Below are 57,671 nucleotides of genomic sequence, written 5' to 3'. Positions count from 1 at the left end.
TGATGATTATGGCAGTAGAAGGTAAAGTGGCTGCTATTTTAGCAGTAGAAGACCCCATTAAAGCAAGTACACCGGAGGCTATTCGTGGGTTAGAAGCACAAGGGATTGAAATCGTTATGCTCACGGGTGACAGTAAAAAGACAGCAGAAACGGTCGCCGCTAAACTAGGAATAAAGCAGGTGATTGCTGAAATTAGTCCAGAGGATAAGAGTCGTATCGTGGATGATTTAAAAAGCAAAGGCCGCTTTGTTGCCATGGCGGGTGATGGCATTAATGATGCGCCAGCATTAGCGAAAGCTGATATTGGCATTGCCATGGGTACTGGTACGGATGTAGCGATCGAAAGTGCTGGGATTACCTTATTGCGTGGGGATTTAAATGGTATCATTAAGGCGCGATACCTATCAAAAATAACCATGCGTAATATACGTCAGAATCTATTTTTTGCTTTTATTTATAATGCCTTAGGTGTGCCGGTTGCAGCCGGTGTGTTATATCCAATAACAGGACTACTTCTAAGCCCGATTATCGCCGCGGCTGCTATGTCGCTTAGTTCTGTTTCAGTTATCACCAATGCTTTGATGTTGCGATGGACTCGTTTATGAATTTTAACATTCACTGTAAGTCCTTATGGCCTCTAATCACTTAAATGTCTTAAATGTGATGAATTTTCAATAAGGAACTCCAAAAGCAAATGGCGCTGGCTCTGATTTTTTAATTAAATTCTGCTTTAGGCAGGCAGTATTTAATAAGAAGTGAACTATTCAAAGTCAGTGCATTTTAAACCAGCCCACTCTTTTTATATCATTGAAAGAGTCTGTTTGATGGCACCGATAACATTGATCAATACGGGCATCCTTTTCTCCAGGAACGGATTGGTCGACCATACCAAAGTGCTCCATGCGATGGCTTGGTGGTGCTTTATGACACTCGGCACAATTGGTAGACCTTGGGCTGGGATGTAAATAGCCGGGAATCTTCCAGTTTTTTTCTGAATGACAAATAGCACAGTCTTTGCCAAAGAATTCTTGATGTTTATCTTGAAAACTATGGCAACAATGACAGTCTAATCGAGTGGGATGAGGGGAGTTAATTTTCGCAGGTGTTTCTGTTTTTAATACATATTGCAAAGAAATTTTCAGGAGCTGCCCATGGTCCATGTAAATGGGGCGCTTATTATTTCCCTGATGTTCAGTATGACATCCACGACAATCGTTTAGGTGAGCATGGAATGAATCTAAAGGGTTCATCAACAGTTCTGGAGATGAGGCATGGCAGGTAATGCATTTCTCTGCCACAATCCCACGCTTAGGCGCATGGCAACTTTCGCACTTGTCGCTTAGAAACGAGTGCGCTGCTGAAAGCGGACCAGGATTGACAGCAGCACTCCAGACAGATAGCTCCTCATCATTGGATTGGGCGGAGGTGGCAAGAATAGTGAAGAAAATGATCAGGATTGTAACTAGCATTCCTGCCCCAGCAAAAGACTTCATTTAAGCCACCGTAGGCCATAATAGATTGAGCTCCAAATATGCAAAGCTAAAACGGTGTACATTGAGATGGCCGTAGTAATGTGCACGATAAGCCAATCTCTAAACGCTTTCTTCAGCACGTCTTGAGTAGTTATGGAAAACTCCAGATCAGAAATTGCCCCAAGCAGATGCTTCAAAGATATCCCAAAGGGGTCAACTACAGCCTGATTTTCTAAATTGCACGCACTTTGTACAAGGTTGTCATAGCGGTTACGTAAGATAAAAAGTTCCTGTTGCTTTGTGCTCAACTCAAGACCAATCTGCGCTAGATAGTATCGCCCTATAAATCCTGTGGCAACCACTATGAGCATCAAAATAATCAGGGTAATGCCTAATGGGCTTTGAAATTTATGCCCCGAATGAATAACACCAAGGAGTGCGCCAATGGTACCGGCGTAAACATGAAATGATAAAAGGGTGCTTAGTGGAAGCGCCCTTTTAAAGTGCTCGCAAATCCAATGGTTCCGTTTGACGAGGGAATAACCGAGAAGTAAAACGAGTAATGTAGTGGCAGCAACACCGAATAGAAAACCGATAAAACTACCTGGAAACTGAGGAGCCACGTGAAAAAGAAATACAGGTACCATAAGTGCTAGGGCACTTAAAAGACCACCTACGATAACTTTTTCAGCTTCAGATGCCATGGATTAAGCCTCCACCACAAGATTTCCAGGTGATTTTGCTTGGCAAGCCAGGATAATACCCGCTGCTTTTTCCTTTGCGGAAAGCGAATCCTCTACCTCCATGTTCACTGTGCCCTCTAAAAGGAGTACCTTGCAGCGTCCGCAAATACCTGTCCGGCATTCATAATCAATAAACACACCGATAGCCTCAGCCGCTTCAAGCACTGATTGATTTGGCGCCAGCTGTCCGGATTTATTCGATTTTGTAAAGGTAATGGTTGCATGAGCCGACGGTGGTAGGATATTGTTTGAATCTGCAGACGCCTTTGTTTCAGGTGAAGAAAGTGGTGGTTCGGTTGTAAATATTGGCCCACCTTTTGGTGGCGCGAAACGCTCTGTTTTAATTTGCTCTGACGGAATTTTAAGCTGTAAAAGGACTGCTTTAACTGCGTCCATCATAGGCGGAGGCCCACAAAGGTGAATCCGATGAAGGGCGATGTCAGGAATTGTTTTTTCAATAAGTTCTGGCGTGATAAGTCCTACATGACCGGACCAGTCAGTACCATCAGAGGTTCTTACAATAATGTCAACATGGACGTTTGGATGGCGACGCGCAAGGTAGGTGCATTCTTCGTGAAATATGATATCGGTTGGTGAATTAACGGCGTAAAGCAGATGAATGTCTTTCGGATAGGAGCGATCAGTAAGATAGCGCAATACACTCATCATTGGCGTGATGCCCACGCCACCGGCGATGAGCACTATACCATTGGCCTCTTTGCCGGTGAAGAAAAATTCACCGGCAGGTGCAGAAACCTCTAGCAAATCTCCGGTATGGACATGATCGTGAAGATGGCGTGATTCTACGCCATACTGTTCACGTTTTACTGTAAGTTCTATGTAGTCGTGTTGGGTTGGCGAGGAAGAAATCGTATAGGACCGGCGCACTTTTTCTCCATTAATCATGGAAGTTAGAGTGGCATATTGTCCGGGCAAAAATGTGAAAGGGATTTGACCAAGATTAGGTTCCATCAGACGGAAGGTTTTGACATTTGGCGTCTCTTCAAAAATTGCTATGGTCCGTAAGATCCCTGACCAACGTATTGGGGCAGTTGGTTTTATGTTTGTTGTAGATACTGCAAAATTCGCGGGCGGCTTCGCACCATTAACGGACTTTGCTGGTTCACTGATAGGGGTCAGTTTTTTAATTAGGGAATTAATGCGACGATGTCTAGCCCAATGGATGAAAAGGCCAAACGTCAGCGCGGCTACCAACAAAAGCATGAAAAGCCCGTGGAGCCAGGAAATATTTTGAAAATTAGCAGCAATTTCATCATTATCCCCAATGTTCATTTCGCTCTTAAACCAATTAAGAGCGATTTGTGAGGGAGGTCGTGCTTCCTCTAAGGCTTGTAGCGCACTTGCTCCACTTGTAGCATAGGAAAGACCCTGGCGTACCTGCCGTAAAGCAGTTTGTGCAGCTGCGGCATTATTAGTTGATAGGGCGTGATGAAGTTTAGCTTCTGTAGCGGTGATGATTTGTACCCCTAAACCAAGACGAGCAACAGCCTCACCTCTTATATATTTGCGTGCTTCATCGCTGAGCTTTGGAAAGTCCATCATTGATGCATAAAAGGGTTTGCCACCACTTGTCATCATACCACAACAGCCAGGAGGACCGGGAGGCGCCGAAGATGGTGCCATCATATTCCCAGCAGTATTACTTGTATTTTCAGCATCATGACCGGAGGATTGCATCGTTGAGTTCGTCGAGGTTGGAATAACTGAAATGGGAGGTAATGTAGAAGCATTATTAGTGCTCTGATGATGGGCTTCATGGCTAGATGATGATATTTGGGCAATCACGTGAGATGAAGGTATCAATCCCAGTAACATCACTATCATGAGAGAAGTTACCTTCATGGTTATTGGGTAACGGAATATATATCGACTTCGCAGGATCGTATTCGTTCGACTCGAGTCTTTAATATATTGTTTTTTACTTTGAGCACCAAAAATAGGTAATCTCTTAAGAAATCCTTTTGGTTTCATAATTCCGTTTAATTTTATTATTAGCCGCTCATCCTCCTCGGGGCTCATTTGATTGGAAGAGGAAAACCATTCATATCAAGATAGATATAACCAGTATAACTATAACTCTGAATTTTAGTAATTGCTATCTGCCTTCAATCGGGGTTCTCACAAGGAGAGGTAACACACTAAAAAATGTAATATACTTTCTCAACGTCTTGTCCCACTCTAAATAACAAGGAGGTTTTATGTTTAAACTTAATACATTGGTTTTCATTACTGCGTTGGGACTTACTACTCCCGCGGTCTATGCAGAAGACGATATGATGAATAACATGCCTGCACCGGCGATGCAAAACAACAATCAGCAATCACCACAGTTGCAACAAATGCAAGAGGAAATGAAAAAATTGCAAGCAGTGCATGAAAAGCTTATGAATGCTACGACGCCAGAAGAGAAGAAAACATTGCTGCAAGAGCAAATGCCAATGATGCAACATAATATGGAAATGATGCAACAAATGGGCAATGAATCGACAACCAATTCAGAAATGCAAGAAAATCGAATGAAGATGATGCAAACTATGATGCAAATGATGATGGATAATCAAAAAATGATGATGGATCATGGAAAGATGGGATGCTCAATGATGCAGGGTAAATAGCTCCACTTTCATTCAAGCAGTATTTTGCTTATTTTTTAGAGTTTATAGATGCGATTACTTGGGCCTAAGTCACTGGGTACAAGAATCTATAACTTAAGCAACGCCTCACTAATCGCTTTATAATGGATTGAGTAATGAGTTATACAAAGAGCTGATAAAAAATATTTTTGTATAGAATGAGGCATCTGCGAATCAATTTTTTTTTATGGGAGTGTGATTTACTTCTTAGAGGAGTAGACACCTGCATTAAAGGATTAGAGCATGTCAAAGAAAAAATTAATTTCAATTATTTATTCATTTTTTCTAGTTTTAAGCCCTTCTCTTCTACTGGCTCAACATAATCATGGCATGGCTTCTTCTACTGCAAAAACAAAACTACAGAGCCAAAATAATGAAAGTTCAGCGAAGCAGCAAGACGTACAACGGTTATCTAGAACGGGTAAGGCTATTCCTGCTTCAACTCGTATTATTAACTTAGTGGTTGCTTATAAATGGGTAAAATATGCTGGAAGGCTTAGGCGTGCCATTTCTGTTAATAATCAAATCCCAGCACCGACTCTTCATTTTAAAGAAGGGGAGTCTGTGGAAATTAATGTTTTTAATCGACTGGACAAAGGCACTTCCATTCATTGGCACGGCATTTTAGTACCCTGGCAAATGGACGGAGTGGAAAATGTAAGTCAAAAAGCCATACCACCTAGTGGCGTTTTTCATTATCGCTTTACCCTGCACCAATCAGGTACCTATTGGTACCATGCTCATGCTGATGTTCAAGAGCAAGAAGGGCTTTATGGCGCTTTTCTAATTGAGCCTAAAACACCACCTCGTTATCACTACACGAAAGATTATGTCATTGTTCTCTCTGATTGGAGCAATATTCCAGCAGATCAGATTTTTGCCAACTTGAAAAAGGATGGAGACTATTTTGCCCCTAAGTTTCCACTACAACCTTCTTTAGCAAAGTTTATTCACGATTACCGTGAGGCAGATGCTAAAGAGCGCAAGGCGCTGATTAATGACTATAAAATGATGCAACAAATGCGCATGAGTATCTATGACCTAAGTGATGTAGCCTATGATGCTTTTTTGTTGAATGGTCATAATAAGATCTCTCCTTGGACGGAAAGAGTAAAAGTAGGCGATGTGGTTCGTCTTCGTTTTATTGGTGCCGGAGGGAGTACTATCTTTCGGGTAAAAATGCATGATGCCATTATGCAGACGGTGCATATTCAAGGAAATGATGTCAAACCATTCCCTACTTACGATTTTGATATAGCACCCGGTGAAACCCATGACGTACTGGTTAGCATACAGAAAAACAGACCTTATATTATTTATGCGGAGTCTATTGATACGGTAGGAGCCGCAGTAGGCGCCTTAGTAACATCTCCCAATCAGCTAGTGGATTATCAAAAAGTCTCGCCTTTTCCAGAGCCTTTGCCCACTACTCGGCAAATGATGGAGAACATGATGATGTCAGAAATGCCCCAGGACTCAAAGTCCAAGTCAATGCTGGCTCATGGTACGATGAACGAAAAAAAGTCTAAGATGCAGGGAATGAATATGCCCGCTAACTCTATGGACCATCGTCCTACAGAAGGCAAAAATAAAATCCAATCACCCCCTTCTACTACAAAAGAAAAAAAAGTCAAAGAATCGATGAGCTCCCAAAAGAATGAACCCAAAAACAAAAACAAAAACAAAAACATGGACATGAACGGCATGGATCATTCGATGCATGGTTTAATGAATGATAAAAACTCTAAGTCTTCAAACGAAAGCTCATCAAAAATGATGAGTTCAAAAGATGTTCAGGCTATTCCTTCGCCTACTGAAAATCATAAATCTTCCCAGGCTGGGCATGCGATGCCTTCTAATAAAAAGGAAGAGAGAAATAGCATGTCAATGGATAAATCTGCTCAGCCCATGAACCATTCAACAAATGAGAATAGCTCCCAACCCATGTCCAATTCCATGGATGGGGAAATGGAGAATATGTCAGTAGATAAGCCAATGACTGATAAAAACTCTGTGCCTTCAAACGAAAGCTCTTCAAAAATTATGAATTCAAAAGTTGTTGAGGCTATTCCTTCGCCGACTGAAAATCATAAATCTTCCCAGGCTGAACATTCGATGCCTTCTAGGAAAAAGGAAGAGGGAAATAGTATGTCAATGACTAAATCGGCTCACCCCATGAACCAATCAACAAATTGGAACAGCTCCCAATCCATATCGTTCTCTACTGTGATAACAAAAAATTCTAAGGATTCCATGGCAATAAATCAACCCCTGTCCAATTCAATGAATGGGGGAATGGGGAATATGCCAATGGACAAGCCGATGACTATGTCTACGGAGCCGAGCATCGTAGGAGATAGCATAGTCCCCATGGAGGAAAAAGACGTAAGCATGACTATGGGTACGAAATACCAACAATTAATTGCCTCTGTTAAAACTAACGATCCCAATAAGCCAGTTGATGGTGTGATTCGAATGGAGCTATTCGGGTACATGGACCGCTTTATATGGTTTATAAACGGTCTACCTGAGTATAGGGCCAAACCGATATTAATTGAATCCGAGAAGCGCTACCGAATTATTTTTACCAATAATTCTATGATGCGCCACCCCATGCATATCCATGGGCACTGGTTTATTTTACGCAATGGCCATGGCAGTTATGATCCCCTTTTACACACCATTGAAGTGCCACCCGGTGCCACAGCGATTGCTGATTTCGATACTGATGCCAGTGGTCAATGGTTTTTCCACTGCCACCATCTTTATCACATGATGGCGGGAATGGCTCGCGTATTTCAATATCAAACGATTATTGAAGTGGCAAGAGGGCTTAAAAAACCTGAGTATGAAATTGCATCTACTGGCTACTATAATCGCCCGATTGTTAGAGTCGATGAGCAAGTTCCGATTGATTTGTCTTTAGTTAATCACCCCATTGGGCACCATGCGGGTCTTTATCAAGCTAGCTTTTTAGAATTGGGAGAAGATCCATTTCATAACATACAAGAATTGAGTTTCAAAGGTTTATATGGCCCTGATTATCATAAAATAGAATTGTATACTGAAGATGCTGAAGTCAATAAAGGCAGTATTGAATACGCCGATATGGATGTTTTTTACTGGCATCTTATTAGCCAGTTCTGGGCTCTCAAGGGAGGTGTTAATTATTTTTATCGCCCTGGAGGGCCTTATTGGCAACCAGGCTTTGGAGTTGAAGGGCTCGCTCCTTATTTTATTGATACTAATATCCGTACTTATTATCATCAAGGTAGTTTTAAGTTAGATGTAGAATTATCACGTGATACCCAGCTTTTTAATAATTTCTTAGTACGAACAGGAATTCGTAGTATTTTAGCAACCAAAACGGTAGTTAAAAATGAACTAGGTAATGGTTTAAACCAAATGCGCTATATCATAAGGCCTTATTATCGTTTAATGCCTGCATTGAATGTTTATGCGGAGTATGAATACAATAAAGATTATGGCGCTTTTAAAAGAATCAAGCAGGCAAAAGGTGAAGATACCACCGAAACTAGTGTTAGTCTTGGGGCGTCTCTTTTATTTTAATAATCAATGAAGCCAGAGTTAGCATTCACTTTATTTATTGATTTTATCGTTTATTTGCAGAAATGATAAAGAGGTGGGTACACTTGATTTTGGCCATTCAAAGCTTATTTGCTGCCAATAACTAAAAGTTATCAGCAACTTTACTCCATTACGATAATGCAATGGAGCAAAATGATCAATTAAGCCACTTTTTCGCATTCTTCGGCACATTTGTAACATGCTTCGGCACAACGTTTGCAATGTTTCATATGCTGGTGCTTGTTACATTCATCGCCACAGGCGCGACATATCTTAGCACATAACGCACAAATTTCTTTCGAAAATGGAGAACCCCGTGCCATCATCTCAGCGGCCAGTGCGCAAATAGCTGCACAGTCCCTATTAAGGGTGATGCAATGAGATAACCCTTTACAATTGTCTTCTTGGGTACAAGCAGTTGCACAGTGTTCACATTCACTTGCACAGTCTTGGCAGGCTTTAATGCAATTTTCATACTGTTGATGCATAATTACTCTCCTTTTGATTTTTGATCACTTCCATACCCATTACGCCATTTTTTAATTGCTGAATCTCATTTTCCTGCTTGTCAGTCACTTTTTCCTGTATTTTTAGTGGGAGTATTCTTAAGTCGTCGGGCCCACCAAAGCAGCGCTAAGGTAATAAGTGCATTAATCGCAATGGCCCAAACATTAAGGGTAGGTGTCAGCATCATATATTTCAAGTCTATTGGAACAAGAAGTACAAAATAACAATGGGCAAGGGTATGAAAAAATTCAAAACCAGCAAAAAATAGGACGATATCGCGAAGCACAACGGATTCTCGCTAACAACTTTTATGTTCATTATAGTATTTTATACACCTCAATTGCGTTTAAAATCTATATTCATTATTTAACCGTATTTCTTTGTTGCCACAAAAGATAAATCACTGGTATGGCAATAAGTGTAAGTATTGTAGCGCTGACCATACCCCCTACCATCGGTGCGGCAATTCGACGCATGACCTCTGAGCCTGTTCCACTTAATATCATAATAGGTAATAACCCCCCGATAATAGCAGTCACAGTCATGATTTTGGGGCGTAAGCGTAGGAGTGCACCTTCGACAACCGCAGTATATACATTATCTTTGGTAAGAGTGCGCTGCTCTTGCTGTGCTTTCTGTTGTTGTTTTTCCAAAGCTTGATTAAGAAATACGAGCATGATTACACCCGTTTCTGCCGCAACGCCTGCAAGAGCGATAAAACCTATCCCTACTGCAACCGATAAGTTATATCCTAATAAATACAATAACCAAATGCCACCCACCAGCGCTAAAGGCAATGTAGCTAAAATGATAATCACTTCGCCTAAGCGACCAAAATTAAGAAAAAGTAAAAAGGCAATAATACCTAACGTCAAGGGTGCAACGAGAGAGAGGTGTTCTTTTGCACGCTCTAAATATTCATATTGTCCTGACCAGGCTAATGAATAACCAGCAGGTAATTTCACTTGAATATTAACAGCGTTTTTTGCCTCTTCAACATAAGAGCCTAAATCGCGCCCGGCGATATCAACATAAACCCAACCGTTGAGCCTTGCATTTTCACTGCGAATCATATCCGGGCCTTCAGAGATAGTGACTTTAGCGACTTCATTTAAAGGAATGGTAGCCCCTGAAGGTGCGACAATGGGTAATAAGCGTAAACTCTCTAAGGAGTCACGAATTTCGCGAGGATAGCGCAGATTAATGGGATAACGTTCTCGTCCTTCAATTGTTTGAGTCACATTCATGCCACCCACTGCTGTTTCAATGATTTGTTGGATGTCCTCTACATTTAAGCCATAACGAGCGGCTTTTAGTCGGTCAATATCGATGTTAATGTAGCGGCTACTGGCAACCCGTTCGGCAAAAACAGACGTTGTCCCCGGAATTTTTTTTAATACCGTTTCCAGTTGTTGACCAATCGATTGGATAATAGTTAAATCGGGACCTGCAATTTTAATCCCAACCGGTGTTTTTATCCCCGTTGCCAGCATATCAATGCGAGTTCGAATAGGCATAACCCAGGCATTTGATAACCCTGGAAATTTAACGCGTAATGCCAATTCATCCCTTAATTTATCTATAGTCATCCCTGGTCGCCATTCTTCTTTGGGTTTAAACTGGATAGTGGTTTCTAGCATGGATAACGGAGCAGGATCGGTGGCTGTTTCACTCCGCCCTATTTTGCCAAATACCGTTTTTACTTCAGGAACCGTGGCAATGAGTTTATCGGTTTGTTGTAAAATTTGTTGAGCTTTACCTATGGAAATTCCGGGAAATGTCGTTGGCATGTAAAGTAAATCCCCCTCATCCAGTTCAGGCATAAATTCATTTCCCAAATAAAAGAAAGGTAAAAAACCAATAATGAGAATAAGTAGAACTGTTGCCAGAGTGATTTTTGGAGATTTTAAACTGGCGTGTAAAACAGGGCGATAAAGGGCAATTAACATCCGATTGACTGGATTTTCATGCTCTGCTTTTATTTTGCCTCTGATTAGATAACCCATGAGCACGGGAACTAAAGTGATAGAAAGTATGGCGGCTGCTGCCATCGCATAGGTTTTAGTAAAAGCAAGCGGCGTAAATAAACGGCCTTCTTGGGCTTGTAAGCTAAAAACTGGCAAAAAACTAACGGTAATAATGAGTAAAGAAAAGAACAAGGGGGGTCCTACTTCCAGCGCTGCTTTCTGCATCACTTGCCAGCGGTTTTCTGCAGTCAGAGAGTCTTTCTCTAAATGCTTATGGGCATTTTCAATCATAACAATAGCAGCATCAACCATAGCTCCAATAGCAATAGCAATCCCGCCTAAAGACATAATGTTGGCATTAATTCCCTGAATATGCATGACCATAAATGCCAGCAAAATACTAATGGGTAAGCTAATTACAATAATTAATGAAGACCGAAAATGAAATAAAAAGACGACACAAATCAAAGAAACAACAATAAATTCTTCAATTAACTTATCACGCAAGGTATTTATGGCACGTGTTATCAAGCTTGAGCGATCGTAGGTAGTAATAATTTCTACCCCTTTAGGTAGGCTTGCTTTTAATTGTTTAAGTTTATTTTTGACACCCTCAATCGTCTGCATGGCGTTTTGACCAAACCGCATGACAATAATTCCACCTACTACTTCCCCTTCGCCATTTAATTCGGTAATACCACGACGCATTTGAGGACCCAATTGCACTTCAGCAACTTCCTTTAACAAAATAGGCACGCCATTTTTACCCAATCCCACAGGAATTTGCTCAATGTCTTTAATTGATTTTAAATACCCCTTAGCCCTTATCATGTATTCGGCTTCTCCCATTTCAATGGCAGAGCCGCCTGCTTCCCGATTACCCCGAAGGACTGCTTGTTTGATTTGATCCAATGTCAAACCATAGGCGCGTAAACGATTGGGATCTAAGGTAATCTGATATTGCTTAATCATGCCTCCAGCGGTCGCTACTTCAGCAACACCCGGAACCTTTTGTAACTCATATTTTAAAAACCAATTTTGTAGGCTGGTTAATTGTGCGAGATCGTGTTTGCCGGTACGATCCACTAAAGCGTATTCGTATACCCAGCCAACCCCTGTTGCATCGGGACCTAACGCGGTTTGTGCTCCTGCTGGTAGTCGATTGGAAATTTGACTTAAATATTCTAAAACACGCGAACGCGCCCAATACAAATCCACTCCATCTTTAAAAATAATATAAACATAGGAAACACCAAAACCCGATTCACCCCTTACTATGACTGCCCCAGGCACCGCTAGCATGGCTGTTGTTAAGGGATAAGTCACTTGATCTTCAACAACTTGGGGCACTTGCCCAGGAAACTCCGTTTTAATGATGACTTGTACATCCGACAAATCAGGTATGGCGTCGACTACGGTATTATTAACCGTATAAATTCCTCCCAGTATCAACATACCGGTCAACAGTAAGACTAAAAAACGATTTTTTATTGACCAGCGAATAATGGCAGCAATCATCTACTTTCTTCTTAATGGGATAATTTCTTAACGGATGTCACCCTATAGCTATCATCACCGGCTTTTTTTAAACTAAACTCGATGGAATCGCCCGCTGTAGCATCTTTCAAAGAAACGGTGGATTCTACTGAAAAAGCCATAGTCATTGCTGGCCAATTTAAAGCAGGGATCGCTTGATGATTGATGGTTAATTGTTGGTTCTTGCTATCTATTGATACAATAATGCCTTGCGCTGAAATTTCATCCGATTTTGAATTGGTATCTGAAGTAGCGGCCATAGGTTCTGCCATAGCAACAGTAAGAAAAGTGACCAAGAAGAGACTAGTGAGTAAGAGAACAACAGGGTGAATTACTTGCTTAATGGTGTTTGTTTTCATGTGACTTTCCTCCTTGATTGATAATAGTGATAGATGTAATGATTACTTGTTCATTTTTTTCTTTCTGCAATGTGAAAGTAATACTATCGCCTACTTTAAATTGCTTTAAAGTCACATTTTTTGCAACACTAAAAGGCATTGTCATGCTAGACCAGTTCAAGTCAGGAATGGGTTCATGCTGAATGGTGATTGTGTTTTGGAAAATATTCAGTGCCTTAATAATGCCTTTTGCTTTAAAAATATCGTTATTTTTTGCCGAAGATTGCTGTTGGGATTTCGTATTTTGAGTTGGCACTTGCAATCGTTCAAGTCCTGCCTTTAAATTTGCTTCGGAGTCGATAAGAAATTGCCCTGAAATAACCACATTTTCCCCAACTGTAAGCCCTGAGAGGATCTCAACTTCTGCACCTGATTCCATTCCAATGGTTACAGGGCGCACTTCGAAGCGACCCTTATCTAAGGCCACAATGACACGATCTCCTTGACTGCTTCGGATTAATGCTTCCAGAGGGATCGTTAGGATATTAGATTTGGGTTTTGCCAATATGGATATACTGACATACATATTGGGCTTTAACTGATTTTCTTGATTATCAAAACGAAATCTAACTTTAATGGTCCGTGTCATCGGATCCAATTGTGGATAAACGTATTCAACCGTACCTTTCCAAATTTTTTGAGGGAAAGCCGATACCCGTGCTTCAGCAATATCTCCTAAATGGAGCCAGCTTGCTTGTTCTTCAAAGATTTGAGCTATTATCCACACCGTAGAAAGATCGACAAGACTCATCATTTCAAGATCGGGTGTGACTCGCATGCCTTCTCGAATGTTAAGTTGTGTCACAATACCATCTTGCGGAGCATAAATGGCCACTAAATTATTGGATTTTCGGCTGGACTTGATTTGCTCAATTTGTTGCTCAGAAATATGAAGGGCCTGTAATTTTTTATAGGAAGCTTTGATTAAAGAAGGATTTTTACTCTCCAATGCAATTAAATATTCTTCTTGAGCCGTAACAAGTGCAGGAGAATAATATTCCAATAGGAGCTGGCCTTTATTCACGGTCTCACCAACCGTTTTTACAACTAAATTTTTTACCCAGCCATCAGCATACGTGTGAATGTGACCGATTTGATTTTCATTAGGCTCCACATAACCTACCGTAACGATTTGCCTTGCCAACGTGGTTTTTTTCACAGGCGCGCTACGAACTCCCATGTTATTAATAACTGTAGGCGAAATTTTTATAGCGGAGTCATCTTGATTTTCATCAGCATATACTGGTGTAAGCTCCATACCCATGCGTGATTTTCCAGGTCCTGGATAATGAATGGTTGGCTCCATAGCATCAATCCAGTAAAGTGGTGTTTTTTCTGCTTTAGAAGGTACTCCTTTTTCATTGGGAAATTCCATAGACCAGCGCCCAACAAAAACCCCCAGAATAAGAACCATGGCAAAAATCAATAATAACCTCTTATTCATGATAGGATTCCTTCGAGATAGAGCAAGGTGGCACGTGTCTTTAAGCGCTCAACCCTAAGTTGAATTTGTTCTAATTGAAAGGTTAGTTGACTGCTATAAGCACGCAATACCGCAGTTAATTCAGTCGTAGTATTTTGATAAGCTAGTAACGCTGCTTTAGTATTTTGCTTTGCTTCAGGTATCAATTGATTACTATATAAATGTTCACGCTCTGAAAGGCGCTGCCACACGGCATATTGTGTTGTTAATGCTTGCATTAAATCACGGAAATGGGTATGTCTGTCGAATTGGCTTACATTTAATCGATTTAAGCTGGCGCTTAATAACCTATCTTGACGATTGGCGGTAAACAAGGGTAAGTCCATGGTGATTTGGGCAGTTAACATATCAGAACGTGGCATCCCATCTGGCATTCTTCCTTCTCTTACGCCATAACTTATACCAAATTGCCACCCCGGCTTATATTGCTCTTTAGCGTAAGCGACTTCATAACAAGACGCCTCTACATTCGCAGCGTCTGCTTGTAACAAGGGGTGCTTGAGTAAGTGTTTTTTTAGTATAGCGAAAGAAGGTAGCATGGACCATCGTGGCATCGACAGTACTAAAGGGCGGCTAGCGTTTTTCATTCCAATCCACCGACCTAGTTGTGCTTTCAAAATCTCGATTTGCTGCTGATTTTGAATAGCTCGATTATTCAGTCCAGATAATTCCAACTGAGCTTGCACGACATCGGATTGATTTTGCCTGTGCTGTATTGAGATTCGGTTACTTTTAGTAACTCTTTATATAAGGATTGATTAAGGCGAATAACACGTAAAGCTTCAGTCCAATAATACAGCTCTAACCACGTTTCCCGTACATTTCGTAGCAAGGTAAGCGTTTGCTCATTTGCTTTAATTAATTCTGCTTTTGCCAGGGAGCGGGTCTGCTGGGATTTCATTTTTAATGAACGACCGCGTGCAAATTGTTGTTGCACACCGATTTGTACCATTGTCATTTCATCTTGAGTAAAACTAAAGGAATCCGTGGGGACATTAATAGCACCAGCGGTTAATTGAGGGTCTGGTAATTGGCCTTCAGCGATAGATTGTTGCCTTAGAGCTGAACTAACAGATTTCAAACGTTGCAGCTCAGGCGAGGTAGCAATTGCCAGGTGTTCTGCCTCGGTTAGAGTCAATGGTCTATTTTGTGAAATAGCAAACGTTGTTCCTCCCCAGCAGAGATGAAGTGTTATAACAACCCCTCGGAGAAAACAGCTTGCTTTCATACGTTAACCCTTAACTTAGACTAAAGTAAAAATTATTTAATAAGTACTGCTTAATTAAGTCAATTAATGATTAATCATACGCTTCATGGGATAAGATAATCCAGCAAAGACCTAATCCAGGGTAGTTCAGGGTATAGACCATAAAATACGAGGTATTTAAGTATAAATTAAATTTGTAGAAATAAATTTAAATTTTTAAGTATATGCAAGTAATACCATCGAGTCCCATGGGTAATTAATTTCTTTTGGAAAAATTGTTTAATCTTGGTTCACGCTAATGTTGGGGATAGTTGTTTAGTTCGCCGCTTTGGGGGCAAGTGTAATAGTAATGAGGCATAAAATAATCTTTTTAGATTAATTGAGCCCCAAAAGGGCTCAATTAAGGTCTAAGTTAAAAAAACATGCGTTTTTCCACTAACTTCTATAGAAAAATACTCGCTGATAAAAAGATCTCTAGCAAAAGCCTCATAATCAAGATAGCAGCTCACATGCTCCGGAAGTTGATGTGCATAGCATTCATCAAATAACTGACTGGCAAAATCAATCTCAGAAAAGTAACAGCCCTGATAATTGTCCTCTAGCATAGTTTGTGCATCGTCTATTGAATACTCCTCAAGAAGGGCAAGACCCAACTCACCATATTTCTTAATAAACGCTGCGTACTCTAGGATATTAGATATTGCCTCAAACTCATGAATTCTGATATTGCCGAAGCCTTCATAATCATGAATAGCGAATTCTTCTGCATTTGGTTCAGAGCTACAATCAAGCATACTCCAAATTTTTTCCATAATTTCCTCTTCCCTTTGAGTAGCATCTATCCAGACGCCATGTAAAATGGCATTGTTGTAAGAGGCTAAACAAGCAACGTAAATTGAAGGTTTTTCCATGGGATTATCTCCTATTAGGGAGCAATCCTTGGCGGGAAATTACTCCCGCACTGGGTTTATATTAAAAAAAGAATTTCATTTCGATTTCTTCACAGCAGCATATAGCGCATCTGTACTCTATGTCGCTAAGCTGACATTTTTGCGACTTGTTTAGAAAACGAGATGAGTGATTCTAATTTACTTAAACTTAATTCTGCCTGCTGAATGTCATCGCGGTTAATTTTAAGCCGGTAACGACTTAAATTATTTACGCAACAGTTCAGTTCAAACAGTAAATGCTCAATATCCAATTGTACTTTTTCTTGCTGATGCATACTTAGCTCCTTATAAATAGGGAGATTAGCCCCAAAGGGATAATCAAAATCCCAATTGGGTTATGCAAAAAGGTCAAATAATTGATTTTACCTAGTTATTAATGATGATGTGCTCAAGGCACTCCTCTGACGCGAAGTCGTAAAGACATTTCCTGTGGATTTCCCTGCTAAACGCTCTGCCATGGAATTAGGGGTACAAGATGGCAAATCACAAGACCTACAGGTTTCACCAGAATTGCACTGGCTCATCAGTTGTGTTGCTTTCAGATTAGGCAGGCTTGTATTGGAAAGCAAGCGTTATTTGTGAGCGATATCAAATGAACTTCATTGAAATTATTTTAGTATTGCCAGTCGATATTTTCCTATTTCTTGAAAACCAAGTGACTTATAAGAACGTATTGCAGAATGATCATTGGTGAACAAAATAGCTCTTTTGACTTGTTTTAAAGCGGCTTGCTTTAAGCAAAGATACACAGCGGTTCTGGCAAATCCTTTATTTCTAAAAGCAGGAGGAGTATAAACCGGACCTAGCTGTACAATATCAGGTAGATTGGCATTAAACCCACATAATGAAACAGGGGTATTATTTACAAACAAAACCCATCGATATTGACTAAGTTGCGTATCTTGAATTTCATAAATAATGGATTCTTCAAGCTTGGGGTTGTTAGCATCGTCTCCAAGCGCTTCTATATGATAAGCGATAAGCCATTCTTTAATGACATCCATTTCACAATCCACTGTTTTGAGCGTGCAGTCATAGGAATGAACCGCTTGAGGTGTAGTCATTTTTTCAAGATTAAGTAAGAATAATTTTTCCTGATAATTAATTGCGAATAGGGATGATTGTAAGCCCAGTTTATCAATGACAAAATTGGCTTGAGTATCTTCACCTAGTATCCCGGCAATTTGCCTTGTCTTTTTAAGTTTGAATTCGTCTACTAATGCTGATAATGCAGAAAAATTTTCAGCTTGCATCATCACGTTACCATTCCAATAATGCGCTAAAACGCCATTCAGTTGGTTGTTCTCAAAGGAGCCGTAATATTCTCCGTGGAAGGGTCCATCTTGGTAGGTAATTCCCGAGTGGCATAAATTGTTTCTAATGAACATGGTCGTTTCTTGATAATGATTGAGATATAACGCCAATTCATCTACATGCAATTCGCTCAGCTTTTTTATTACAATCATTTTTACCTCGGTATGATGAGTGCTTTTTATACACTTTTAAGACATATGTTAAGATATCCCAATAGAAATATACATAAGGTCTCAATGGATAAAGTAAAAATTGACAAAAACTTAGTCCAAAAGCTGATTGCCGAGCAATATCCACAATGGCTTTCACTGCCAATTCACCCAGTGACTCAAGGTGGCTGGGATAATCGTACGTTTCATCTAGGTGAAGAAATGGTGATTCGTTTGCCTAGCGATAAGGAGTATGAGCCACAAATAAAGAAAGAATATCAATGGTTGCCATGGCTTTCTAAACAACTCTCCTTTCAAATCACGCAACCTATTGCACTTGGAAAACCATCACCAGCTTATCCATGGCATTGGAGTATTAATCGCTGGATTGAAGGGGAGTCTGCTTCAAGACAGAATATTCAAGATATAAAATGTTTTGCAGAAACATTAGGAAAATATTTAAAAGAATTTCAAACTTTAGATGCTACAGGTGGACCTTTGGCCGGGGCACAGAACTTTTATAGGGGCAGTTCAATAAGGGCTTATGATCATGAAATGCAAGTTGCAATTCCTAAAATTAAAAACTCTCTTGAACAACAACTTGCAGCCTCATTATGGCAACAGGCACTTTCTTCTGGATGGCGCTTAAAGCCTGTTTGGGTTCACGGAGACATAGCCGTTGGAAATATTTTAGTTAGGAATGGAAGACTGCGCGCTATTATCGATTTCGGTCAGTTGGCTGTAGGTGATCCTGCGTGTGATTTGGTAATAGCATGGAATTTTTTCTCTAACGAAGAACGAGAGGTATTTAAAAATGCAGTTCAACTGGATAATGATACCTGGATACGAGCTTTAGGATGGGCATTTTGGAAAACCTTATGTTGGCCAATCAAAGGTACTGACGTAAGAGAAGTTTTGCATGAAATTTATACGGATTATGATGCAATTAAATAAACATATAGAAAGGTATTCAAAATTTATGATTCGGGTACTTGGCCTAACCTAAATAAATTTTTGTAATAGCTAACCGACAATGTCCAAGTTCTCTACTAATGATTTCACGCGCTTGTCGATCGATACTTTTCATTTCCCCTTTTAAATTTTTTGTAGGAATACCCCCAGAAATTGGGCATCGAAAAGGTTGATTGTTTGAGGATAAGCATCGGGTAATTTCCTCGTAGCGCCTTTGAGCGTAAGCGTGTCTAAGACCATGACATTTTTTTAACCCCATCTTTTCTGTTTGCGTTTGATAATGCCTTAAGTGTTGCTTGTATGTTTTATTATGGGGAATTAACGAATGCCCGCGAGGTATTTGCCGAATGGCTTTATCTAGCCACTGTTTTTGCTCATTACTGGTAATATCTAGTGTTCTTCCAATCCCTCCTTTAGTCCAACTAGGCTTAATAATTAAATGGCCTCCTCGCCAGGCGTCACTAATAATGAGTTTCATAGACTCTTCTCGTCGTAACCCGAATAAAAATTGAGCTTCTAGAGAAAGGCGAATCAATGGATCCTTACATAGCGAAAAATCAGGATTTAAAATTGCTTTATTGTAGGTAGGGATATAGCTACGTTTGGCTATCTTATAAGCGTCATTATTTGGTTTTACCAAATCAGGTTTGTTCAATACCACTGCAATTTTTCGTAATTTGGATAAATAATTTTTCATAGTAGCAGGATTTTTACCTACGGACTTCCATTGCTCTAGCAGTATATGAATGTGTTTGGATTTTAGTCCTTTGATATGCGCGACTTTAAAGCCTTTCTCATGCAAATCTTTAATACAGCGATTTAAAATATGGCGCATGTCCGCCTTGCTGGCAAAAGAGTAGCCTTTAATCTCTTTCAGAGACTCGTTTATTGAAAATTGTGCGCTTTTTAGCTTGGATTTACTCATTTAGGTATGACCATAGAGTATTTCGAGATTTAATTCCCATTTCAGCATGTAGGGCTATGTAGGTCTGATAATTACCTAGGATGGGCAGGAGATATTTATACATTTGTCTGGCATAAAGGTAACGCCAAGATTTATTTGTTGGTAAAGAGTGCTTAATAAGCGCGTTATTCCAATCCATACGAATTTGGTTGTAGCCCAGGTAATTTAATAGATTGAGGTTGTTTGTAAGGTTGGATAAGTCCGCTAGAATTTCTTTTTGCACTTCATTTCTAATAGGAATTATACGATCCAAAGAATTAAAGGAAATTTCTCGGGTTATCCAGAGTTTGCAGTCTTTAGTATGAATTCCTGGCTTGGTAAGGATTGACTCACTAAAGGTTAAACCAAATTGTGTTTGTAAGGCCAGTATTAAGCGGGGAACACTCTCTGCAAAGGACTCCCAAATATTAGATTGCAACTCTAAGTGACTTTTTTTAACTTTGGGTCGATATAATTGTAGGGATTGATTATCTATACCAGATGCTGTGCACTGAATATTTCGTAAAAAACTGCGAATGATGGTCATATGGCGCATGATGGTTGTATCCTTCAAGCCATTTTTTTTCCAAAACTTTACTAAGTTTTTAACGTGCTGAGTCTCTAAGCTTTGCCATGTATTAGGAACCTCACCAATACGAAATAAATCATCAACCATTTTTTGGATGACATAGTATCGTTGTTTTTTCTCCGTATAGCTTCCTTGACTTTCAAGCTTTAAGTAGCGTTTTGCGGCTTGTCTTAGGGAATATTTTCTCATCACAATCCAAAGGTTATTTGCCCTGTCTCTGGTTTAGTGTTGGTCGAGCGGCTCACTCAAAGATGAAACCCGGCAAAAACCGTAAAAGCTCGAAGTAGGGGCAAAACAATCGTTATAAGGCAAACGATGTAGCCGGTTACAACAGTTTTTTAGTAGTAGTTCTCCTTAAAAAAGAAAAGCCCTGGGCTTATCTCAAGTCCACGGTCAGTTATGAATTGACTTAAACCCCGCAAGGGAGTTGCTCTATCGAATGACAGAGTTTCCTAGATGGTTTTCCCGACTGAACGTCCAGCCACGGAGTTAGGGAAAGGAGTGGCTTTGCACAAGACGCTAATTCACGTTTCGCTGGATCGCACCAGCTCTTCAGTTGTGCTCTATTAAAAATTATCAAAGTGGTACTTGCTTCGCAAGTGCTTAAAGATAAGAATTTTGTCCTGACGCGTGAAGCGCGCCAGGACAAAATGTTCTAATGTGTTGATTTTACAAAGCAAAATCAAGGTTTGTTTCCTGCGTCACTGCACATAAATGCAGTGACGCAAAAAAGATTTGATTAACCTATAATTGTAAATCAATAGTTAGAAAGAACCTGCTAAATGACTAATGTAAGTCAAAAAATTGGAAAGCTTGCGGAAAAGTATTTTAGCATTTGGTGCACAGAAGCTGAGTTTGTGATCAATCAGTCTATTGAGGATGAAACAGGATGGGATTTTTTTGTTGAGGACTCTAACCTCAAGCAAACTACACATCAAACTATCCATGAGCCGGAATATACATATTTTTTTCAGGTGAAGTCAACAGCAGGAAGGGCCAGAAAGGTAAACATACACTTAGGTAATTTATACCGTCTTGCCAAATCCCCTATACCATGCTTTTTTATTTTTATGGTATTTAACTCCAGATTGAAACCCTCAAAAGTATACCTAAAGCATCTTGATAAAAGTCTAATATCTGAGATCCTCAAAAGAGTTGCAAAAGCCATAAAAAATGACGAATTTAATATTCTACATAAGAAAACCCTACAAATTAAGTTTGAAGAAGATAATTGCCTACAATTGACAGACGGATCACAAATTAGGGCCTTCATTGCAAAAGAAATTGGAAAGGATTACTTACAATATCGACAAGATAAAGAAGATTTTCTAAAAAATTCTGGATATGAAGATGGTTTCGGTAACTTTAACTTAGGCTTTGAAAATGAAGCGGATATTATTGAATTTACCCATTTATTCTTAGGTATAAAAGAGAGCATTCAATTAAAAAAAGGCAGTTTGTTACAGAAAAGATTTGGATATATTTTCAGAAACATTTCTGCTGATAACGCAAAGTTAGAAATTTCACCACCTACTCCTAGTCACATGGGGGTTCTGTATTTATATAAAGACAATTTACCTACCCAATATAATTTTTCGGTTAAACATTATATTCTTGATTTTAACCACCTTCTTGATGAGAAATATAGATTAAATAGAATAGCATGGGACTATTTTGATATTTTGTATAATCCATCCAATAATAACGCTCAATTTATTCCAAATTTCAATAATAGTACAAATTTAAATATATTGGAGTTTATTAAATACGCAAACTTATTTAATAAATTACAGAGCGCGGGTAATGAAGCAAAATTGTACATAAATAATAAGTGTGTTTTTACAATTAGGCAGAATAACAGTAGTGAACCCCTTAAATTAATTGACATAGAAACATTAGAATGTTTAGTGCGTTCATCAATATTTTTTCCATGTTTAATCGAGGAAAAACCATCCTTAGAACAGGTCGATAAATTAAAAATAGAAATAAATTTGTTGGATAAAATTATTTCATTCCGGCCATTTGAGATTAACTTACACTTTGAGACGGACGTTATCTCCGATATGAGTGATTACTATATGTTTAGTAATTTAACCTTTAAAATTGGTCAAAGCACAATCATTTTAGTAAGCGTATTAACTGGAAAGGCTAAAAAAATAGGAATTAACAATTTCAAATTTATAATACAAAAGACTAATATAGAACGAGCAATGTCTGCTTTTGAGCCCCTTTCTACTTTTCATCAACAATCTAGCGAAGAATTGAAAAAATATATTGTAGAAAAATATGATGATCTGCCAATGATAATTTTATGAATATATTTAAAATTACACCTGAAGAGGCACCCTAATCTTAAAGACTTCTCCTCCATTTACTAAAACAAAAGCCTGCCCTTTAGGCAAAGAAATAATATCATCCACTCCAATCATAGGTACAGAAGACGTCTGAACGCGGTCTTCATTTGTAGTATTAAAGTAAACCCCGTCCTCTCCATGAGGGGTATCATTAACCATAGAAACCTGAGTATGGCCAATTACACCCACTTGAGGGAGAACTTTAACTAAAAGATTTGCAGTTTCTTCATTTTTCACTCGCATCATAATAAGGGTATTAAAGTTACCTTCAGAAACTTCAGCTTTTGCTTTAGAGCCCAAAGCCACTTCCATATCCTGAATGGTTTGCGCATAAGCAGTAACTTGGAATCCTGCTCCACCTGCCTTATTGAGAATTTTAACAAAGGAATCTTGGATAATTTCTGATAATTCATCACAGTGCAGATTTAGAGTATAACGAGCATTGGGTTCCTTGTAGATTTTTCCTGCTGTAGAAACCAAATCAGAAAGAAAAGCTTTTCCAACTGCTTGGGCAATATTGGGGTTTGTTAAACTATCTAATCCTATATAGAGGACTTTCTTGTTTTTAATTACATCCATTAATTCAATATCTCCAAGCTCAGCCCTTGAAGACAGAATTTTGGAAGCATTGCTTTTATTAATTTCAGATAACACTGGACCAACGCTAGCAGTGATTTTGTCATAATAGTGCTTATCCATGATAGCTGCATCATACAAATCGATTAAAATTTGATCGTGGAGGGCTTCGGCATTGTTATTTTTGATGGTTTTATGAATGTGGCTTTTGACGTATTCAATAACTGCCTGATGTCGTTCCATCCGTGATTTTGTTTTGTTATTTTTTCCAATTTTACTATCGTGTTCTTCAATAATTTCGTCGATTTGAAAGTGGTAGTTTGGATAATGGCTAGGCAAAATAGAGTCTGCATATTTCATAAGCAACTGATCAAGCCTACTGATATAAAATGCTATCGATTGGTAAGTGATTTCTTGCTTCATTTCCTCCAAGCAGATAGCAACAATATTGACGTATTTCCAAGCAAAGGCTGCGAATTGCTTTCCTTCTCCTTCGGCAGAAATAGCATCAGTTATACGAGTCGCTACTTCACTTATTTGATCAAAGTTTTTGAGTGGATTGTAGCGCGCTGATTTATCAGGAAACCCCAGATGAACTATTTTAAAATCATTATTTCTCCCCGATATTTCACAGGCTGCAATCATATCTCGTACTAACTCCTGGTCGCCTTTAGGATCCACAACGATTACTGCATCTCCATTTCTAATATCCTGATTAATAAGAATACTGGCTAGTCTTGTTTTCCCTACTCGCGTGGTTCCCACTACAAACGTATGACCTACACGCACATCTTGGGGTATATAAATCGGTTTATCCTCTTCACCGACTCCATGGAGAAAAGGACTTCCACCCACTGGTGGGTCTGGTCTAAAAGGATTAAGTCTTGAACTGCTATTTAGCAGCTTGGTTAAACGGTTATTTTCGTATTTTTGGCAAAATCCTCTAACCGTTTGATAAAATTTTTTTCTTTGCATAAATTTTTCATTCTTTACCTGTTTTATTTGATGCAGTTTCTGGGTGTGGCTTGGTCGCCAGCGGAATCCTTTACCGAGAAATAACCAGTTTTTTGATACAGGAATTTGGACGGAAGATAAAGAATAGGTTGGCATGGCCAAGAGCCTTTTATGATATCGCTTAACCTTCCACGCTTGGTAGGCTCGATATATTCCCATTACTGATAGCGAAAATAGTGCATATCTACTCATTTGATAGGTTAGAAGAAAATAATAGGGATGAACATAAATGAGTATTGCCATGGAGAAGAAAGTTATTGCCGCCCAAATCTCTGAAGGTTCGCGCAATAAATTATTAATAGGGTAATCTTTCAAATGCTTCTCCAGAGGACGAGACTATCAATGAGCAAAAAAATCCCTAATAAATACCAGCGTATGTTTAGAGCAATTTTTATTTGCTCAGCGTTTAGGTGGTTTTGAGCCCTATAGCGTGAGACAACCTTTGGCCATAAAAGAACAAGAAAAAAATAAAATAATCCATGAAATAAGAGAAACCATGCGTTTAATCTCACTAGTGAGTGGCGTACTGTATTCAGTGCGTTGCTTTCTAGAAGCAATGGAGTGCAGATAAGTAAACCAAGGATTGGCAAAATAGATTGCGTTATTACTATAATGGTTGAACGGATATATTTTATTAACATAGGGAGAGCTCCTGATGAAAAGAGTTTTTCGTCTTTTGAGCGTAGTTTTGAATGGCATTCTTGGTATTGCCGAAGAAAGACCTAGCAAAAATTACATACCTTTTTATGAGACGCAGCAAAAATTTGATTCGGGATTGATTAGTGCTTTTGAATATAAAGAAGCCTTCCTTAGAAAGGATCTGTAAGATATTCACCGAACTACTCCTGAGGCAATCTTTGCTCCTGTTTTAGCCACTTGAATTCCAGTGTTTGTCATTTGGTCGCTATGGCTATCACCTGCACTAACTAAATCCATTAATCCTGAACTAGCCGCACCTCCAAAATGACTCGATAATCTAAGTAGAAGTACTGGTGCTATAAAATAAAAGATAACTGCCATATTTTTCATGGCGGCTACTGTCTCATTCTCTCCGAGGGGATCTAGCACTGAACGTTCAATAAATCCAACCAAGTGCCAGAGATACTGTAGAAAAATAACCATTACAAATAAAGCACAAATACTTCCTAAAGCTTTTGGACTGTAGCAGCTCAATGAAAGGACTAAAGGGGTGAGGATTATTAAAAAAAACATGAAAAAGGCCTGCATAACGGGCAATGTTTGCATAACCGACTCTCTTTTAAGAGGGGTCACCGTCCATGATTTAACCCATTGCCCAGCATTTACTAAGGTGTGTGTAATGGCGGAACCTACTTTACTGTTATTATTATCCATTAAATTTTTTACTGCATTGGTTTGTATATCTTTGCTTTCATTTAGTAACATTTTTGCAATGTAGTCTTCAGCACTGATGTTCGCCTTCCAGGCTTTGGGGTGGGTTGCTTTATACTTCTTAACCCGATCAAGCATTGCATAATAATTTAGATGGCGATTAAAAAAGCTCGCATGGTTTGAAACCTGCACTAGATCGCGACGAATTTGATTCCACCATTGCTGGCAGCTAGGATAGCCATCTTCAGGAAGTTGTTCAGGTTTAATATCGCCCCGGTTAGCTGCTTTTTTTAAGTTTTGATTTGGTGCTTGGTTAAAAGTAAATCCTGGAACTGGTTGGCGAGCGTGCAGTTTGTTGTAATACATTTTTTGGAAGATTTTAGAACCCATCCAATTTAAATCTTCCTCTCCACCATAACGTTTAAGCATGGACTCTAATTCACTATTTTCGTGTTTTTCACTATTAAACTGCGTTCTTGCTTCAATAAAACATTGACGGTGAAATTGAAGCGCTTGTTTGCGTATATCACTGGGTAAATAAGTGGAGACTAAATCCCCCTGTATCGATTGCAAACTATCGGTACAGCCGGTGACTTTCATCAAACCGTAGGTGAGGCTAGAAGTAAAATTTTGGATGATGGCAAAGCCAATGGGGATTCTTACGTCATTGGTTATTAAATCAGCAAATGCTTCATCATAAGTAGTACCACTATCACCAATAACAGCCGTTGTGGGACTTTTCATTCCACATATCGGTTTAAATTGTAAAGCTTTTGTTTGCAGAGGCACGCACGGGTATATAAATAGGGCGCAAATTAAAAATGTAACTGCTAGCTCATACAGGAAATTATTTAAAGCATGTTCAACAGCATAAAAAGCTCCTGCAGGGTTAAGCACATTTTTAAGAAAACGAAATCCAACCGCAAGAAAGCCTAGATATAAAAGTCCTGTTTGCCAAAGAGCACTAAATAGTACTTCATACTGTTGCCATCCAAGATAGGTGGTATAGAGTGACAAGGGGTTAAAAACTATCATGGTTATGCCCCCTTTTCTTGAACATAAATCGCGCCATTTTTCACCATGGGTTGTTCACGATCTTGTCCAGGAATGTTCTTATTCTGTCCTTGATGACGTGTCTCCATAACAGTGCCAAGGGTTTCGGTCATCATTTTCTTTCGGACATCGTTTTCAAAAGATAACGAATGAATATCACTGTCTAGTTTCTTCAAGGCAAAGAGAACCATATTTTGTGCGGGTTTCAAATTCTGCACTTCTTGGACTTGTAATCCTGCTTGAAGAATCCTGCGCATCATTAAGGCTTTATCCAGCATGTTTTGTACTGCAATTTCCTCTGCCAATTTTGATACGGTAAGGAGTTGCTCTTCTCTTGGCATGTGTTGAATTGTGATAATTACTTCATCGGTAATTAATAAATTAGACGCGCTTACTTTATTTAAATTTTCTTCGGTAAGCGCCCAACTTCCATCTACTAATTTCCAAAGCGCTTTGGCAATATTTTGACTACATGTATTCGCATTTACGCAACTCTGTAGAAGTGCTGAAAGACCAATACCCGCTTTGGCATCATGATTTTGTTTATTGTCACTGGTGCTTACTTTTATATCCCCTAATACTTTGACTGCCCAATTAGCAGCATCCATTGGTTTCGGCCAGCTTTGCGTCATTGGGTTTTTAACAGAGGGTTTGTCTAAAGAATCTAAAGGTTTTCTTTCAAGCAAGATGTTATAACCCGCAATAACGACATCATTAATGACTTTAATTGGTCTTTGAAATTTTCCGCCTGCGTTTCCTTTTTCATGACCAATCCAAGGTAGGCCGTATTCATCACGCTTTTTAGCAATGCTTTTAGCAGCCTGGGTTATATCCACATTTTCCATTTTTGAGCGTTTATAGGCCTCTAGCCATCCTTGGCTATCGGATACTGAAAGCAGTCCTTCCATGGGTGATTGATTATCTTCGAGGGACTCTTTCACCTCATAGCAATCTTTAACTTTAAGAGAAAATTCATTTTGTGCGAAAGAGGCTGTATTTTGTAAAACGTTATAAAGCGCTGGCATAGATTGTTGTAGTTTATAAAGCGGATATCCTGCAACGGATCCTTTTAAATTGTTAATGACCCCAGCAGGAATATTAACAACAGAATTTTTTAAGTCCTGAAATGTATTGGTTATAGAAACTACCGGATTAAATCCACTACAAGAAAAGCCAAGCCGACCATCAACATCAGCACCTATAGTAATAGTTTGGTCTTTGTTTACTGGGGGTACAAATAAATTCGAAGTACCACCAAGTTCATAGTAATAATCTGATTCGCTAGGCATAAAATTACCGGCAATAAGTAAGGATGGGAAAAGGGAAATAAGAACCATAAAGTTTTTTAGCATGATATCGTCCTATCGTTTTTGTGGTTTTCCTACTTTTGGAAAAGTTAAAGATTTAATAATCTTCCCGCGGTGTTGAATGCAACCTCTATACTTTCGCCAAAGTACAAAGACGTAGTTACCGTTCCCCGCCTTATCATCCTTAATGCCAAAGTCATTAGAATCACCCGGGTGGATGATACGATTAAGAGGGTATACTTCTTGCCAGATCACTTTTGAATTTTGTGGATCATAAATGGCATTGGCAACTACGCAATTTTTACCACAAGAATTCTGGGTTGATTTGGTAACATGTAGAGTGTTGTTATTGGTTACTATGTCGGCTGCATGCATGGCCGCTACTACAGAAGCTCGAAAGTTATAAGGCTGTGTTACTCGCATTAACCTGGGTATTTCTGGTCCCCAATGGTCCGTTGCAGTGCCAATATCATGAGTAATAAGTAGATGCGGGTGTGTAGCCATATATAAAATTTCTGCGGCTTCGGTTCTATCCATGACTGCATCTGCTTCTGCCAGGTAATAGGGAATTCCGAAACCTGTTTCTGCGCGATGAGATAGAAAAGGAAATCGATAAAATGCGGCTGGACTGCCAATTACATCTACTACGCGAGTCCTTTCATCATTCATGTGTAAATTAGTTATTTGTCCACTATCATTTCCAAAACCTAAGGCAAAGCCTGTAACTGCCTTATATGCTTTTTGGTACACCTTACGGTTGGTAGAATTCTCATATAAAAGTCTTGCTTCTAGCCATGGGCTTTCTTCAGGTTTATTGCTCACTGTAATGATCAGATCTGGTAAATATTGTTCAATAGAGGGAGTTATAGCTATTTTTGGTGGGAAACTTTTAACCTTCCAAGTGCAAGAACCAATTATTTTATAGTGGCTATTAGTAAAAATTTTTTGAAAAACTCGAGTCATAATCGAGAAAGTATTTATTGGGTTAGGAGGCTTTGTACTTTCCATCGCATAAGAAAGATTAGTCATAAAAATAAGTCCTAGAATCATTAGTTTTCTTAGGCTTTTCGAGCCTTTCAGCCATAATTTCAGCAGCAGCAAGGACGTCATGTTCTTTCTCCAATTCATTACGAGCAGCTTTTTCATTCTTTTCATTCATTAGCAAAGCAAGTAAATAACGCGGGGGGATGACACGAAATAATCCTTGATACCGTGTGCCTAGAAGAACGGCTTCAGAATATAGGCCTTTCTGGGAATCAATATCTCGAATGAGAGCTTCTTGCTGTGGAGTGAGCGTTTTGAATTTTTTTATATTAGCCAGCTCATTTTCATCTAAGCCTAATACAATCCATGTTTCTATCAGGGATAAAATTTTAGTTGCTTTAGCAGAACTCATGTCTGCTATATTTTGCGTAAGAGGAATAAGCCAAAGCCCTAATTTACGCGCAACTTTTGCGAGTAAGGTGGCATAAGCAACAATTACGTCTATTTCGAATTGAATATGGGCTTCATCGATTACGAGAAACATTGGACGCGTATCATTTTGAGTACTTTCAGCTAATGCTAAAATTCGAGGCAAAAGAGAAACCATAACTAATGCCAGTTTGCCTTTGTCCTCTTTGATAGCAGAAATATCAATATGGAAAATATCAAAATCATCTAAAGGTTCTGTGGGTACATTAAAAAAGCGTGCTTTGGCGGGATTAATTACATAGCTTTTTAATCGGTCAGCCATATCGTGTAAGCGCTCTTTTTTACGAGACACTTTTTCGACATTAATTCGTCTTTCAAAAGCTGCTAGGATGTGCTCAGTAAGCATTTGTGGAATATTTTTTTGCGCTGAGTCGTAAATAGCATCACTTAATATTTCAATGAGTAGGGTTTCATCGGCTAAAGTAAAGCTCTCTTCCTCACGCACATTGGCCTCGGTAATCATTGTTCGCAAGGCCAAAGCTAATTCTGCTAAATAAGAGCGGGATTCATTTTGACAATCAAGTTCTTCATTGTTTGCAATGAGTGATCGTTCTACTTTTAATTTTTGTAGCTCTATAGCAATGTTTTCTGACTGTTCGCTTATCTCAGGTAATGCTTTATAGGCATCACAGAAAGGATTGAGAGGAATAGCTTTATCTTTTTGATTTGATAAAAGGAGTTGTTTGGTTTTAAGTCCATGTTTCTCGCAATGCGTTAGCATACGATCAAAGGAGTTGCCCATTTCAAAAAGTACGATACGTGCTTTTTTCATAGCTAATAGGGATTGCACCATCCAGCCAATCAGAACAGACTTACCACCACCGGAATTAGCAAAAATTGCACAGTGTGAATTTTGGCTAATAAAATCATGATGGAGTAAATCAAAGAAAATAGGCTCTCCCAATCGATTGAAAAATGGAAAGCATGGAAGATGTCTCGCTCCTTGGTTTCTGCCGTACACAGGTAGTAAAGAAGCTAATTCAGTGGCATACATTAAACGATCAAAACAAAGGTATTTACGCGCATAAAATGGATCAAAATTAAAAGGTAGAGCATTTAGAAAAGAATTAAGTGGATGTAAATCGAATTGCGAATGAATCAATGGCATTTTCGCTTCATTGAAAATATTATGGAGTCGTTTTTCAATGTTTTGAGCATCAAGATCATCTTTTGCTTGGTACATCACAGCTTGGTTAACCCAAAAAAGCCGATTTCCCATACTTAATTCGTTACGCGCAGCTCTAATATCATTTCTAACTACCTCAGGTTTCAAACTAGTGCCCACGATACCTTTTTCTAATCGTGTAAGATGAGCGTCTAAGGTAGCATCATGAGCGAATACAACTTGTATGGTGTAAATACTGCCTTCAGGTAATGTATCTAAGATTGCATAGCGATGTTTGGGATTAGCTTGTTGGCGTTCACGCGATAGCAAGCCAATAACAGGAACTTCTTTTAACCCATCCACGTATAAAATTCTTTGATGGGTTTTCTCAAAAATAAATCCTTTAGAATCACTTTCGGGAGGAGAAAATAAAATGTTTTGCGCTAAATTAAATCCTGCTGGAACCGGCTGAGGATAAGAATGTTGATTTAAAAGTAAATCCGCTGACTTAGGATTGAACCACCGTACCCACCACTGGTAGTAATCCTTACCTCCAAGTCGTTTTATTTCAAGCCCTGGAGAGCGCAATTTAATTTCAATTTGATTAATTACTTCTTGATGCTCTAGTAATGCAGTTTCACGAGAAAGATTAGTTTGATGTAACTGCCGATAAAAAAGAACTCGAATACGACGCCTTCTTCCACGATAAGGGGAGCCAGTCTTGGGATCAATGAATAATCCTTCAGGTTGTGACATTTTATGATACAAATCTTCTAATCGTTTTAAATAATCTTGAGTTAATGAAGTGTCTTGTAAGTTTTCGGGAAGTGTCTTTTTGATATGATCAAGTACTGGCTCAAGAGAGTATTCGTCTTGGACAAACATTTGCATAACCCATGGATCAATGGAATGCAAGGGAACAACTGATGTAAAGGTATCGCGTATTTTTAAGAAAACAGCCTGTAAATACTCAGGAGCGGCAGCTTCGGCTGATATGTCTCCTATTTCAAAACCAGAGCCAAAACTTTTACCATCATTCAATAAAAAGACTTGTTCCTTTTCATTAAACTCCACCATTGCTAGTTTATCGGCAAAAGAAGGTAAGGTATTGCTATACCTTTCTTTAACCTCGTTTTCTTTGATAGGCGTAGGATTAAATTTTCCTAATAACCATTCACTGGAGTTTTTCAAAAAGTTCTTCATCTAAGCACCTAATAAAGTTCGGAAGCAAGAGCGTATTGGTTTTGTTTATACAGAAAAAAACGTGTCGTATAGGACGGTTTAATAATTTGCTCATCCCCTAGCTGTGCAACATGAGCAAAGACATGAATTGGCACTTCGGGATTGGGTAATGGTTTAAATTCATCATTAGTTTCCACAAGGTTTACTCGATAGGGAAACGATTTTGGCAAAGGGGTTTCTTTACTCTGCTGATATAATTGACTAATAGTTAAGCCTTGCTCGGGAATGGAAGTCTGAGTAATTCTGGAAGTGCTGCAGGCACTCACTCCGATACTAGCGCAAAGCATTATCAAAATGTTTTTCTTTATGGAAACCATAATCTAATAACCTCCCGTTAAGTTCTTTATCAATAGCAATCGTTTGACTGAAATGTAGGTTTAATTGATTGGGAATAAACCCAGAAGCGGTTCGAATGCTGGCAGGAACAAAAACCATGTCAAAACTGCCCTGAATTCTTTTTTGAAGCCAGTCGGTAACTTTTTCGCTGCCTTCGGTAATTGCTCCACCCGTGGCAAAATGGGTTAAATCACCTGTTGGGATAGCAATAGAAGTGCCTCCTTCTGCTTCGTAACTCATCTGCCATTTGGATAAAGCATTTCCTGCACCTTGAATACCACCAGCGAGCATTAGCGAGCCTAATACGCGTGGGGCGTTTGTAATGTATTGTCCCTTGATACAAGGATTGCCATATTGGGTTGTTAAATATCCAATACTTTCATTGTTAACCAGTTCGGCGGTTCCTTTCATTTGTTCTTGGCCAATTGTCACGAAATGACCATCATCAAAAACAAATAAGGCAGACGTTACATAGGCGCGTACACAGCTAATATTATCGAGAAACGATCCCACACCTATGGCATAACCGCTGACTTTCATACCAGTAATATCTTCTGGCAACTGCATTCCATTGGCCGTCATTAAGTCGCCGCGACTAACCATAGCGGTAAAAGGAAAGAGCGGTTGCATTAATTTGTCTTCAACCGGAACTTCACCTATTAATGCAGATAAAAGAGCTACCTTACTAAAATCACTGCCTGCCGGAATGGTATAGAACGGAGTAATATTGGGAGCTTCTTTTTTACTGTCTGTTTCATTTTGATTTAAAGAGTCACTTTTTTGAGATGGCTTTTCAATCAAGGAATCTAAATCCTTAATTTGACCATTCACTTTCGGAGAGGTTTCCTCCATAGGGTAAGATTGCAATTTATTGTCTGTTAAGGCATTAATTTGCTCTTTTAAATTTGATATTTCTTCTTGAAAGGAGCTATTAATTTCTACTTTGGGTTTTTTTAATTGTTTTTGGAGGCTTGTATTTTCCTCCTGAATTTTTTCTAATTTTTTTTCTGTTTCAATTAATCGTGCAGATACATCGCGTATATTGTCATTAAATTGACTAGCTATAGCTTCCCCAAAATTATTTGGATTTGTTGCTTTATCTTTTACAGGCTCGGTTTGTCGGCTATTAATCAGTATTAATATAACCGTGAGAACTACAGCGCCACTTAGAATTTTAAGTCCACTTTTTTTCATCGATTAAACCTCGGCTGTTGAGTCAATGCACTGGAAAATGGTTGTTCAGAAACCAGAAATACGGTCGTAGTTTCATGTTGATTTCGCGGCATTAATTCATTCGTTGGATAAAAGCTGGCTGCTTGCCAATGCCCTATAAGATCGGTGAATTGCAGGTGCACTGATTTACTAAGTAAATTTCTAACCTCAATGGACGTTACATATAGCTCTCCTCCACGCCAAGAAGCTATGGGGTGGGCTTCAACACTAGCGCCATAAAAAAGAGGTACAGTTTTATGGGTTTGCATAGGCGTGCGGTGAATTCCTTCCGGGATTTCCAGAACACGCTCTGGGGAATAAAGGGATTGAATTGCGAATCGAGTGAGCTGTATGGCGTTATATTCGTATTGGCTAGATGTTGTGCCTACTTTTTCTTCTACTGTGTCTACTACTATTTCAATGGGATTAGCATTTTTTAGCTTTTCGTCAGATTTTAAATTTAAAATGATTACTTCATTATCTGGTAATAGCTGCACTATTAGCCGACCTTCTGTAAAGGCCTCTTTAGCTTTGATGTAGAGACTATCCTTCACCTTTAAAACTTCTACATTAGAACCTAGTTGTTGATCCATGACTTTGATAGCTTGAGGGAATTGAACCAGTCGTTCTTGGTTGATAGGCAATTGAATCGTTAAAGGAATCTTTTCCCAGACCAGGTGTTCCTTTTCTAGGGCATAACTAACGTTGATAACAAAACAAAGAGAAAATAAGGCGAATTTAAGATATCTCATGGGCTACCTCCGTGTCGGCGAGTAAATCTTGTAGGCGTTCTTCATTGCGGGTATAGCCATCAAGAGCAAGTTGGAAAGGGTTATGGATGCGCGAAAGATTTACCTTCACAACGCGCAAGTTATAGAGAACGACCTTATCAGCTATGACCATAGCGCTGTTGTCTTTTAACCGCTGTGTTATACGCAGGACTAACTTAACTTCCCAAGTGTCTGGGCCAATTTTATGTATATCTTGTGGCTCCATAAAACGATACAGGCTTGCTACCTGACTTCGATCAAAAAGTTGTGCATTCTTATAAGCAGCTAATGTTTCACGAAGAAGTTGTTCATGCCGAGGGGTAAAATAATAATGAAAGGCTTTGAGGTTTCGCATGAAATCTTCTTTTCCATGATTGGACCAACTAAATAAAGAAGGCATCAATGAGGAAACAAAACCTTGTACATACTCATCGGGAATTTGACTTGCTTTAATCAATCCACCGTTGGCCGCCATATTAGGACTTAACCAAAATTCATAGCGTTTTGGGATGGTTGCCAAAATAAGCATTAAAGACAGAACGACGACCAGTAAAACTCCTACAATTGCGAGTAGTAATCGATTGTGATGATGCAAACTATCTGTTTTTTTCCAATATTCAAACATGGGGCTCTCCTAGGGTTTTATTTTTTCGCCACCGACCTTCATAGTAAAACCATGGGGAATGTTTAAGCTTTAATCGCACCATCCATTGAATTGCTTGTTTCGTTACAAAACCATAAGGCTTTCCCTCTTTAATTCGAGCAATTCTTTTAGGCCAAAAAGTAATAGCCAAAATAAAGCCCAGAAAAAATCCAGCGCAGCCACTAGCAAGAGGAAATCCCAGCATGATTCCCGCTAAAATGAAAAAAAATGAAGTTAATGGGGTGGTTGTAATTACAATCCAAAATAATTCCCGCAAACTTAGCCCTTTCCATGCGGGAAAATCATGTGACAAGTTGCGGGAAGAAGGTTGGCTCATACCGCATCCTTAAATTTTGAATTTAGTAATCATGGTGTAGCCCACATACCCTGATACAATACTTACGGCCAAATAAGTAATAGCCATTACCGCAAAGGTACCAAAAGCCACCATGGAGCCTTCATTCTTTTTAGATTCTTCAATTCCATGTTGGACAGTGGTGATAAATTTGATGAAGGTTACAACGGCAGCAATGAACATAAGCAAACCTAAACCTTGTTTCACATAAGTCCCTGCCACGGACATCATGCTTCGAGTTCCGTTACCAATATTGTCTGCCTCCGAAATTTTCGGGAACCAGCTATCCGCAAGTAGTACGGGGGCATAGCACAGATTTAATACGCCAATGTAAAGTGTACGAAGGGATTTTTTCATGTTGTCTCCTTAACGATTAAAATTAAAATAAAAAGGGTCAATCCAATGACTAAGCGGATGAGTCTAGAGCCTAGGCGTATTAAATAGCCGTTATAGTCTTTTTCTTCGGCGTCCATAAAATGATTTACAGACCACATAACTGCTAAAATGACCAACGCAATGGCAAGAAAACGAATACTGCTGGAAAAGACATGTGCCGGTATGTTATTGCTTGCCTGTTTGAAAGTCGTAGAAAACAATCTGGCTATTTCGTCTTTACTCATTAAGGTTTCCTCACAAAATCCATTTCCAATGCTTTAATCTTGCGGGGGGCAATAACAGGCTCATTAATATAATCAATGAGTCCATTGCGGATATTCATTAAATCTTCACGAAGACCAGCATGGTGTTGCCCTTGTCCATCTTCGAATCCTTCAATTTGCAATTGAATGTGAGTGTTTGGTGTTATTTGTAACTGCGCCTCATCAAGAAGGGGCATAATGGCATTTATTTGATTAATAATGCGGACCAACGTCTCGTTGAGATCGGGGTTCGATGCCCAGCTTTGTAGGCTTACAGTGAGTAGAACTAAGTAAAGAATTCGTTTCATATCGTCCCCTACAAATATTTTTTAAATCGACTGGCAGTAATGGCCACCATGGATCCAATAAGCACGCTTATCGGCACGAATACTAAAGAGGGGTTTACACTGATCGGAAGAAGTAACCAGAGCAAGAAAAAGACTATAAGTGCTTTTTTTAAATATTGGTTAAGCTTATGGAATACATAAGAGGATTCACGTCCTAAACAAGCAGTACGAATAGCTCTTTGATTTAATCCATCCACAAGCCCTGCTATAGCTGCTAAAGCAAACAGAGGTAGAGCAGCAATTACTATAAGTAATTTGATGAATAGGTATTGGGTTGTTAGAGAAATTAACTGGAGACCTTCTCCGGCTTTTTTAAGGAAATCTTCTGTTATTCCATGCATTTTTGGAAGGTTATTTAAAAAGGGTAGATTTATGCCAACGGGCTTTAGATGCAGCGGTAAATGAGTAAAAGATGATCTCTCATAAATTGGGCTTAATACTTTTTTCTGTGAATGAGCGAGTTCATTAATTCTTTGATATGCAGAAGCGTAACCATAGGTTACCCACTGATAAGTAGACCAAAAAATTAGCCCTAACCATCCTAAGAAAAGAGTGAGGAATAATTGCAGGGTCATTCTTCTAGACGTTTGTTTTATTGCCATACAGCACCTCCAGCAATAATGAGAGGATAATGCTGCACTTGAATGTAACTAAGTAAAGGATCTACATTAACCGGCAATAGCGGTAGTTGATATTTTTCTTGTAAAGCGATAATTTTTTCTAAATCATTCACATTGGTTACAAATCCTATGGCTTGCATTGCTTGTAATCTCTCTTGATTCGTTGCTAGCCATTTAAGAGATGTGTCGTCCACTCCAATTACAAATATTGCTATGTTAATAAGGTCAGTTTTCAATTTATTGCGAATTACTTTTCCAACCGTTGCCTTACTTTTTACAGGAACTCCAATCGGGCTAGAAAGGTTAAGCCGCATAGCAGCATTATCATGAGTCACCGTAAGTGGTATGACATCCATAGCATGAGCATTGAAGGTAATCAGAAGTAAGAGCAAAAGCTTTGCCATTAAAATCTCCCCAAATCGACAATTTGCGAGGTATTACCGCGAGCAAGTAAGAGAAGTGGGGTTTTTTTACTATGTAGCTTTAGTGCTTCAAACTGTTGTAAGCCTGGGGCTAAGATGATTTGATGATTGATTACCAAGCTTTGCGGTATTTGATTTCGATTTGCCCACAGTTGAATAGCTTCGTCATTCATTTCTATAAAGAGCAGGTGTAGCTTGGCATTTTGAGTTGTGGTAATCGCATCAATTAGTTGCAATAGTATTGTTCTTACTGTGTCATTTTCTTTAATAAAGAAATAGAGGCTATCCCCTTCTTCAAGGGAAATAGGTTGGTGTGCGTATGGAGAGTAGGGGGACGGGTCAAAATTACCTACTACTGGTACATCCTGGAAAATGTGATTGTAGGCTTGATAAAAAGCATTATTCCAAGCAATGTTTTGTGCTACTTTCTGGGCTTCTTGGTGTGCTGCAATTTCCGCAAAATGTTCGCGTTCAGAGTCGGTTCTGGCATTTAGCCCGAGTATGTCAACCGGTGTCAGGCGAAGATTTTTGTAATATAGGCCACTTTGGCTTTGCAATAGTTGTAAGTAGCGCCTTTCTTCATCTTCAGTTAAACCCCAGACCTTAGCTTGGTAGACTTGCTCTTCACTGAGTTTAATGTTCTTTTCTTCAACCACTTCATCGTGAAACTCGATTAAACCCGCTTTCGCTAATGCGTTATCTTCATTTTGAATATTTTGGGTAACTATTCCAGGAATATATAAATTTGCTAGAGCATGCTGACTTAATAGGATTCCAAATGCTATTGAAGAGAGTTTACGCATCACCCATCTCCTGATGCTGCAGATGGGCAATTACATGTTCCTTATTACCATTTTCAAACTCTATTATTTGTTTAACAAAATCAATAAAAAGTACGCTCCAGCCTCCTAATGAGTCACCTTTTTCGAGGGCTTGGGTTTTATACTTATAAGCTACAGAAGCTACTGGTACTTCTTGGATACTATCAATGCTTAGTATTTTAAAAGGCAATTGGCTCTCAGGAAGTATCTTTACCGGTTGTTTTTTTTCATCTAAGTGACGTAATAAATCAGTTATTCCATCGAGCTGTTTTTTAATAGCAATTTGTTCTGTGGTAAATATTTCCCCTAGTTGATGATCATCTTTGTTTTGAAGCTGCTGAATAAATTCGCCTAATTGCTTTAGATCATGAGTAATCGGTGATAAATCCGGTTTTTCAATGGGTTTCTGTAGTTGGCTTTGAATAGAGGCAATTTTTTTATCCAGGGTAATTAATTCTTTAGTTTGGTTACCCGATGATTCTTGCTTTACTGTAATAAAAACAATAAAGAGAACATTTAAGAGGAGAAGACAAAGCCATTTCAATTCAAGGTATTTTTTCATGCTGCTCTCCTTGCAATTAATGTAAAGTTAATTTCCCGTAACAAGTCATCCTGCTTAAGAATAAAAAGCTTTTGCCCGACTAAAACTGTTAGACCCTCGGCTATGGTCAATGGACCTAAATTTCTATTGATTTGGGGGAGAGGTTGCGGGAAAACTTGTTTTAAACTTTCGCTTTGTTTTTCTTTACTTACTAGGTGGTACCCTGAGTAGCGCACCCAGTATTGCACTGCATCTTCAATAGTTTGTACTGATATTGGGAAATGAATTTGTTGAACGGTTTTAAATGGGTTTATTTGAGCTGCTAAAGGTTGATTCTTAACCGTAGCATATCGGCTAATCTGGGTAATATCCGCAGCTTGCGGATAGCTACAAAAGAAGACCATACTACAAATTATAAAATGTTTACGCATAAAATCTCTCTATGAGTTGGATGGTTCAAGTTCTTCTTGTTTTTTCTTCTTTTCTAACTCGTGCTGTTCAATACATTTGCGGATAAAGACTTCTTTGCGGTCAATATCAATACTTCTAGGTGCTTTTATCCCCACGCCAATAAGTTCTCCTTTCTGAAATAAAAGAGAGACTTTAATTTTTCCTTTATCAATGTAGATTTCTTCCCCAATACGACGGATTAATGTCAGCATGTTTTTTTCTCCTTAGTTCCTTTAGTGAGGCTTTCTTTCATTTTGTCGATGTTGTATTTGACAACCTCTGGCTTTGCAGGAGTGTGCGGCACAGACAAAAAAATGTTTGGAGTGCGTCGCGACTTAATAGACTGGCAATAATCAACAAATAAAGGCAGGGCCGGAGGGAACATACAATCCTTTTTTGTTCTTACTAGAGCTTCCTTTAAAATTGAATTATCAAAGCCTAGTAAGCTTTCTGACCATTCCTTCTTGGCAAATTCCAATACCTTTTGGTTTTGATAAGCTGTAAGCCAAAGCTGTCCATAAATCGCGGCAAAACGGGTGAATAAAGTGTCTATGCGTTTTTCATTAGCCTCTATGCTTGTTGAACTGGAGGACATTGCTTGTTTCTGTGTGGGTGGGGCTATCTTCACAGTCAAAGTCGAAGCTGGCATCCTTGCAGGATTCTGCGAGGATATCGGCAGCGGATTTTTTTCGAGAATAGTTTTGATGGGATGCATCTCTTGGCTCCTGAGTTCTTAAAGTTAACAGTTCATCATTCCAGCATCTTTGAGCTAACCAGTTGGCAGGGAATTTCCACTTTGGAACCCAATCACCTGCCAGTTCCATTTCCATACGGTTTTTAATTTGGGCTTGAAGTGTATTGAGGATTTGATAAAACAAAGTTTCATCAGGCCTAATCTTAAAAAACTCCTGAAAGGCTCTGCTTTCATCTAGCTTTTGTGGATAAATTTCCCAAAATTTTTGAAATTGTTCGCGAACATACACACACATATTATTTTCTGAGTTATGAGGTGTGTCGGGTTTTATGTTTTTTGCTGTGTCGGGTTTTTTATAGTTTTGGATGTAAGTTTCAGATTTTAAATGATTTTCAGTGTTCGGGTTTGTGTCGGGTTGAGATGTCGGGTTTGTGTCGGGTTTATTTTGAACAGACAAATCCGAGTCGGCTAAAATACATTTTAAAATAAGATTTTTACGATTAGATTGAATTTCAATAAGACCAGCTCTTTCAAGAGCGTATATAACACGACGTAATTGCTGGCGGCTGGGGCTGCCTGAATGCTCCAGACCTTGATGGGGTTCAACATATAAGTCTTCAGCAAGCGATTGATAACTAATGCGTCGCTTTTTACTGCCTACTAAAAAGGTTTCACGGTCCATATAGGGGCGAATTCCAAGCAAGTAAGTAGATTGTTGGATATAAGGCAAACCCATTAGTGCCGACAATTCATTTGTATTCACAAATAAAAACCCCATTTTTCGATTCTTCCTAAAATCCTGCTTAAAAAATCACTTCTTGAAATATCAAACGAATTCAATTAGCATCAATCGATAACACGATTTGTGTTATTGATATCTCATTGTAAATAGGCACTTTTTAGAGTCAATGGGGTATTTTTAACTGATAGCAAATGAACCTAAATGAATATGAAAAAAGTTATAGGTAATAGAATTACCCAGGCTAGAAAGGCTCGTGGGATATTGATCAAAGACTTGGCTGAGCGCACAGGCTTGAAAGCCACGAGAATAAGTAATTGGGAACAAGGTACTCGGAGTCCTGGACCTGAAGAGGCAAAAATTTTGTCTAAAGAGCTAAATGTTGCGGCTTCTTGGTTGCTTTGTTTGACGGATAATCCAATGGGAGAATGGTTAGAAAACAAATAATTCACCTAAAGATAAACATAAAATAGTAAGCATTAATAGGTGGGGCGTTTTTTTAATTGCTTTCTATTTTAAACTTTAGATGTGGTCTCTTATACCTGCCACGATTTACTTTAATAATAACAACCGATATGGCAACTAAGTTAAAAATCAAAATAGAAGGGGAAGAAGGAACCTGTGTTTTCTGTACTAGATAAAATGAAATCAAAGGAGCCAATCCTGCCGATAAGCTTGCTGCAATTGAATACAGCACAGATAAGACCGTGCATCTTAATTTAATAGGAAACATTTCGGCCAAAATCACTGGAACAGTGGCATAATAAGCTCCAGCAGGAATTGCTATCATCGCTTGAGTCCAAATAAAATTGTTCAAATTATCATGAGACAATGAATTAAAAAATGGGATGGAAAGCAACAAAAATCCTAGGCTAGCGCATATAACAATTTTTTCTCTATTAATCTTATCAGATAGTTTCCCAACCATGGGGAAGACGCACAGCAGAACTATCAATGAAATAATGTTTGATGTAAGAATTTCCCGATCTTGAAAATTTCCGTATAAATGAGCTTGCATAGGCCCATAAATAAATATCTGAAAAGTAGTTGTTACCCCTAAACAGCTTAAAATAAAAACGTATAGGGATTGTAACTTACTTGTTTTAATGAAATTAAAGGACTCTAAAAGTAAATTTTTAAAGGTGGGTTTAGGCTTTTCTGAATAATATAGAATGTATTCCATACTCTCCGGAATGCACAATCGAATGTATAAACCAATAGATGATCCTAAAAGGGCCAAAACAAAGGGAAGACGCCAAATAAGCCAATCTGCTTCAGGGTACCTATTGATTACAAAGCTTACAGCAAGTGATACCAGTGAGGCCATTAAGAGGCCTGACATCGTGCCAAAGGATGCCCAGCTACCAAAGAAGCCTCTTTGAGTTTCTTCAGCATTTTCAACAAGATATGCGGACGAGTTTAAATATTCAGCTCCACAAGAAAAACTTTGAATAATTCTCAGCAGTAGCAATATCATTGCTGAATAAATTCCAATGGAGCTATAAGGCGGTACCAAGCCAATAAGAGCAGTTGAAACACCCATTACGAGAATGGAGCCTGCTAAGATAATTTTTCTACCGTAAGCATCAGATAATAATCCCATTAACAGTGCCCCAATGGGCCTTGCTATATAACCCGCAAAAAAAGTTAGAAAAACCAGAAATAAACCTTTAGTCACATCTCCAATTAAATACTTAGCGAGGTAAACCGACAACAAACCACAAATTGCCATATCAAAGGATTCAATTAAATTTCCCAGAGTGCCTGCGAGAATAATTCTGGTTTGATGCTTCATGCACTAGCCTTTTTTTGTAGCTCGGTTATTGTAGTTAAAGAGTCTTTATCTTCTATATGGTCAAAGAATAAAAAGCCGTTTAAATGATCGATTTCGTGTTGCAGGATTCTTGCTTCTAATCCGGTTGCTCTTTTATTTATTTTAACTCCATCTAGGTTATATCCTGAGTACTCTATCTCGGTCGCTCTAGGAACTTGGCCCATTAATTCACCACAATTTAGACATCCCTCATAATCCGTTTGAATATCTTGAGATAATATCTTTAAAGAAGGATTTATTAACGCAGTATCCGGAATCGGATGCTCTGGTTTTCTACGTTTTGTATAGTTGGTACCAAATACAATAACTCGTTTGCTAACCCCAATTTGTGGTGCAGCAACACCTACAGCTCCTTTTTCTTCCATAATTGAAAACATTTGTCTAACCAGATTTTTAAGCCATTCGCTTCCAAATTCGGCTTCTGAAATTGGTTCAGCGGTTTCTCTTAAAATAGGATCATTTTTATCAAGAAGTTTGTTCATAGGGATACCTGATTGTTAATTATTAATTTTAATTTTGGTCTTGTTTCAATATATTGTTTTTCAGGAAAGGGTATTACAGCTTGAATACTCTTTATACAAAACTTGCCTATAGCTAATAGTTTTTCATTGTGGATTTGTGATTTCTTTTGTATGAGAGGATGAATTTTTTTAAAACCGAAAGTAAATATAACGCGATAATCTGCGTATTGGTGTGGAACGGATATACCAGTAATCAAATTATGGTCAATCTCTTTATATTGCTTTAATAAACTCGAGCATCCGATATGATTTAGCTCACTCCATAGCCTTGGTTTATTTTGATAAATGAACTCAGGCTGATAATTGCCATCATTTTTCCATAAATTTTTTTCTATTAAATTTTGTTCTATGGAAGGTTTGGATGAGAAAAAGAAAATTTGATCTTTTTCATCAATTAAAGCAATTGAAATATAATCTGTTTCGAGTTGGCCTACCACATCAGAAAATATTCGACGTAGTGTCGCGTAATGATTAAAAAGATAGTCTTTAGCTTTAGGGTGAAGTCTAAGCTTAACAGCGGTTACATCCATATCTAAATATTTCTTACACAGCATGACTTTGCTTTTTACGTTCTTCATATGAAGAGATAGAACTTATAGCTAGGTCAATGATTTTTAGTAAATTTTCATTCGAAGTGTCAATTGCACGCACCTCTTTGATCAATCCTAACACAAAATCTGCATATTCGTCATTACTTCCATGGATAGTAGGATATAAGTGATGGCTTTGTTTTAATATGTAATGAAGTAAGTTTTCATTAATATTATTTTTTGAGAGTGTTGAATTTTCGTCATCACCAAACAATAACCATCCAGGATTGACTTGTAGATAATGACCCAGCTGTTTAATCTTTTCATAATCTGGTAAGGCATCCCCGCGTATGTAGCGGCGGCAAATTTGCTCAGACGATCCGGTAAATTCTGCCAAAGTTTTAATACATATACCATTAGGAGAGCGAGAAGCAGTAAATCCTTTATCTTTTAGAGTTTGAATCAACCGCTTGGAAAACGATTGATAATGTCCGTTAGTCATAAATTTCCTTTTAAACGAAATATTTTTAAAAAAATTAACATATAAAACAATATCATTCAATATCATACCGTATCTTAATTATAATATCTTAAAAAAGCATATTGATAATGAATTTAATATCGTTTTAATATTGGTTTCGCCAAATGAATCTAATATTAATTTTGGCTTAAATCGGACTATGATTCTTAAGTTTTACAGGAGTATGTTGTATGTTTCATGAAAAAAAAGTAATCATCTATAAGGAAATAATCCAGTATCTACTGGATTCTACAAAGTATTCGCTACAACGAATCGCGAACTTATCTAACTCCCCAGTTGCTTATTTGCAAATGATCCATCAATTCAATCGGTTACCGAGGGAAAGTAAAGTCGAATTAAATTTACTAAAACTATTCCTTACTGTTATTGATATGGAATTAAAGGGCGAATGGAAAGCACGCCTGACTCTCGAATGACATGGACTTGGAGAAGATCATGCAACCTCTTAATAATTTATTTTCACAACAGATTTTGTTCATAAATGACTTGGAAACCATTATAGGAAAAGACAGATTGACTCTTAGACGTTGGTGGACAGATGGTAAATTTCCTTTACCCGTAAAATTACATGGGAGGACACTTGCCTGGCATAAAGAAGTTATTGATGAATGGATAAACCAGAATATGAAAAAATCTATAATCAAAATTTAGAATAAAAACGAAAGCAGGAATGGCCTATTTCAATTTTTCCTTAGAAGGGGATGCTCATTAACTCAGTAAATCCCTGAAAAATCAGGAAATATTGGGTCATAAAGAAGCACTATTGATCATAATAGAGCATAATGGTATTGTTTTGCAGATTTCAGGGAAACTCAACCTCGTTAAAGGAATATTATTATGCCGTTACCGCTTTTATTAGGAGCTGCTTTGGTTGCAACCGGAAAGGCTTCTTCTGTATCAGTTGCATACTATATTGGTGGAGGGGTGCTTGCAGGAGCAGGATTAACGGGTGGTCTTTGGTACTATGTATCTAGTAACGATAATAGGTTACTCCAAGAGCACATGGAGGCTTTGAACGCTCAGCATGAAATAACTAATAACCGAATTGCACTCGCAAATAATACACTAGACCTACTCTGTCAGAATGTGGCTCGCTTAAAGTCTGAAATTAATTCAGCAACTGGATCAAACGCGTTATCCATTGAACAACTTCAAGAAATAACTGAACAATTATCTGATACAAGCCAACTTTTGCAAAGAACAATAGGGACAGTAGCTTATTCCTCTTCGAATTTAGATAGATCAGTTATTGAATTAAAGGCAGTAACAGAACAAATCCAAAGCATGGACTACTGCTCCCAATCAAAACTGGCCGCTTTCAATGAGAACCTAGCTCAAAAAGAAAAAGAACTTGCGCAGACAGCACTCGAAATAAAAACATTAAATAAGATAGTGGGCGAGCAAGCACAAACTATAGATAAACTGACTGATGTGGTAGAAACACTAACAAATGATAATAAAGCAAAAGAACAAACTATAGAGGAAAAACAGAAGGCGATTGACCAAATAAAAGCAAAATCTTTGAAACTTGTGGATCAATTAAGATTTTTTAAACAAGTGATTGACCAGCAATCAGCGCCAGCATCAACAGCAGTTATATCTCAAACCAGCTCTTCACCGTTTAATTAAATTAACAGGACGTTAAAAAAATGACACCAATATTTATATTTTTTACGTGGGTAAGATCAAAACTTACAGCTTTATCCCTATGGTTTTATCCTCTGGAAAATGATCTCCCTAATGATGAATCAGGTGAGCTAATCAAACGGTACCTCATGCATAAAAGTTGGTTTGATAAATTAACTTCCTCATGGGTTGATAAACCTATTTTTGAAAAATTGGTGTATTTGGTGGGTGCTATTTTACTCTCTGCGTTAATTGGAGTAGTTGTAGGAGCTACAACCGTGCTTGTGTTAACCACAGTTGCCCTTTCGCTACTTATTCATGGCCTATTTTATACTCATGAACAACATCGTCATTTAGGGGCTAAAATCTTTGCAGCTGAAGAATTAGCAGCTATTGAAGACCTAAAGGCTAGTGAGCAAATGTTTAATAATGCTACGAGCAAACTAGATGCTGTGGTTATCGAGCTAACTGATCAACCCCTGATATTGCAAGAGCAAGCGGCTAAATTAGATTTGGAAAGACAAAAGATTACAACGCAAAACAATGCATTAAGCATCATTGTGGAAGCGGTAGAAACAGAAACAACTCACTTAGTGGATCAACAAAGAGCTGTTAATCAAGAATTCAGTACAATTTCCAGACACTTGCAACAATATGATCATCAGATTACTAGCTCAAAAGATAAGCTATCTGCCGCTGAGGACGCAGCGGTTTCATTCTCAAGTGCAGTACAAGAACTTCAACAAAGCCAAAAAGAATTTTCACAAGCTGCAAATCGATTTTGCTTATTTGTAGAAGGACAGATGGTAAAACGTGAGGAGGGCAAATCTCAAGCGACTTCTTTAGAAGAAACAGATTTTATAGACTTCCTTGATCGAGAAATAGCAGATAACGACGAGTTGATTAATGCATTGAAACCAGTTAATTAAGCCATTTTTTTCACCTTTAGCAAATTGGTAACATGCTTCAACATTATAGTATTCTTATATCTCAGTTACTTGTTTAGAAGCTATGTCACACAAGATATCTTGATGGACAAGGTTTTTATAGTTTGACTCCAAAATTATAGATAGTAACTTCCTTAATCGCGTTTTCTAGTCCCTTGACATTTAAAACAATATTACCTAATTTACAGTTAAACACTTATTTAACTGTTGATATGAAACCGCACTCGGAAAAAACCTTTGCAACGATAGCAGATATTTTGCGTATAATGGGCGAACCAAATCGCTTAAAACTCTTGCTGTCTTGCCTAGAAAACCCCCAATCTGTTGGGGGCTTAGCAGATCAGTTAGGCTTATCAGTGCCTCTGGTCAGTCATCACTTGCGTATACTTCGCTCAGCTCGATTGCTGTATGCAAAACGAGAAGGAAAGCAGGTTTTCTATGAAATTGATGATGAGCATGTCCGGTGCATTCTAATAGACATGATTAGTCATTTTACTGAAGAAAGAGGTAACAATGGAGATCTTTAGCTTATTTATTAACCAGCTGATTCCCTATGGCTTTTGCAGAAAATTAATATGAATTCTTCTATAACCACTCTATACGTCGTAGGCCTGGATTGCCCCTCAGAAGAAAAGCTTATTCGGGGTCAATTGGAGTCTATGCCCGAAGTAGAGAAATTGCTTTTTAACTTTATCACCCAAGAAGTCACCATTCATCATCATTTAAGAAACCCGGGGCCTTTGATAGATAAGATTGCAGTGCTAGGAATGAAGGCGAGCTTAAAGACAAAAGTAGATAAAGAACATCTGAAAGAGAACCCGCACCCTTCATGGTGGGTACTGGGTTTGGCAGGATTTTCAGCACTTATAGCTGAATTGATTGCCTATCGTCTATCCGATGAGCAATCCCCTTGGGTCGCAGTACTATCACTGATTGCCATGGCAATCAGTGGAAAAACTACTCTTGAGAAAGGATGGTTAGCACTAAAGACCAAAACACTGAATATTAGTAGCCTTATGCTCATAGCCATTACGGGTGCGATATTCATTGGCGAGTGGCCGGAAGCTGCCATGGTGACTGTTTTATTTGCACTTGCCGAACGAATTGAAGTGTACTCCTTGGATAAAGCGCGAGAAGCTATCCGGAAGTTGATGGAAATTGCGCCTGATGTGGCTACTGTTAAAGCGGCGGATGGAAGTTGGCAGAGTATGCCCGTTAGCCAAGTTGCTTTAGATGCTGTGATCTGGGTTAAACCAGGGGAGCGAATCCCTTTAGATGGTGAGATAATTCTGGGGAAAAGCAGCATTAATCAAGCACCTATTACGGGTGAGTCCATGCCCGTTGATAAAGAGGTGGGAGATAAGGTTTATGCGGGAACCTTAAATGAACATGGGTCTTTTCAATTTAGAGTAGAGGTCGCCGCGGGTGATACAGTACTTGCAAAAATTGGAAAAACAATTGCCCAAGCGCAATCTGAGCGTGCGCCTATGCAACGCTTTGTTGATGAATTTGCCAAATATTACACCCCTGTTATGGTAGTATTTGCGATTTTGGTCGCTGTTGTTCCTCCTATTATCTGGGGAGGATTATTTTCTGTATGGATTTATAAAGCATTAACATTGCTCGTTATTGCATGCCCTTGTGCGTTAGTAATTTCCACACCGGTAACTGTTGTAAGTGGCTTGGCCGCTGCTGCCAAAAACGGAATTCTTATTAAGGGTGGAACCTATTTAGAACAAGGATATCGATTAAAAGCCATCGCTTTAGATAAAACAGGTACGCTTACTGAAGGAAAACCAGTTGTTACCAGATTGATTCAATTAAGTGAGCAGACGGATGAAGAGGTCTTAAGACTTACAGCCAGTTTAGATGCCCATTCAGAGCACCCCATTGCCCAGGCTATTGTTAAAGAATGGCAAAAGCAGCAACCAGCGAGTTCACTACTTGAAGTAACAGATTTTAAAGCCCTACCTGGTCGTGGGGTAACGGGATTAATTAATGGGGTACGATATTTTGTTGGTAACCATCAACTGGCTGAAGATAATAAGGTTTGTAATCCAGCCATCGAAAACCAGCTTAAAGAGCTTGAGGAAAAAGGACAAACCACCATCGTTTTAAGTGATGAAGAATATGTATTAGCGATTCTTGCTGTGGCGGACACGTTGCGCCCCACAAGCCAAATGGCCATCAAAGCATTGCATCAACAAGGAATTAAAACCTGCATGTTAACAGGAGACAATGCGACCACCGCCAAAGCTATTGCTGACCAGGTAGGTATTGATGAAATTCGGGCAAACGTTCTACCTGCAGACAAAGTTTATGCTATTGATGAGCTAATTAAAGGTTTTAGGGCGGTGGGGATGGTGGGAGATGGTATTAATGACGCGCCCGCGCTTGCGAAAGCGACCATTGGGTTTGCAATGGGAAAAGGCACGGATATCGCACTGGAAACGGCAGATATAGCTATTATGAATGATAACTTAATTAAACTACCCCAATTCATTGCTTTAAGTCGTAAAACTGCGAGTGTACTATTTCAAAATATTAGTTTGTCTATTGTGGTTAAAATAATATTTTTTGGCTTGGCGCTGGCCGGTTTGGCCACGTTATGGATGGCGGTATTTGCCGATATGGGTGCGAGTCTTATTGTTGTTGCTAATGGACTGCGATTGTTGAGCTTTAATGAACAAGACTACTCAATGATAAATGAGCTGCCATCTCTTAGTAATAAATATTTATAAAGACTATAAAGGATTATGAATGCGTAGTTATTTTGGACTGATTGGATTACTGATGGTGTGCTTGCAAGCCGCGCACGGTCAAAATTCGCTGACATTTAAAGATGCCTTGGCACTGACTTATAAAAATAATCCTAGTTTGAAAGCACAAGCGGCTGCTGTTGAACAGGCCAAGGGTCAGTTTATTCAATCGGGATTATATCCAAATCCAACGCTTGCACTACAAGCTGAAAATATTGGAACCCCTTCTACACTTGAGTCAGGATATACAGGGACAGAAAAAACCATTTCCATTGAGCAACCCATACCCTTAGGTAATCGATTGCATTATCAACGAGAGGCTTCCAAAATGGAATTTCTAGCGGCTTGCTTGAAATTAGAAGCAAATCGCTCAAATCTCTTTGTTGAGATAGGAAATGCTTATGTAGATGCTTTTTATGCTCAATATTGGACTAGTGCCTCAAGGCGTTTAGTAAAACTGAATGAATTAGTCGTTGGAAGTATTAAAAAACGTTTAGAAATAGGGGCTAATTCAGAAGTTGATTTAAGATTAGCAGAGATAGCACTTGATGAAGCGATTATCGTTTATGATAGGGCACGACGCAATGAAGTGAAATCTAAAACCATTTTAGCCAATTTGATGGGCACTCCAAATCTTAATGAAATTATTCTCAATGAAAGTGGTCTATCTCATCACCTAGATTCATGGACTTTAATTAAAAAACGTCTTCTTACGAGTAATTTGATTAAAGCGCAAATGGCTTTGGTCAGAGCAATGGGGTCACGTATTGCTGCAACTTCAAAAGAAGTTTGGCCTGATTTAAATCTACAATTTGGTTTTCGTCATTTTGAGTTAAACGATCAAAAGGCATTCCTGGTTTCCGCCACAGCTCCAATTCCCGTCTTTAATCAAAATCAAGGAAATGTCTATAGCGCTCATGCAAAACGAAATGAGGCCATTCAGGACTTACACCAATTAAAATTAAATCTAGAGTCTACCTTGTATGGAACCTTTTTAGACGCCTTACAGTCTAAGGAAGAAGTGCAAAAAGTAACGAGCAGAATGCTCCCGAAGGCGAAAAATGCGGTTGAATTAGCTCGCGAAGGGGTTGAGCAGGGACGCTATAGTTATCTTATTCTTAGTAATGCAATTCAGATGCTTAATCGTGAAGAAGAGCATTATACCAGGGCTCATGCTGATTATCATAAGGCGCTTATTAAAATCCAGGGATTATTAATGAGTGAAACATTGCACAAATAATGAAAAGGGAATTCGTGTGAAAAAGTATCATTATCTAATCATAATCGCGGCAGTAATTCTTGCGGGTGGTTTATGGTGGCTTTCTGCTAAGCTGACCTTTGCAATGGATGCTTCCGTTCCCGAGAAGCACGGTCCGCATGATGGTCGCGTATTTGAGAGTAAAGATTTCACTGTGGAACTGGTCCTTACCGAAGAAGGAGCCACTCCTAAATTTAAGGCCTATGCTTCATCGAAAGGAAAGCCCATTTCACCCTCAAAGGTAAGTCTTAATGTTGAGTTAAAACGCCTTGAGGGGGATATAACCACTATAAATTTCATCCCTCAGAATGATGCTTTAGTCAGTAAACAAGACATAGAAGAACCCCATTCCTTTGATGTTACACTAAAGGCAATTTATGAAAATCAACTCTTCAGCTGGAACTACTCCTCCTATGAGGGACGGATTAAGCTAGGTAATAAGGTGGCGGAGGAGGAGGGCATTAGAGTTTTAGTCGCGGGGCCGGGAGTGATAAAGAAATATGCTTCTCTCAATGGCCGTATTACCCTCAACCGTAATACCACCACTGATGTTAGAGCCCGCTTTCCGGGTGTAGTAAAAAATGTATTGGTTAAGTGGGGTGACTCAGTAAAAAAAGGCGACCTATTAGCCACCATTGAAAGCAACGAGAGCTTAAAGGCATATGAAGTTCGTGCGCCAACAGAGGGTCGTATTCTTGCGCGCAACATCACGCCTGGGAATGTTGCCGGAACAGAGGCGCTCTTTACTATCGCAAATTTATCAGATGTTTGGGCTGAACTGCATGTTTTCCCGCGCGATCTAGAGAAAATTAATGAAGGCCAAATGGTCACTATACATTCGCAGGAAGAGGATAAGGAAATAAGTGCGCCAATTGCTATGATTCTTCCCACTACGGATCCATTAAGCCAAACTGTAATCGCTATCGTAACTATTCCAAATCCTAAGGAAGAATGGCGCCCAGGAACTATTGTACGAGCTGATGTACTTCTTTCTCAAATAAAAGTTCCATTAATGGTTAAGACGACCGCGTTGCAAAATATGAATGAAAAAACAGTTTTATTCATTAAAGTGGGAGAGCAATATGAAATGCGTGAGGTGGAACTAGGAGCAAAAGATAGTGAATGGGTCGAAGTCAAAGGTGGTTTAAAACCCGGCACCCAGTATGTAGTAGGTAATAGTTTTTTAATAAAAGCTGATATTGAAAGGTCAGGAGCCGAGCATGAGCATTAAACCTGGACAATTATGTTAGAACCTACTATAGCCTTTGCTATTCGACACCGCTGGTTTGTTTTGTTGGTTATTGCAGGCCTCATGGCATTTGGTATCTATAATTTTAAAAAATTACCGATTGACGCCGTTCCTGATATTACTAATGTGCAGGTGCAAATTAACACTGAGGCCGAAGGGTATTCTCCCCTAGAGGTGGAGCAGCGCGTTACCTATCCTATTGAAACAGCCCTAGCAGGTATTCCAAAACTGGATTATACACGCTCGCTATCACGCTATGGACTTTCACAAGTTACCGTTGTATTTGAAGAGGGAACTAGCATTTATTTTGCGCGCCAATTAATCGGAGAGCGGTTACAACAAATAAAAAGTCAATTACCTCCTAGTATGGAACCTGAAATGGGTCCTATCGCTACAGGCCTTGGTGAAATTTTTATGTTCGCAGTAGAGGCTAAACCGGGTGCTTTAAAGGAGGATGGTAGCGAGTATACGCCCATGGATTTATTGACCGTACAAAAATGGATTATCCTACCCCAACTACGTAACACCAAAGGGGTCATTGAGGTGAACTCCATTGGTGGTTATGAAAAGCAGTTTCATGTCATGCCTTACCCACAAAAATTACTGGCTTATCAATTAACCATAAACGACCTTTTAAATGCACTGGAGAAAAACAATGCAAACCTCGGGGCAGGTTATATTGAGAAAAATGGTGAGCAGTATCTGATTCGAATACCAGGACAGGTGAAAACCATTGAAGGCCTCAAAGACATTATTGTTGCCAAAAGAGATGAAGTTATTATTCGGGTTGGGGAGGTGGCTGATGTTAAGCTAGGTTCGCCATTAAGGACGGGCGCTGCCACTCAAAACGGAAAAGAAGTGGTTTTAGGTACTGCCATGATGCTCATTGGTGAAAACAGTCGCGAGGTTTCTGTTCGTGTGGCAACTAAGCTCGAGGAAATCAATAAAAGCCTGCCCAAAGGACTTATCGCAAGACCTGTTTATGATAGAACGAAGCTTGTGGATAGAACAATTGCTACAGTTGAGAAAAACTTATTGGAAGGCGCATTGCTCGTTATTGTTATTCTTTTTCTTCTCCTCGGTAATATTCGCGCAGCATTAATTACAGCCGCCGTCATTCCCATTTCAATGTTGATGACCATCACGGGGATGGTCACACAAGGTGTGTCTGGAAATCTAATGAGCTTAGGCGCATTAGACTTTGGGTTAATTGTAGATGGCGCGGTTATTATCATTGAAAATTGCCTACGCCGGTTTGGTTTAGCACAACATGAATTAGGGCGCGTGTTAACGAAAGAGGAGCGATTTAGTTTAACCTCAGAAGCAACCGCAGAAGTCATTCGTCCAAGTCTTTTTGGCGTAGTCATTATAACGGTAGTTTATCTGCCAATTTTTACATTATCAGGGGTTGAGGGGAAGATGTTTCACCCGATGGCCTTGACCGTGGTCATGGCTCTTTTATCTGCATTAGTGCTTTCTTTAACTTTTGTGCCTGCTTCAGTGGCTGTATTTATTACAGGCCGAGTAGACGAAAAAGAAAATTTCATTATTCGATTTGTAAAAAAAGGTTATGAACCTTTATTAAATTGGAGCATGCTAAATCCTTGGAAAATGGTGAGTGGTGCCGTGATAATAACGTGCTTAAGCTTATTATTACTATTGCGCATCGGTGCTGAATTTATCCCAAGTCTTGATGAAGGGGACGTTGCATTACATGCTATGCGTATTCCAGGTACGAGCTTATCCCAAGCTATTTCTATGCAAACTATATTAGAAGAGCGCATTAAAAAATTCCCCGAAGTTCGTGAGGTTTTTAGTAAAATTGGAACGGCAGAAGTAGCAACCGATCCAATGCCTCCCAATGTCGCTGATACGTTTGTTATGCTAAAGCCACGCTCCGAATGGCCAAACCCTAATAAATCTAAAGACGTTTTGGTGGGTGAAATAGAGGATGCAGTCGGGAAAATCCCTGGAAATAATTATGAATTTACTCAACCCATTCAAATGCGCTTTAACGAGCTGATTTCAGGTGTTAGAAGTGATTTAGCGATAAAAATATTTGGTGATGACATGGAGCAGCTGCTGACTTTAGCTAAGAAAGTAAAAGGGGCACTGCAAACAGTCCCTGGTGCTTCCGACCTTAAAGTTGAACAAGCCAGCGGTCTACCCGTGCTATCCATTATCCCCGATACCACAGCACTTCAGCGTTATGGATTAAACATTGCTGATGTTCAAAATGTTATACAAATTGCTTTGGGTGGCAAAGAGGCAGGCGTGTTATTTGAAGGTGACAAACGCTTTGATATTGTTGTGAGGTTACCAGAATCCATACGAACAAATATCAACATGTTAGAGGAATTACCTATTCCATTAACGCTTCAAAGCGATAGCAAATCAAATCCAAATTATGTTTCCCTAAAGGAGGTAGCCAAATTAACTTTCTCTTATGGTCCGAATCAAATTAGCCGGGAGAATGGAAAGCGTCGTGTGGTAGTTACCGCAAATGTTCGTGGTCGCGATTTAGGTGGTTTTGTTGAAGAAGTTAAACGAGTTGTTGGAGAAAAAATTAAGTTGCCTGAAGGAACTTGGATAAATTATGGTGGAACCTTTGAACAACTGATTTCTGCAGAAGAGCGATTAATGGTTGTTGTACCCATCACGTTGCTACTTATCTTAGGTCTTTTATTTATGGCCTTTGGTTCAGCACGTGCAGCATTACTTATTTTTTCGGGCGTTCCATTGGCGCTAACAGGAGGAATTGTAGCACTCTGGTTAAGAGGCATTCCTTTTTCCATCTCAGCTGGTGTAGGGTTTATTGCTTTATCTGGTGTTGCAGTCTTAAATGGTGTAGTCATGGTGTCTTTTATTCGCAGTTTATTTGAGAAAGGCGTCGAATTAAAAGAAGCTATTGTTCAAGGAGCTCTAACGCGTTTAAGACCCATTCTAATGACCGCTCTAGTCGCGAGTCTGGGTTTTGTGCCTATGGCGATTAATGTGGGCGCAGGTTCTGAGGTGCAGCGACCTCTTGCAACGGTGGTCATTGGAGGAATTTTGTCTTCAACCTTTTTGACTCTCCTTGTTTTACCTGGTTTGTACTTAATTATGCATAGAAGAGTGAGTAAGACTGTAGGCAAATAGGAAGCACAGCCTGTTTGTGCTTTAAAAAGTAATCAATGAGCACTTAACCAGTAATAACTAACAACAGGTTAATGTTGCCAATGCTTGGTCTCAATTAGCAAATGAAAGAGGGAATTTAGAGTATGTTTTATTGTTATCGTAATCACACAATAAAAAACCGCCAAGGTTGCGCAAAAAAGATCGAGCTCTCTAGGCGTGGCAGTTATGTTAGTTAAACTATATATAAACTCCAGAAGTGTTCAAAAATAGGCTAGAAAATAAGCCCCCTGCTTTTATATATTAAACGATACACAAATCATTAGTATTGTGCGAAATAATAATATTAGGGGAAGCTGTCAAATTGGAATACTCGATGAGATTTTCTAAGTAATCTGACCAGCTATTTAATGCTTCTTTCCGTTGGGGCAGCATTTCGTTTTTATTATAGGTAGCCATAATACGCGGCATTTTATGGCCTAAACACTTCTCAATAACAACTGGGTCTATATTTAGCTTCTCCCCTAGTTGGGTGGCAAATGTTCTGCGTAGATCATGAGGGGTCCAATGTGGTATTCCTAGTCGAGTTTGTATTCTGCTGACTGCCTTAGCAATTGCTTTCTCTGACAAAGGTCCACCATTCCGAATGTTTGAAATAATGAAGTTAGATGTTCTTGTTTTCATTAGTAGTTCAAATACTCGTATACATTGAGGACTTAGATGAATTTTCATGGTTAAACCATTTTTGTTATGGTGTGAAGGTATTGTCCATAATGATTCCGCAAAATTTATTTCCTCCCATTGAGCCAAAAGAATTTCAGCTGTTCGAATTCCTGTTAAAAGGATAATTTTGATTGAACAGCGGATTGAGTATGAGATTTTATTTTCATTGCTATCTAAGAAGTGCCAAAGGGTTTTAATTTCTTCAGTAGTTAGAAAACGTTCTCTGGGTTTTTCTAACCCGCCTATGTCACGAGATCGAATATTTGCAGCAGGGTTATTTGTGAGACTCCCGCGGCTTACTGCATAATTCAATGCTTGTTTTAAGGTACTAAGGACTTTATTAGCGTGTACAGGAGCTCCTCTGCTTACTATAAAATCCAGCACTTGGGTAATATCTCGGATTTGTAACTTTTCCAACTCCTTACTACCTAATAGAGGGATTATGTCGGCTTCAATTTGCTGCTTAATTTGCTGAGGTCGCTTACGGTGTTTCTCAATATAATTTTTATACCAAGCGGTAATAAAAGTAGAAACCGTTTCTTTTTGCTTTAATTTATCTTGATAATTTTGTTCAAGAGGGTTAACTCCATTTTCTTTGAGTTTTTGTGATTTAAACAATAATTCTCGTGCTTCTTTAAGGCTAATTTCAGGATATTTTCCTAAACTCATTTTATAGCGTTTACCATTATAGGTATAACGATAAAACCAAGATTTACTCCCACTAGGCATAATACGTAAGCCCAAACCCGAGGCTTCAATTTTTTCTACCCACTTTGACTCAGGCTGAATATTTTTAATGTAATTGTCTGAAAATTTCATTATTCAGGCCACTTTAGAGTCGAAATGATTTGAGTGCCTTTTTCAGTTAATTTATATTTCTGCAAACGGCTTTGGGGCTTCTCAGGTATCGTCATTTCAATTAGTTGGTTAGCCAGCAGGTATTTAAGTTGTTTAAATAACCCACTTGAGATACCTTTATGTCCAAGATGTTGAGCAATTTGACTTTTACTTAATGGCTTGCCTTTTAATAGAAATAATATTTTATTTACCAAGCCTGACTCATGCCTTGACTCATGCCTTGACTCATGCCTTGACTCATGCCTTGACTCATGCCTTGACTCATGCCTTGACTCATGCCTTACAGGCTCCAAAGGTAATTCTTCGGGATAGACAGTAAAATCTGGTACTTTAATAATTGTTCTAAATACATCTCCTTCAATTAACTCAGGATATGCGCCGCCATAAGCTTTGCCATACTTCATCAATTTAAACATTCCAGAGCCCAACTCATCCGCGCGTCCGATTTGTTGGAAGAAGCGTGCAATGACTGGGTTTTTAGGAAAGGGTGTAAAACGATTAGGATCCAGCACCCCAAATGCATGCGGTTTATTACTATTTTCAGTTCGAACTTGACCACGTTCTATAATTAATCTTGCAGGTACTGCATTTAGGAATTCGCGATGAATCAAAATATTAGAAGCAATCTCACGAAAAATGATTTCGCGTAAGCTAATGCGTATATCTCGCTCTAAATAAAAAGGGTCAGGCAAATGTTTCTCAACGAAAGCCATGATTCGCTCATAACTTTCAATTAGGTTTGTTGTTACAAAATCTCGATCGTCATAGCGTTCTAGATTTATTTTTCTAAGAATTAAATCAGTACGATGATAAGGGACTGCAGAAAGGATTGTATTATCTTTTCCTAACAATAGAATGCCTGCTAACGTTACACCACTTTTACCTGTTTCATTATCCACTTGATATAGCTGTGCGCTTTTTAGTAATTGTAAGTCATCCATAACCAACCAGGGGTGATCTTTACGTAACACGCGTGCGAGCAGTCTGGTTTTTTCGATTAAATCAGGACGTAAATCTTCTAAACCAGCATAGGGGAAAATTTTATTTTCCGAAAAAAGGGAGGATTTACGATGATAAAGATTTCCCACCATATATGTATGATCGGTGATATCAAAATCCCCATCTTCATTGCGATCATAAATTCGAGCATTGCATCGATGAACTTGGGAGCTTTCAG

At 38.9% G+C, this 57,671-nt stretch carries 58 protein-coding genes (2 of these 58 running past the window's edge); 16 read left to right on the top strand and 42 right to left on the bottom strand.

The genetic code is table 11. The features are described 5' to 3' along the window. Positions 1 to 605 carry the 3' portion of a copper-transporting P-type ATPase gene (locus EL206_RS03035; RefSeq protein ID WP_058462067.1) on the top strand. 1,600 nt of this gene lie to the left of the window's left edge, so only the last 605 of its 2,205 coding nucleotides appear in the window; the start codon falls outside the window, past its left edge; it ends in the stop codon at positions 603 to 605. 165 nt (positions 606 to 770) lie between these two features. Here the strand turns inward: EL206_RS03035 and EL206_RS03030 are convergent, their stop codons facing one another. From EL206_RS03030 to EL206_RS03020, 3 genes are read right to left on the bottom strand one after another with little or no spacing between them, the layout of a single operon-like run. Beyond that, positions 771 to 1,493: a hypothetical protein gene (locus tag EL206_RS03030; RefSeq protein WP_058462066.1), complete on the bottom strand. Its 723-nt coding sequence runs from the start codon at positions 1,491 to 1,493 to the stop codon at positions 771 to 773. Beyond that, on the bottom strand, positions 1,490 to 2,176 hold the full coding sequence (locus EL206_RS03025; RefSeq protein WP_058462065.1) for a hypothetical protein: 687 nt from the start codon (positions 2,174 to 2,176) through the stop codon (positions 1,490 to 1,492). The genes EL206_RS03030 and EL206_RS03025 overlap by 4 nt, the downstream gene beginning before the upstream one ends. A gap of 3 nt (positions 2,177 to 2,179) precedes the next feature. Then, positions 2,180 to 4,207, bottom strand: a complete 2,028-nt coding sequence (locus EL206_RS03020; protein ID WP_058462064.1) for an FAD-binding oxidoreductase — start codon at positions 4,205 to 4,207, stop codon at positions 2,180 to 2,182. 227 nt (positions 4,208 to 4,434) lie between these two features. On the opposite strand from EL206_RS03020, the gene EL206_RS03015 reads away from it, so the two are divergent. Then, a complete protein-coding gene (locus EL206_RS03015; RefSeq protein ID WP_058462063.1) occupies positions 4,435 to 4,851 on the top strand; it encodes a hypothetical protein in 417 nt (138 codons plus the stop codon). Positions 4,852 to 5,112: 261 nt separating this feature from the next. Next, positions 5,113 to 8,439, top strand: a complete 3,327-nt coding sequence (locus EL206_RS03010; RefSeq protein WP_058462062.1) for a multicopper oxidase domain-containing protein — start codon at positions 5,113 to 5,115, stop codon at positions 8,437 to 8,439. Positions 8,440 to 8,618: 179 nt separating this feature from the next. Here EL206_RS03010 and EL206_RS03005 read toward each other — a convergent pair whose 3' ends face one another. From EL206_RS03005 to EL206_RS02965, 10 genes are all read right to left on the bottom strand, one after another. Beyond that, complete coding sequence (locus EL206_RS03005) at positions 8,619 to 8,945, bottom strand: four-helix bundle copper-binding protein (protein ID WP_233419378.1); 327 nt, start codon at positions 8,943 to 8,945, stop codon at positions 8,619 to 8,621. 80 nt (positions 8,946 to 9,025) lie between these two features. Next, entirely contained in the window at positions 9,026 to 9,250 is a 225-nt protein-coding gene (locus tag EL206_RS03000) for a hypothetical protein (RefSeq protein WP_058462061.1), read from the bottom strand. 76 nt (positions 9,251 to 9,326) lie between these two features. Continuing rightward, on the bottom strand, positions 9,327 to 12,449 hold the full coding sequence (locus EL206_RS02995) for an efflux RND transporter permease subunit (protein WP_058462060.1): 3,123 nt from the start codon (positions 12,447 to 12,449) through the stop codon (positions 9,327 to 9,329). A gap of 11 nt (positions 12,450 to 12,460) precedes the next feature. Further along, positions 12,461 to 12,826: a copper-binding protein gene (locus EL206_RS02990; protein WP_058462059.1), complete on the bottom strand. Its 366-nt coding sequence runs from the start codon at positions 12,824 to 12,826 to the stop codon at positions 12,461 to 12,463. Continuing rightward, positions 12,807 to 14,309, bottom strand: coding sequence for an efflux RND transporter periplasmic adaptor subunit (locus EL206_RS02985; protein WP_065310930.1), 1,503 nt, complete (start codon positions 14,307 to 14,309; stop codon positions 12,807 to 12,809). Before EL206_RS02985 ends, EL206_RS02990 begins: the two co-directional genes overlap by 20 nt. Further along, on the bottom strand, positions 14,306 to 15,022 hold the full coding sequence (locus EL206_RS10060) for a TolC family protein (RefSeq protein ID WP_232048494.1): 717 nt from the start codon (positions 15,020 to 15,022) through the stop codon (positions 14,306 to 14,308). Before EL206_RS10060 ends, EL206_RS02985 begins: the two co-directional genes overlap by 4 nt. Further along, the gene (locus EL206_RS10055; protein ID WP_232048493.1) at positions 15,004 to 15,576 is read right to left on the bottom strand and encodes a TolC family protein; all 573 of its coding nucleotides are present in this window, start codon (positions 15,574 to 15,576) and stop codon (positions 15,004 to 15,006) included. The genes EL206_RS10060 and EL206_RS10055 overlap by 19 nt, the downstream gene beginning before the upstream one ends. Before the next feature lie 386 nt (positions 15,577 to 15,962). After that, positions 15,963 to 16,466 (bottom strand): antirestriction protein ArdA, encoded by a 504-nt coding sequence (locus EL206_RS02975; protein ID WP_058462058.1) that lies wholly within the window; start codon positions 16,464 to 16,466, stop codon positions 15,963 to 15,965. 125 nt (positions 16,467 to 16,591) lie between these two features. Beyond that, the gene (locus EL206_RS02970; RefSeq protein WP_058462057.1) at positions 16,592 to 16,780 is read right to left on the bottom strand and encodes a hypothetical protein; all 189 of its coding nucleotides are present in this window, start codon (positions 16,778 to 16,780) and stop codon (positions 16,592 to 16,594) included. Positions 16,781 to 17,113: 333 nt separating this feature from the next. Then, positions 17,114 to 17,971, bottom strand: coding sequence for a GNAT family N-acetyltransferase (locus EL206_RS02965; protein WP_058462056.1), 858 nt, complete (start codon positions 17,969 to 17,971; stop codon positions 17,114 to 17,116). Between the two features lie 84 nt (positions 17,972 to 18,055). On the opposite strand from EL206_RS02965, the gene EL206_RS02960 reads away from it, so the two are divergent. Then, the gene (locus tag EL206_RS02960; RefSeq protein ID WP_058462055.1) at positions 18,056 to 18,922 is read left to right on the top strand and encodes an aminoglycoside phosphotransferase family protein; all 867 of its coding nucleotides are present in this window, start codon (positions 18,056 to 18,058) and stop codon (positions 18,920 to 18,922) included. A gap of 43 nt (positions 18,923 to 18,965) precedes the next feature. Here EL206_RS02960 and EL206_RS02955 read toward each other — a convergent pair whose 3' ends face one another. Together EL206_RS02955 and EL206_RS02950 are read right to left on the bottom strand one after the other, a co-directional pair. Beyond that, positions 18,966 to 19,865, bottom strand: coding sequence for a phage integrase N-terminal domain-containing protein (locus EL206_RS02955; protein ID WP_058462054.1), 900 nt, complete (start codon positions 19,863 to 19,865; stop codon positions 18,966 to 18,968). Further along, complete coding sequence (locus tag EL206_RS02950; RefSeq protein ID WP_058462053.1) at positions 19,858 to 20,661, bottom strand: phage integrase N-terminal domain-containing protein; 804 nt, start codon at positions 20,659 to 20,661, stop codon at positions 19,858 to 19,860. Before EL206_RS02950 ends, EL206_RS02955 begins: the two co-directional genes overlap by 8 nt. Positions 20,662 to 21,254: 593 nt before the next feature. On the opposite strand from EL206_RS02950, the gene EL206_RS02940 reads away from it, so the two are divergent. After that, entirely contained in the window at positions 21,255 to 22,787 is a 1,533-nt protein-coding gene (locus EL206_RS02940; protein ID WP_058462052.1) for a hypothetical protein, read from the top strand. 12 nt (positions 22,788 to 22,799) lie between these two features. Here the strand turns inward: EL206_RS02940 and traD are convergent, their stop codons facing one another. Then, positions 22,800 to 24,731 (bottom strand): type IV conjugative transfer system coupling protein TraD, encoded by a 1,932-nt coding sequence (gene traD, locus EL206_RS02935; RefSeq protein ID WP_058462051.1) that lies wholly within the window; start codon positions 24,729 to 24,731, stop codon positions 22,800 to 22,802. Positions 24,732 to 25,071: 340 nt separating this feature from the next. Here traD and EL206_RS09945 point away from each other — a divergent pair, with 340 nt between their 5' ends. Continuing rightward, on the top strand, positions 25,072 to 25,242 hold the full coding sequence (locus tag EL206_RS09945) for a hypothetical protein (RefSeq protein WP_165476668.1): 171 nt from the start codon (positions 25,072 to 25,074) through the stop codon (positions 25,240 to 25,242). Positions 25,243 to 25,247: 5 nt separating this feature from the next. On the opposite strand, the gene EL206_RS02925 is transcribed toward EL206_RS09945, so the two are convergent. The 20 genes from EL206_RS02925 to EL206_RS02830 are packed head-to-tail and all read right to left on the bottom strand — an operon-like array spanning position 25,248 to position 40,573. Beyond that, positions 25,248 to 26,801, bottom strand: a complete 1,554-nt coding sequence (locus EL206_RS02925; RefSeq protein ID WP_058462049.1) for a conjugal transfer protein TraG N-terminal domain-containing protein — start codon at positions 26,799 to 26,801, stop codon at positions 25,248 to 25,250. Positions 26,802 to 26,803: 2 nt separating this feature from the next. Continuing rightward, positions 26,804 to 28,171 carry an integrating conjugative element protein gene (locus tag EL206_RS02920; protein WP_058462048.1) on the bottom strand — a complete coding sequence of 456 codons (1,368 nt, stop codon included), beginning with the start codon at positions 28,169 to 28,171 and terminating at the stop codon, positions 26,804 to 26,806. 9 nt (positions 28,172 to 28,180) lie between these two features. Beyond that, positions 28,181 to 29,155: a TIGR03756 family integrating conjugative element protein gene (locus EL206_RS02915; RefSeq protein ID WP_058462390.1), complete on the bottom strand. Its 975-nt coding sequence runs from the start codon at positions 29,153 to 29,155 to the stop codon at positions 28,181 to 28,183. Further along, positions 29,148 to 31,907 carry a conjugative transfer ATPase gene (locus EL206_RS02910; RefSeq protein WP_058462047.1) on the bottom strand — a complete coding sequence of 920 codons (2,760 nt, stop codon included), beginning with the start codon at positions 31,905 to 31,907 and terminating at the stop codon, positions 29,148 to 29,150. Before EL206_RS02910 ends, EL206_RS02915 begins: the two co-directional genes overlap by 8 nt. 8 nt (positions 31,908 to 31,915) lie before the next feature. Continuing rightward, positions 31,916 to 32,263 carry a hypothetical protein gene (locus EL206_RS02905; RefSeq protein WP_058462046.1) on the bottom strand — a complete coding sequence of 116 codons (348 nt, stop codon included), beginning with the start codon at positions 32,261 to 32,263 and terminating at the stop codon, positions 31,916 to 31,918. Beyond that, entirely contained in the window at positions 32,220 to 33,476 is a 1,257-nt protein-coding gene (locus tag EL206_RS02900; protein ID WP_058462045.1) for a TIGR03752 family integrating conjugative element protein, read from the bottom strand. The genes EL206_RS02905 and EL206_RS02900 overlap by 44 nt, the downstream gene beginning before the upstream one ends. After that, on the bottom strand, positions 33,473 to 34,246 hold the full coding sequence (locus EL206_RS02895; RefSeq protein ID WP_058462044.1) for a TIGR03749 family integrating conjugative element protein: 774 nt from the start codon (positions 34,244 to 34,246) through the stop codon (positions 33,473 to 33,475). Before EL206_RS02895 ends, EL206_RS02900 begins: the two co-directional genes overlap by 4 nt. Next, a complete protein-coding gene (locus EL206_RS02890; RefSeq protein WP_058462043.1) occupies positions 34,233 to 34,889 on the bottom strand; it encodes a DUF2895 family protein in 657 nt (218 codons plus the stop codon). Before EL206_RS02890 ends, EL206_RS02895 begins: the two co-directional genes overlap by 14 nt. Beyond that, positions 34,882 to 35,244, bottom strand: coding sequence for a TIGR03750 family conjugal transfer protein (locus EL206_RS02885; RefSeq protein ID WP_058462042.1), 363 nt, complete (start codon positions 35,242 to 35,244; stop codon positions 34,882 to 34,884). The genes EL206_RS02890 and EL206_RS02885 overlap by 8 nt, the downstream gene beginning before the upstream one ends. A 9-nt stretch (positions 35,245 to 35,253) precedes the next feature. Beyond that, positions 35,254 to 35,619 (bottom strand): hypothetical protein, encoded by a 366-nt coding sequence (locus EL206_RS02880; protein WP_058462041.1) that lies wholly within the window; start codon positions 35,617 to 35,619, stop codon positions 35,254 to 35,256. Then, positions 35,616 to 35,882 carry a hypothetical protein gene (locus EL206_RS02875; protein ID WP_058462040.1) on the bottom strand — a complete coding sequence of 89 codons (267 nt, stop codon included), beginning with the start codon at positions 35,880 to 35,882 and terminating at the stop codon, positions 35,616 to 35,618. Before EL206_RS02875 ends, EL206_RS02880 begins: the two co-directional genes overlap by 4 nt. After that, the gene (locus EL206_RS02870; RefSeq protein WP_058462039.1) at positions 35,882 to 36,208 is read right to left on the bottom strand and encodes an RAQPRD family integrative conjugative element protein; all 327 of its coding nucleotides are present in this window, start codon (positions 36,206 to 36,208) and stop codon (positions 35,882 to 35,884) included. The genes EL206_RS02875 and EL206_RS02870 overlap by 1 nt, the downstream gene beginning before the upstream one ends. Positions 36,209 to 36,216: 8 nt before the next feature. Beyond that, a complete protein-coding gene (locus tag EL206_RS02865) occupies positions 36,217 to 36,849 on the bottom strand; it encodes a TIGR03747 family integrating conjugative element membrane protein (protein WP_058462038.1) in 633 nt (210 codons plus the stop codon). Next, entirely contained in the window at positions 36,840 to 37,271 is a 432-nt protein-coding gene (locus tag EL206_RS02860) for a PFL_4695 family integrating conjugative element protein (RefSeq protein ID WP_058462037.1), read from the bottom strand. The genes EL206_RS02865 and EL206_RS02860 overlap by 10 nt, the downstream gene beginning before the upstream one ends. Then, positions 37,271 to 38,092: a TIGR03759 family integrating conjugative element protein gene (locus EL206_RS02855; protein ID WP_058462036.1), complete on the bottom strand. Its 822-nt coding sequence runs from the start codon at positions 38,090 to 38,092 to the stop codon at positions 37,271 to 37,273. The genes EL206_RS02860 and EL206_RS02855 overlap by 1 nt, the downstream gene beginning before the upstream one ends. Then, complete coding sequence (locus tag EL206_RS02850) at positions 38,085 to 38,672, bottom strand: hypothetical protein (RefSeq protein WP_058462035.1); 588 nt, start codon at positions 38,670 to 38,672, stop codon at positions 38,085 to 38,087. Before EL206_RS02850 ends, EL206_RS02855 begins: the two co-directional genes overlap by 8 nt. Further along, positions 38,669 to 39,082 carry a PFGI-1 class ICE element type IV pilus protein PilL2 gene (gene pilL2 / locus EL206_RS02845; RefSeq protein ID WP_058462034.1) on the bottom strand — a complete coding sequence of 138 codons (414 nt, stop codon included), beginning with the start codon at positions 39,080 to 39,082 and terminating at the stop codon, positions 38,669 to 38,671. Before pilL2 ends, EL206_RS02850 begins: the two co-directional genes overlap by 4 nt. A gap of 9 nt (positions 39,083 to 39,091) precedes the next feature. Next, complete coding sequence (locus EL206_RS02840) at positions 39,092 to 39,313, bottom strand: carbon storage regulator (RefSeq protein WP_058462033.1); 222 nt, start codon at positions 39,311 to 39,313, stop codon at positions 39,092 to 39,094. After that, complete coding sequence (locus EL206_RS02835) at positions 39,307 to 39,696, bottom strand: hypothetical protein (RefSeq protein ID WP_058462032.1); 390 nt, start codon at positions 39,694 to 39,696, stop codon at positions 39,307 to 39,309. Before EL206_RS02835 ends, EL206_RS02840 begins: the two co-directional genes overlap by 7 nt. Next, complete coding sequence (locus EL206_RS02830; protein WP_058462031.1) at positions 39,665 to 40,573, bottom strand: hypothetical protein; 909 nt, start codon at positions 40,571 to 40,573, stop codon at positions 39,665 to 39,667. Before EL206_RS02830 ends, EL206_RS02835 begins: the two co-directional genes overlap by 32 nt. Positions 40,574 to 40,744: 171 nt before the next feature. Between EL206_RS02830 and EL206_RS02825 the strand changes: the two genes are divergently transcribed. Then, on the top strand, positions 40,745 to 40,981 hold the full coding sequence (locus tag EL206_RS02825) for a helix-turn-helix domain-containing protein (RefSeq protein ID WP_232048492.1): 237 nt from the start codon (positions 40,745 to 40,747) through the stop codon (positions 40,979 to 40,981). Positions 40,982 to 41,033: 52 nt separating this feature from the next. Here EL206_RS02825 and EL206_RS02820 read toward each other — a convergent pair whose 3' ends face one another. Genes EL206_RS02820 through EL206_RS02805 form a run of 4 tightly spaced genes read right to left on the bottom strand, consistent with a single transcriptional unit; the run spans position 41,034 to position 43,921 of the window. Then, positions 41,034 to 42,329, bottom strand: a complete 1,296-nt coding sequence (locus EL206_RS02820; protein ID WP_058462029.1) for an MFS transporter — start codon at positions 42,327 to 42,329, stop codon at positions 41,034 to 41,036. Beyond that, entirely contained in the window at positions 42,326 to 42,850 is a 525-nt protein-coding gene (def, locus tag EL206_RS02815) for a peptide deformylase (protein ID WP_058462028.1), read from the bottom strand. The genes EL206_RS02820 and def overlap by 4 nt, the downstream gene beginning before the upstream one ends. Beyond that, positions 42,847 to 43,467, bottom strand: coding sequence for a flagellar biosynthesis protein FlgJ (locus EL206_RS02810; RefSeq protein ID WP_232048491.1), 621 nt, complete (start codon positions 43,465 to 43,467; stop codon positions 42,847 to 42,849). Before EL206_RS02810 ends, def begins: the two co-directional genes overlap by 4 nt. Continuing rightward, positions 43,433 to 43,921, bottom strand: coding sequence for a helix-turn-helix domain-containing protein (locus tag EL206_RS02805; protein WP_058462388.1), 489 nt, complete (start codon positions 43,919 to 43,921; stop codon positions 43,433 to 43,435). The genes EL206_RS02810 and EL206_RS02805 overlap by 35 nt, the downstream gene beginning before the upstream one ends. A 209-nt stretch (positions 43,922 to 44,130) precedes the next feature. On the opposite strand from EL206_RS02805, the gene EL206_RS10170 reads away from it, so the two are divergent. The 9 genes from EL206_RS10170 (at position 44,131) to EL206_RS02760 (ending at position 54,937) form a co-directional block, all read left to right on the top strand. After that, positions 44,131 to 44,376, top strand: a complete 246-nt coding sequence (locus EL206_RS10170) for a hypothetical protein (protein ID WP_058462027.1) — start codon at positions 44,131 to 44,133, stop codon at positions 44,374 to 44,376. Positions 44,377 to 44,395: 19 nt separating this feature from the next. Further along, positions 44,396 to 44,611: a helix-turn-helix transcriptional regulator gene (locus EL206_RS02795; RefSeq protein ID WP_058462387.1), complete on the top strand. Its 216-nt coding sequence runs from the start codon at positions 44,396 to 44,398 to the stop codon at positions 44,609 to 44,611. Positions 44,612 to 44,797: 186 nt separating this feature from the next. Further along, positions 44,798 to 45,589: a hypothetical protein gene (locus EL206_RS02790; RefSeq protein WP_058462026.1), complete on the top strand. Its 792-nt coding sequence runs from the start codon at positions 44,798 to 44,800 to the stop codon at positions 45,587 to 45,589. Positions 45,590 to 45,609: 20 nt separating this feature from the next. Continuing rightward, positions 45,610 to 46,515, top strand: a complete 906-nt coding sequence (locus EL206_RS02785) for a hypothetical protein (RefSeq protein ID WP_058462025.1) — start codon at positions 45,610 to 45,612, stop codon at positions 46,513 to 46,515. A 230-nt stretch (positions 46,516 to 46,745) separates the two neighbouring features. Then, positions 46,746 to 47,060 (top strand): ArsR/SmtB family transcription factor, encoded by a 315-nt coding sequence (locus tag EL206_RS02780; RefSeq protein WP_058462386.1) that lies wholly within the window; start codon positions 46,746 to 46,748, stop codon positions 47,058 to 47,060. A 48-nt stretch (positions 47,061 to 47,108) separates the two neighbouring features. Beyond that, positions 47,109 to 49,274 carry a heavy metal translocating P-type ATPase gene (locus EL206_RS02775; RefSeq protein ID WP_058462024.1) on the top strand — a complete coding sequence of 722 codons (2,166 nt, stop codon included), beginning with the start codon at positions 47,109 to 47,111 and terminating at the stop codon, positions 49,272 to 49,274. 19 nt (positions 49,275 to 49,293) lie between these two features. After that, on the top strand, positions 49,294 to 50,532 hold the full coding sequence (locus EL206_RS02770; RefSeq protein WP_058462023.1) for a TolC family protein: 1,239 nt from the start codon (positions 49,294 to 49,296) through the stop codon (positions 50,530 to 50,532). 16 nt (positions 50,533 to 50,548) lie between these two features. Continuing rightward, positions 50,549 to 51,781 carry an efflux RND transporter periplasmic adaptor subunit gene (locus tag EL206_RS02765; RefSeq protein ID WP_065310949.1) on the top strand — a complete coding sequence of 411 codons (1,233 nt, stop codon included), beginning with the start codon at positions 50,549 to 50,551 and terminating at the stop codon, positions 51,779 to 51,781. A 12-nt stretch (positions 51,782 to 51,793) separates the two neighbouring features. Continuing rightward, entirely contained in the window at positions 51,794 to 54,937 is a 3,144-nt protein-coding gene (locus EL206_RS02760) for an efflux RND transporter permease subunit (RefSeq protein ID WP_058462021.1), read from the top strand. A gap of 279 nt (positions 54,938 to 55,216) precedes the next feature. Here EL206_RS02760 and EL206_RS02755 read toward each other — a convergent pair whose 3' ends face one another. Further along, positions 55,217 to 56,455: a tyrosine-type recombinase/integrase gene (locus tag EL206_RS02755; protein ID WP_058462020.1), complete on the bottom strand. Its 1,239-nt coding sequence runs from the start codon at positions 56,453 to 56,455 to the stop codon at positions 55,217 to 55,219. Beyond that, positions 56,455 to 57,671: the 3' portion of an RNA-binding domain-containing protein gene (locus tag EL206_RS02750; protein ID WP_141117147.1), read on the bottom strand. Its footprint extends 319 nt past the window's final position; 1,217 of the gene's 1,536 nt are visible here — the last part of the coding sequence; its start codon lies beyond the right edge, outside the window; it ends in the stop codon at positions 56,455 to 56,457. The genes EL206_RS02755 and EL206_RS02750 overlap by 1 nt, the downstream gene beginning before the upstream one ends.

The sequence above is a fragment of the Legionella adelaidensis genome, from assembly GCF_900637865.1.
GTDB lineage: Bacteria > Pseudomonadota > Gammaproteobacteria > Legionellales > Legionellaceae > Legionella_A > Legionella_A adelaidensis.
The sequence above is the reverse complement of the archived record's forward strand: the minus strand, read 5'-3'. Positions and strand labels throughout refer to the sequence as shown.

Coding starts and splice junctions, on each gene's coding strand:
- EL206_RS03005 (WP_233419378.1), bottom strand. CDS start 8,945: ATGCATCAACAGTATGAAAATTGCATTAAAGCCTGCCAAGACTGTGCA.
- EL206_RS02875 (WP_058462040.1), bottom strand. CDS start 35,882: ATGAGTAAAGACGAAATAGCCAGATTGTTTTCTACGACTTTCAAACAG.
- EL206_RS02775 (WP_058462024.1), top strand. CDS start 47,109: ATGAATTCTTCTATAACCACTCTATACGTCGTAGGCCTGGATTGCCCC.
- EL206_RS09945 (WP_165476668.1), top strand. CDS start 25,072: ATGAAAAGAGTTTTTCGTCTTTTGAGCGTAGTTTTGAATGGCATTCTT.
- EL206_RS02870 (WP_058462039.1), bottom strand. CDS start 36,208: ATGAAACGAATTCTTTACTTAGTTCTACTCACTGTAAGCCTACAAAGC.
- EL206_RS02825 (WP_232048492.1), top strand. CDS start 40,745: ATGAAAAAAGTTATAGGTAATAGAATTACCCAGGCTAGAAAGGCTCGT.
- EL206_RS02975 (WP_058462058.1), bottom strand. CDS start 16,466: ATGGAAAAACCTTCAATTTACGTTGCTTGTTTAGCCTCTTACAACAAT.
- EL206_RS02770 (WP_058462023.1), top strand. CDS start 49,294: ATGCGTAGTTATTTTGGACTGATTGGATTACTGATGGTGTGCTTGCAA.
- EL206_RS02860 (WP_058462037.1), bottom strand. CDS start 37,271: ATGGCAAAGCTTTTGCTCTTACTTCTGATTACCTTCAATGCTCATGCT.
- EL206_RS02820 (WP_058462029.1), bottom strand. CDS start 42,329: ATGAAGCATCAAACCAGAATTATTCTCGCAGGCACTCTGGGAAATTTA.
- def (WP_058462028.1), bottom strand. CDS start 42,850: ATGAACAAACTTCTTGATAAAAATGATCCTATTTTAAGAGAAACCGCT.
- EL206_RS02995 (WP_058462060.1), bottom strand. CDS start 12,449: ATGATTGCTGCCATTATTCGCTGGTCAATAAAAAATCGTTTTTTAGTC.
- EL206_RS02830 (WP_058462031.1), bottom strand. CDS start 40,573: ATGGGGTTTTTATTTGTGAATACAAATGAATTGTCGGCACTAATGGGT.
- EL206_RS02780 (WP_058462386.1), top strand. CDS start 46,746: ATGAAACCGCACTCGGAAAAAACCTTTGCAACGATAGCAGATATTTTG.
- EL206_RS02920 (WP_058462048.1), bottom strand. CDS start 28,171: ATGCTAAAAAACTTTATGGTTCTTATTTCCCTTTTCCCATCCTTACTT.
- pilL2 (WP_058462034.1), bottom strand. CDS start 39,082: ATGCGTAAACATTTTATAATTTGTAGTATGGTCTTCTTTTGTAGCTAT.
- EL206_RS02835 (WP_058462032.1), bottom strand. CDS start 39,696: ATGTCCTCCAGTTCAACAAGCATAGAGGCTAATGAAAAACGCATAGAC.
- EL206_RS02955 (WP_058462054.1), bottom strand. CDS start 19,865: ATGAGTAAATCCAAGCTAAAAAGCGCACAATTTTCAATAAACGAGTCT.
- EL206_RS02970 (WP_058462057.1), bottom strand. CDS start 16,780: ATGCATCAGCAAGAAAAAGTACAATTGGATATTGAGCATTTACTGTTT.
- EL206_RS02885 (WP_058462042.1), bottom strand. CDS start 35,244: ATGAGCCAACCTTCTTCCCGCAACTTGTCACATGATTTTCCCGCATGG.
- EL206_RS02960 (WP_058462055.1), top strand. CDS start 18,056: ATGGATAAAGTAAAAATTGACAAAAACTTAGTCCAAAAGCTGATTGCC.
- EL206_RS03025 (WP_058462065.1), bottom strand. CDS start 2,176: ATGGCATCTGAAGCTGAAAAAGTTATCGTAGGTGGTCTTTTAAGTGCC.
- EL206_RS02965 (WP_058462056.1), bottom strand. CDS start 17,971: ATGATTGTAATAAAAAAGCTGAGCGAATTGCATGTAGATGAATTGGCG.
- EL206_RS10055 (WP_232048493.1), bottom strand. CDS start 15,576: ATGAAAGCAAGCTGTTTTCTCCGAGGGGTTGTTATAACACTTCATCTC.
- EL206_RS02905 (WP_058462046.1), bottom strand. CDS start 32,263: ATGGTTTCCATAAAGAAAAACATTTTGATAATGCTTTGCGCTAGTATC.
- EL206_RS02985 (WP_065310930.1), bottom strand. CDS start 14,309: ATGAATAAGAGGTTATTATTGATTTTTGCCATGGTTCTTATTCTGGGG.
- EL206_RS02895 (WP_058462044.1), bottom strand. CDS start 34,246: ATGAGATATCTTAAATTCGCCTTATTTTCTCTTTGTTTTGTTATCAAC.
- EL206_RS03030 (WP_058462066.1), bottom strand. CDS start 1,493: ATGAAGTCTTTTGCTGGGGCAGGAATGCTAGTTACAATCCTGATCATT.
- EL206_RS03020 (WP_058462064.1), bottom strand. CDS start 4,207: ATGAAACCAAAAGGATTTCTTAAGAGATTACCTATTTTTGGTGCTCAA.
- EL206_RS02880 (WP_058462041.1), bottom strand. CDS start 35,619: ATGAAAAAATCCCTTCGTACACTTTACATTGGCGTATTAAATCTGTGC.
- EL206_RS02790 (WP_058462026.1), top strand. CDS start 44,798: ATGCCGTTACCGCTTTTATTAGGAGCTGCTTTGGTTGCAACCGGAAAG.
- EL206_RS03010 (WP_058462062.1), top strand. CDS start 5,113: ATGTCAAAGAAAAAATTAATTTCAATTATTTATTCATTTTTTCTAGTT.
- EL206_RS03015 (WP_058462063.1), top strand. CDS start 4,435: ATGTTTAAACTTAATACATTGGTTTTCATTACTGCGTTGGGACTTACT.
- EL206_RS02795 (WP_058462387.1), top strand. CDS start 44,396: ATGCAACCTCTTAATAATTTATTTTCACAACAGATTTTGTTCATAAAT.
- EL206_RS02785 (WP_058462025.1), top strand. CDS start 45,610: ATGACACCAATATTTATATTTTTTACGTGGGTAAGATCAAAACTTACA.
- EL206_RS02900 (WP_058462045.1), bottom strand. CDS start 33,476: ATGAAAAAAAGTGGACTTAAAATTCTAAGTGGCGCTGTAGTTCTCACG.
- EL206_RS02925 (WP_058462049.1), bottom strand. CDS start 26,801: ATGATAGTTTTTAACCCCTTGTCACTCTATACCACCTATCTTGGATGG.
- EL206_RS10170 (WP_058462027.1), top strand. CDS start 44,131: ATGTTTCATGAAAAAAAAGTAATCATCTATAAGGAAATAATCCAGTAT.
- EL206_RS02940 (WP_058462052.1), top strand. CDS start 21,255: ATGACTAATGTAAGTCAAAAAATTGGAAAGCTTGCGGAAAAGTATTTT.
- EL206_RS02755 (WP_058462020.1), bottom strand. CDS start 56,455: ATGAAATTTTCAGACAATTACATTAAAAATATTCAGCCTGAGTCAAAG.
- EL206_RS02850 (WP_058462035.1), bottom strand. CDS start 38,672: ATGAAAAAATACCTTGAATTGAAATGGCTTTGTCTTCTCCTCTTAAAT.
- EL206_RS02890 (WP_058462043.1), bottom strand. CDS start 34,889: ATGTTTGAATATTGGAAAAAAACAGATAGTTTGCATCATCACAATCGA.
- EL206_RS02915 (WP_058462390.1), bottom strand. CDS start 29,155: ATGACTAATCTTTCTTATGCGATGGAAAGTACAAAGCCTCCTAACCCA.
- EL206_RS02805 (WP_058462388.1), bottom strand. CDS start 43,921: ATGACTAACGGACATTATCAATCGTTTTCCAAGCGGTTGATTCAAACT.
- EL206_RS02910 (WP_058462047.1), bottom strand. CDS start 31,907: ATGAAGAACTTTTTGAAAAACTCCAGTGAATGGTTATTAGGAAAATTT.
- EL206_RS02855 (WP_058462036.1), bottom strand. CDS start 38,092: ATGCGTAAACTCTCTTCAATAGCATTTGGAATCCTATTAAGTCAGCAT.
- EL206_RS02760 (WP_058462021.1), top strand. CDS start 51,794: ATGTTAGAACCTACTATAGCCTTTGCTATTCGACACCGCTGGTTTGTT.
- EL206_RS02810 (WP_232048491.1), bottom strand. CDS start 43,467: ATGAAGAACGTAAAAAGCAAAGTCATGCTGTGTAAGAAATATTTAGAT.
- EL206_RS02840 (WP_058462033.1), bottom strand. CDS start 39,313: ATGCTGACATTAATCCGTCGTATTGGGGAAGAAATCTACATTGATAAA.
- EL206_RS02990 (WP_058462059.1), bottom strand. CDS start 12,826: ATGAAAACAAACACCATTAAGCAAGTAATTCACCCTGTTGTTCTCTTA.
- EL206_RS02865 (WP_058462038.1), bottom strand. CDS start 36,849: ATGGCAATAAAACAAACGTCTAGAAGAATGACCCTGCAATTATTCCTC.
- EL206_RS02950 (WP_058462053.1), bottom strand. CDS start 20,661: ATGAGAAAATATTCCCTAAGACAAGCCGCAAAACGCTACTTAAAGCTT.